We start from the raw sequence: 57,074 nt of genomic DNA, 5'->3' as shown, positions 1-57,074 counted from the left end.
CGCCATACTTCTTTACATCAAGATCCCGCATCTCACAGGATTCCGGCTTACTCAGCACATCCACACTGATGCTCAGATACGGCAGTTCATCTTCCTCTACAGGCGTAAACCTTGGATCCCGTGAACAAGCCTCAATGGCATTATGCACAATCTCCTGGGCAATATTGTCTCTTACCGGCAGAATCGTGCCAATGCATCCCCGTAACATGCCATCCTTATGCAGTGACACAAACACACCGGCTCTGCCCTGCATCGCCATTGGAACATCGTGCACTTTCAGCACCTTGCCATCTCTGACATACGTCTCAATGGTTTTTCTGGCAAGAGACACAAAACCATCTTCCTTTGCCTTTTCATTCTCAACCTTTGCCTGCTGATCCTGCAGATACTGGTTCAGAAAATGCCGGTGTTCATCTATGCCTTCTCTTTTCACGTGCACAACCCCATAGCCAATGCCAAACGGTGCTTCATGCGACCACTGCTGGCACGATACATCATAGCCATCAAAGGCACCTGCCATGATCGTAAAGCTGCGGTGTCCGCATTCCATCGCCGCATCCAGGAATGCCGGACCATATGCAAGCAGTTCGCCAAAGTTTCCAGAAGACATCGTCTTCATGATCCGCTCATCATACACGCTGCCTTCGGGATGGCAGCCATAGCTGGATCCCGGCATGCAGTGGGACAGATCACCGCTTGCGACATAAACAGCCTTTCTTCCAAGCAGTTCAGCAGCCTTCTCCAGATACATGCCAAGCTCATAATGCATGGCTAATGAGAAACCTGACAGCGAAATGCGCACAAGCTTGTAGTTTGTATATTTCTGATTGATGTAATACAGCGGCACAATCGTGCCATGGTCCAGGAATACATCCCGGTCATATTCCGTTCCACACGGAAAATCCGGATCCTTCACCTTCTTCAATGCATCAATAAACTCTGTATCATATGAGACTTCCATCTGTACATTGGCACCAAACCGATGCAGATCCCCATAGGCACGCTCACCACCGGACACATTGAACCAGTCCCGGTACAGCACGGCATGCGGACTGGAAAGAATCATCAGATCCGGTGCAATCTCTGCAATCCTCTCTGCCACCTTCTGATATCCGGCAATCGTCGTCTTGCACTTATTGGTTTCCGCATGGCCAACCTCAGGTACAGCAACCGGCGGATGCGGTACCATAAACCCTTCCACAATCATGCCTTCACCTTCTTTCCACCTCATTATAGTCTGTTTGAAATCTTCAAACGCAAAGTCCGGACTGCCCACATCAAAAAGACCGCTGCCAGCCGCATCGGTCTTCCATCACGATTGATGATCCAGGCAGTTCACTGCAGTGCAGACAGCAGATTCGCTGCACACGTATCCAGATCCTCTTTGCCATACAGATATTTGTCAGCTTCATTCTTGAAGGCAGATATGGTGCTGCTGTTTTCCAGAGCCGGGATCATGGCAGACAGTTTTGTCTTATTCTTGTCAATCTGCGCACTTGCCATCGCTTCATACGTATCCAGCATGTCATGATCCTGCAGTGTCTGCAGCGCCGTCTTACTGACCGGAACACCCTTCTCAGTGCCCTGAAGCTGTGCCATATCCGGATCATTCATCATGAAGTTCAGCAGCAGGCCCGCCTGATGAGGATGATCGGTATACGCACTGATGGCAAACATCGTTGCCGGCTTGATATGCCAGCCCGTGGTATCAGCAGTGCTGATACCAGGCATCTCACCAAGAACAACTTCATTCCCACTCTTTGCAAGATCATCACAATACCGGCTTGCATCACTGCTCCAGCAGCCGGCACCAGCTGTCTTTCCTGTCGTAAATGCAGTCGCATCAAACTCATTCACAGACGGCATCACCTTTTCATCAATCAGACTCCGGTAGAAGGAAAGCAGTGCCTTCATTCTGTCTGTGTCCGCACTGAGCGTGCCATCACGCTGAAACAGCGGATCACCATAGGTCTGCTCATACCATGCGGCAAGGGAAAGAATCAGCTGCTTTTTGGTCAGGCCAAGCGGATAAATGCCATCCGGACTCATAACCTTTGCGGCCGCAAACAGATCATCCCATGACTGCGGAATAGACAGGCCATACTTGTCATACAGCGTCTTGTTATAAAAGAATGATATGGAATTATAGGCAATCGGCAGCGCATTCAGGCTGCCGCTGACAGTGCCAAAATCCAGATCCGACTGCGAAAAATTGGAAAAATCAATCACATCAGAAAGCTGGCTGAGGTCATAGTAGCCTTTCCCGTCCGGAGAATACTCGGCAAGCCAGTTGTAATTGATCTGCATGACATCCGCAGTCTCATGACTCTCCATACTGATCCTGTTGCGCTGCTCATAACCATCCCAGACGCCATACATATGCGACACAATAATGTCAGGATGCTTCTCATGAAAGAGTTCCAGACCGGACAATGTATAGATGTGGCGGGCATCATTGCCCCACCAGGACATGGATATATGCACAGAGCTGTCATTCTGCACAACCACTTTCTTTTGCGGATGGCCGCAGCCTGAAAGCAGCAGAGAAAGCACTGTTACCGCACAGACCGCCCATTTACAGCTTTTCCTGCTCATCATATGCCGCACTCCCCTTTCCACTCTGCTTCGCTTCATACAGACTGTGATCCGCCCGGCGATACAGATCACCAAAAGAATACTCCCCCGGTCCTTCCACAATCACACCGGCACTGAACGAAACCTTCACCTTCTCACTGCTGAATTCCCTGTCAAACGCAGCATAAAGAGCATCCATCAAAGCATGCACTTCCTTCTGTGCCTGCTCTTTATTACGGTCTGTATACGCCGCAAAAGCCGCAAACTCATCACCGCCAAGCCGGCCAATCATATACTCACCCGGCAGAACACTCTTCAAAATTGCAGCTGTACGCCGGATAACCTCATCACCCTTGCTGTGGCCAAGCGTATCATTGACCTGCTTGAAGCAGTCCAGATCCATCATCAGGAACACATTTGCCTGTTTGCCTGTATAAGAAGCCAGCTCCTTGGAAACCTGTTCTTCAAATGTCTGCTTGTTCAGCAGGTCTGTCATCAGATCATGTGCAGCACGGTCAGAAAGATCACTGACAACACCGTTCATGGACCGCGTCATACGCAGATAAACCAGCGTGCCCGCAGCCAGAATCACAATAGCAATGAGCAGCACCGTCCAGATCATCTTTGTGCGCAGGTCATGACTGTCCTTCATCAGCTCCTGCATCGGCATCGTACATACCACCCGCCAGCCATTGCTGCAGGAATTGGAAGTAATCAGATAATCATCACTGATAACCGTCGCACTTGTATCCATACCCTCAATTGCATCACTGATGCCAATGTCCAGAAAACTGCCAATCTCCGTATCATCAGAAGAATACAGAATCCTGCTGTCAGTATCCACAAGCCGGATCGTCATACCCTCCAGCTGCTCCGGCAGCTCAAACACCGTCTCAAGCTCCCTGCCATAAAACGAAACAAGCGCAATCGCATGCGCATTAAGGCGCTTGACATAATACAGACGATCCACATTCCCCTGATGGCCAAACGACCAGCCATCCATCGTCCTGTCCCGGTTGATCGAAGACGAAAATTCCTGATACAGACCTCCACCCGGAAACATCTCATTTGTTACCTCTGAAATCATGCCGATATTCTCATCATTGGCATACACAATCCCAAAGTCAGAAAAATTCTCTGTCAGGCCAAGGCGCACAATCTCCTTCTCAATTTCATCTTCACTCTGTATCTTGTCATATTTGCCAAGAGAAGGATCCGTCGCATCAAAAGCATAGTATTTCTCATCCGAAAACAGCAGCGCAGCTGTCTTCTCTACCTTTTCAAGATAGGATTCAATATTGAGCTCCAGCTGCCGGCTGTCTGCCGCTACCAGATTGGATACATAATTCTGCAACGTCTCATCAGTACGTCTTAAAAGAATACCTGTCACAGAAAATACCATCACTGCCATCCCCACAGCGAAAAGCACAAACTCCCCAAACTGTATCCTTCTGATTTTCCTGTTCATCTTCCCTGTCTTTCACTCCCCCAAGAACAGCAAGGCTGCATATACACTGAAAATGATACCCTCATGTACAAAGAAGGCAAGACACTCTGTCTGATCTATCCGTTTCCTTTGCCAAAATGATCCAGCATGTCATACACGGCACTGGCAAAGTCATCCCGGCTGACACGTTTTTCATCCATCATCGTGCTTTCAATATCCGCGGTACCGGCAAACTTCCATCCGCCAACCTGGCGCAGGCTGTTGATTCTCGTTTGAACCTCTTTCGTCAGTTCTGTCATTTCCTGTTCGCTCTTATTCTGCAGCAGCAGGAAGAAATGTGAGCCCGTGATCCTGCCGATGACATTTTCTCTGCCCGCCGCTTCATTCAGCTGGCCTGCAATGGCCTGCAGACACTGGTCACCTGCTTTAGGACCATAGGTGTACAGGAAGATCTCATATTCCGGAATCGATACATGCATGAGTACAAATGGCTCACCACGCTCCCAGAGCTGGCGCATGTAAATACGGAAGCTGTACAGGAAGCCGGTTGTATTCGCCAGCTTTGTCACTGAATCGATCGTCTCAATCTGATCCAGCTTGCCTGCCCCCTGCAGAATCTCATCCTGATCAATAAACCATCCCATCAGGCCAATGATCCTGCCATCCTGATAAACAGGCATCTTATCTGCGACAATCGTATGCTGAACACCCCGGGCAATGCAGGTGCCGACCTTATGCTGCACATGCTTTCCGTGTTCAATCACATCCAGTTCATCATCACGGAATGGTTCCTTCTGCACATGCCAGTGCATATCCTCATCTGTTTTGCCAACAATATCATCCACAGAGGCAAAGCCATAGTAATCCAGGAAGCTCCTGCTTGCTCCCGCAAAGCGCCTCTGCCGGTCTTTCCAGAAGTACTTGATCGATGCATATTGTTCCTGATTGCGCCACAGGATGGACGCTGCAATGCCTTTTGTCACAGCGGCCTGCAGACGCTGCTGACCGCCGCTGCGCTCCACATTCTCCATGGTAATCTGCTGGATTGTCTTCTCATCCAGTCCAGCCGGCATCACCACATTCAAAACCTTCTGGCCGTTTGTATCCGGAATCATCACAAAGATATTCTGCTTCCAGACAAACTGTCCCTCTTCATCCAGACACCGCAGCAGAATGCTTAGCGGCCTGCCTTTGTTCTTGTGCAGGCGCGCAGATAATGTATGTACGTCCAGGAACTTTTTTGCCCGTTCCTGATCCGCTGGGTAGACAAAATCAGCAATCCAGTCATGCGCAAACTGCACGGCATCCATTGTCTTATCACCAGCCCCCATCGGCTGCTCCGAAAGAGAAGATTTCACGCCATAGATCGTCATAGATGCCAGATCATAGACGGCAATATCATCACAGATGAAATAGAGATTTTCAAAGTATTCCACATTCTGCTGGTATGGCGTCTTGGTATGCACATCAAAATACCTGATCTGCATGGCATAGATATCATTGTTTTCATAGCTTGCGGCAACCCGTCCATTCAGCTGCAGATAATGACTGCCGGTTGGAAATATAATCGTCTGGGTACCGGGCAGTTTGCGCAGCTGCTCATTGGCAAAGCGGCGGTAAAAGTCATGCGTAAGATTATTGGGCGTATTGATCTCATGAAACCAGCCGTTGAGATCCGTAATACCTGCTTTTGCCAGCACTTTCTCATAGGTTGGATTGATAAACACAACCTGCATGTTCTGCCCGTCATCCTCTACCACACAAAGCGTGGTGTCAGTCTGATAGTCTATGCGGCCAAGATCGTCATAATATTTCTTCCAGCTTAACGGCTCCAGGTCCAGATGATGGCTGCGGCAGTACTGGCCAAATGCCGTACCAGTCATCGGTCTGCCGAAATAGAAACCCTGTATCTTCTCACAGCCAATCCGGCGCAGGAATTCATACTGGTCTTTTGTTTCCACACCTTCGGCCAGGGTCTGGATGCCAATCCGCTTGGCCATGCGCACAACATCCTCGATGATGATCTTTGCTTTTTCGGATGCGGTGGACAGAAAGCTCATATCAATCTTCAGCTCATCAAAGTCAAGATCTTTCAGCGCGCCCAGTGAGGAATACGCTGTGCCAAAGTCATCCATCCAGACCTGATAGCCAAGCGTATGAAACTGTTCAATGAATGCAGAAAGCAGAGACTGCTGCTGAATAAAGGCAGTCTCGGTGATCTCGATATTGATGAGCTCACGGGGAACCTGATACCAACTGGCAATCTTTTCAATGCGTTCTACGACATCTTCATGCAGGAAATCTTTGCGGGACAGGTTGATGGATACCGGAATGATGCGGTCTGTCTTCTTATTCAAAAGACTGTGGAAATCCCGGCACACACATTCCATGACATACAGATCCAGATCAAAAATTCTGCCGTTTTCTTCCAGAACCGGAATCAGATCACCGGGTGAGATCATGCCATATTCCGGATCAATCCAGCGGCATAATGCCTCAGCACCGCAGACCATGCCTGTTATACTGCGCACAACCGGCTGATAATAGATATTGATCCAGCCCTGTTCCATCGCCTGCTCAAAATGAGACAGAAGATATCCCCTGATATCCGGCAATTCTGCATTCAGATTTTTCATATCATCCTCCTTCTGACCAGTGCTGTGATGGAAACAAATCGATGGATGTTTCTCGTAAGAGGAAATCATATTCCGCTTTTGATACGGCGGATCATCTGCAGGCATTCATCCGTAAATGAAACCATGTCTGTTGGCAAACAAAACTCTTTTATCTGCATCATAGCAGAAAATCTGCCTGTCCGCGCAGGCAGAAATGGAAACCGTGATCAATCCGGAATACAAAAAGCCGCTCTTGTCTAAGATTCATGCTATGATGCTGAAAGAAAACGCTTGGAGGCACATATGAAAGAAATTGACATTCACGATCTGCAGCTAAATCCATTTGATCTGTTTGGCAGGGACTGGCTTGCCCTGGCAGCAGGAAATGAAACAGATGGCTGCAATGTCATGACCATTGCCTGGGGACACTTTGGTTCCATATGGCATCAGGAGGCAGGAAAAGGCGTCATGCCAACTGCCATCTGCTACGTCAGGCCAAGCCGCTATACAAAACAATTCATGGACAAAGAAAAACTGTTTACACTGAATCATTTTCCCTCTTCATACCGGAAAGCACTCAGCTATCTTGGCTCTCATTCCGGCAGAGACGAAAACAAGATTGAAAATGCAGGCCTAACACTTGTCTTTACAGACGGCACCGTTACCTTCAAAGAAGCTGACCTTGTCTTTGTCTGCCGCAAGATTTATGCGCAGGATCTGCAGGAAGACTGCTTTGTGGATCAAGCACTGGTGGATGAGAACTATCCTGAGCGTGATTTCCACACAATGTATATCGGTGAGATCCTGAAAGTCTACAGCCAGGAATAACATGATTCTTAACACAGGAAGCCGGACCGACATTCCGGCTTTTTACAGCACATGGTTTTACAACCGGATAAAGGAAGGCTATGTCTGCACCAGAAACCCTTACAATCCGAAACAGGTACGGCGCTATCAGATTAACCCCGATGTTGTGGACATCCTTTCCTTCTGCACCAAGAACCCGGGGCCGATGCTAAAAGGAATCCATGAACTGGATGCGTACAGACAGTTCTGGTTTGTCACCCTGACACCCTATGGTAAAGACATTGACCCCAATGTGCCTGACAAACATCTCATCATCACCGAAATCCAGCAGTTATCCCAAATTGCAGGAAAACAGGCAGTCGGCTGGCGCTATGATCCGATCTTCATCAATCAGAGGTATTCCATCGATTATCACCTGCGGGCTTTTCAATGAAGAATAAAGCAAGGAATCCTGGCAATTCATTGCTGGGAGGAATTGCTTTTCTTTTCTCTTGCGGGTGAGTGATCTCCACCTTTGCCATCATACTGATTTTGGATATACCGTTTTACTGTTTCTTTGCTCATGTTGCCAACACTGCCAACATAGTAGCTTGGCGCCCATAGCTTATCACCCCAGAACATAGCTTTTCTAATTTCTGGATGTGCTTTCAGAAACAGTCTGGCAGACGCTCCTTTCAGGTTTTTTACCACATCAGTAATGCTGTACTTTGGCTTGAAACTGCATAGCAAATGGATATGTTCTGGCATCACTTCCATTTCCTGAATGTCTACATCTGCCTGCTTTGCAAGACTTTGCAGAATATCTTTCATCTCATTCACAAGCTCAGGCGTTGTAAACCATGGATTACGGTACTTCGTACACCAGATAATATGAAAGTGCAGATTATACACATATCCACGTTCATAAACGGCATCCTCAATTCGATCAATATGTCTCTTCATATGTATCCTCTTTTTTGTTTTATATATTATATGTATATCATATAATAAGTAATATATATGTGTTATAATTATAACATGAAGAAGATGTCTGATTACATGTTCCATATTGGATTACAGATGCGTGTGTATCCGTCTGACAGACAAAAGGCAATGATCCGCATGAACGGCGGCGCCTCACGCTTTGTGTACAATCGCCTGGTGGCTGTGCACAATGAGATGTTCCGTCTGAGAAAAAGTGCATCACTGTCTCCAACAGACACAGAAAGGCTTGCATATCTGGCATCTGCATATGGTGATGCAAAATCTATCAAGAACGCAATTCCTTTCTTGTGGGACTGCGATTCAGACATGGTACTTCATGCCATTATGAACTATAAGCGGGCGTGGAGTCAGTTCAGAAAAGTGAAAGGAACCAGTATTCCGACATTCCACAAGTTTGACAACACGTATTGCTATCAGACCAGCAATCACTATGCCGGAAAGAAGTTGAATACCATTTCACACGTTGTCGGCCTGTACGAAGGAAGCGTACGCTTTACAGACAGGAATCATCTTGTGCTGCCGATGCTTGGTACGATCCGCATGAAAGGTTCCCGCAAGCTGATTGATGCGCTGCTGAATCGTGTTGCAGAGACACGTATTGGTACTGTCACCATCAGGATGGATACGTGCGGAGACTGCTATATTTCGCTTGCTCTGGCATCAGACGAACCATTTCATACTGCTTATGTCAGAACTGGCAGAGCGGCAGGCATGGATCTGAATCTTTCTAACTTTCTGATGGACAGTGATGGCTGTGTAATCGAATCACCGCGTTATCTGAAACGGGCAGAAAAGAAGTTGCGCAAAGCGCAGCGCGCCCTTTCGCGAAAGTACGAAGCTGCCAGACGAGATGGCCGAGACTATCGTACGTGCAGAAATTATCAGGAAGCACGACTCAAACTGGCCAAATGCCATCGTCATGTGGCAAATCAGAGATTGGACTTTATCAGATGTACAGCAGACAAAGAAGTCAAAAGCCACGACTATTTGTTTGCCGAGGATCTCAAAGTCCTAAATTTGAAGAAGAACCACAAATTGGCAAAGGCAATCTCAGATAGTGGATGGAGAACTTTTCTGACTGAGCTGCAAAACACAGCTTCCAAACGCGGAAAGATATGTCTGCTTGTCAATCCCAGAAACACGACACAGACCTGCTCGTCATGCGGCTATGTCATGTCAGACGACAACAGAATCGTACTGGGGCAGGAAGAATGGGTGTGCCCAATGTGCGGTTCGCACCATGTACGCGATCATAACGCCGCAATCAATATCAAAAATGCCGGTCTTGCTTTACTGCAGGAATCCGGCATTGCGATAGATATCCGCTGATCAGCGGTATGGGCAGTACGTTTCTGCCCTCATAGTTTGGCAACTCACTATGATAACCGCCCTCTCACTGGCAGACCTCCACTTACCTGCTGCGGCAGATAAGCGAGTCAGCTGTATCCGGGTAAGTTGGAGTGCATGACTGCACAATCTATGTGCAGCCGTGTTCCTTCAAGCCTGCGGCTTCAGCCGCGGGTAGTTGACACCATCTGTGATCAACTGCAGGGTTATATCAGCTTCTGCGTGATCAGTTTCATTGATCTGTATGCCAAAACAAAAAAGAACTTCCCGGATGTGCAGGAAGTTTCATCTGCCCAGCAGGCATTTCTTGCCAAGCGAATGTCTGCAATTGCCTCTGCCCACGGCATTCCCATACGGGCATGCTGTGAAAGTCCGTCATTGCAGAAATACGGCATCATCACCGATGGCTGTATGACAAAACAGGTGCTGGAAGCAGCCACCGGCTGCCAGCTGATTGTGCCAACGAAAAGTGCCGCAAGAGCACAATGCACCTGTTTGCTGGGAGACGATATCGGCATGTATAACACATGCGGGCATGGATGTCTTTACTGCTATGCCAACTACGATAACAATACTGTCAGATCCAACATGAAAAAGCATGATCCGGATTCTCCGTTTCTGATTGGAAATTATCAGAAGGATGACATCATCATTGATGTCGACCAAAGTACATGGGTAAACCGTCAGATTTCATTGTTCTGAAAATTGAAAATGCCGCCAGCATGTGACGGCATTTTTGCTATGCAAGATGTAAGGATTGGATGTCAATGTTGTAGATGACATCTTTGCGTTCCACAATGACGCGCATCTTTGCGGCAAGATCTTTCTCCTGCTGGATATGCAGCAGTAATTCTCTGGTAGGATTGATCGCTGTAGGATGGCCGGTATTTTCAAACATGGTCAGGTCTCCGTTGGTATCACCATAGGACCAGCACTGAGACAGATCCAGATCATACTGTTCTGCCAGTTCGAGCATGGCTTTCTTTTTAGAGACGCCATCCCACATTGGCACAACTTCACCAGTGTATTTTCCATGTTCATCCGTCTTGTAGATGGTGCCGCGGAAATCATCAAAGCCATGTCTGGCTGCCATTTCCCGCACCAGCTCATAGGGGGAGCCTGAGATGGCAATAACCTTGTGGCCTTCTTTCTTGTGACGCTCAATCTCACCGCGGGTAAACTGATAGACACGGTCACCTTTCTGTTCAATGACACGCTTTGCAATCAGATCAATGTGTTCATGCGAAATACCTACAATCGCTTCCTTGAAGATTTCCACCATCCTCTGCAGATAATCATCATATTCACCCTGCCTTCTGTCCCAGGCATTAAACGCCGGCTGGACATCGTTATACCAGGCAGAGCCATGAATGATTTCATGCGTGATCAGCTTCTTGAACAACTCTGTAATCAAAGCTTCCCGGTAAATCGTACCGTCAATATCAAAGAACGCTGCTGTATTCATACTGCCTCCTGGTTTAATTTTTCAAACTGTGGATCGGCGAAGGAATACGGCCGCCCCTGTGTACCATCACATCGGGCTTGACCGTACGTACCGGCATGATCGGGCCATAGCCCATCAGGCCGCCGAAGTTCAGTGTCTCGCCTGCCTTCTTGCCAATAGCAGGAATCAGACGGCAGGCCGTTGTCTTGTTATTGATCATGCCAATGGCAGCCTCATCCGCAATGATCGCAGAAATCGTTTCTGCAGTTGTATCACCTGGAACAATGATCATATCCAGGCCAACCGAGCAGACCGCTGTCATTGCTTCCAGCTTTTCGATGGAAAGCACACCCTTTTGGGCAGCCGCGATCATGCCCTGATCCTCCGATACCGGAATAAAGGCACCAGACAGGCCGCCGACAGAGCTGGATGCCATGACACCGCCCTTTTTAACAGCATCATTTAACATGGCAAGACATGCCGTTGTACCAGGTCCGCCGCATGTTTCCAGGCCGATCTCTTCCAGAATCTGCGCCACGGAATCACCAACCGCAGGGGTTGGAGCCAGGGAAAGATCCACGATGCCAAACGGAACGCCAAGCCGCTTTGAGGCAACAGTGCCAACCAGCTGGCCCATTCTTGTAATCTTGAAAGCTGTCTTCTTGATGACTTCGGCAATCTCATCCATGGTGGCATCTTTGCCAGCCTTGCGGATGGCCATGCGGACAACACCAGGACCGGAGACACCTGTATTGATGACACAGTCAGGTTCACTGACACCATGGAAAGCACCTGCCATAAAAGGGTTGTCCTCCACGGCATTGCAGAACACAACAAGTTTCGAAGCACCGAAGCAGTTGTTGTCTTCTGTCTTTTCTGCACACTGTCTGACCACCTGTCCCATCAGTGCCACCGCATCCATATTGATGCCGGCCTTGGTGGAACCAATGTTCACGCTGGAACAGACAATATCGGTTGTGGCCAGAGCCTCGGGAATACTTTCGATCAATGCCTTGTCGCCAGGTGTCATGCCTTTCTGCACAAGCGCACTGTAACCGCCAATGAAGTCAACGCCGACCTCTTTACCGGCTTTGTCCAGTGCTTTTGCATACTTGACAGGATCACCGCCGCTTGCTGAGACAAGCAGAGCAATCGGCGTCACACTGATGCGTGTATTGACAATCTGAATGCCATACTGGGCACTGATATCCTTTGCTGTCTGCCTGAGATCCTTTGCCTTGCTTGTAATCTTGGCAATAATGCGCTCACAGGAGCGGTCAATATCACTGTCTGCACAGTCCAGCAGAGAAATTCCCATAGTAATGGTACGAATATCGAGACATTCCTCATCGATCATGCGGATCGTCTCTAGAATCTTCTCACCGCGTTCACTCATCTGTTTTCCCCTTAAATGGTATGCATGGCATGGAAGATTTCTTCATTCATCAGATGAATCTTCAATCCCTGTGCATCCCCTTTGGCCTCAATGTCAGTCACAATCTCATCGAACCTGCCTTCCTGATCCGCCGGAACTTCAACGGTCATGATCATCGTAAACAGATCCTGCAGCACCTTCTGTGTCACATCCGTAATGTTGATCTCACGATCCGCACAATACTGCGCCACAAATGCCAGAATACCGGGATGGTCCTTCCCAACTACCGAAATGACAGCTCTCATCTTGTCCTCCTGTTTGTTATTTTGTCTCTGCCACCAGCTCATCCAGTGTCAGTCCACAATAATACAGTTCCATTTCAAGCCACTGCTTGACTTGTTTCATCGTATCCACGGTAGAATCCTTGCAGTCACTGGACTGTGTATTGTCCGTAAAGTTTGCCGTGCAGGCTCCCATCGTTTCCGTATCGCTCTTCCAGTTGTAGATATAGTGGATGGTGCGGTTGGAATATTCAAAGATATGCTGGTCAAAGTCGATCATATAGCTCTCATTGCCATCATTAAACGCAGAAGTGTACTTACTGCCATCGACGGTATAATTCAATCTTGTAACCAGACGTTTCTGGAAAGTAGCTGTCACAGTGCTTTCAGCACTGTCATCATCATCCGTTAATGTCTGAATACTGTCCGTGTCAATATTCTGATAGGAAACATACTGGGCTTCTTCCGCCTTCTTGTCATCACTGATCGTCACAGATGTTGTGCCAATCTGTGTATAGGTCACCTGTGACTTATACAGGGTGTCCACTTCCTGTCCGGATAATGTTACAACCGTGTCAAACTGTACGGTCTCCCCTGTGAAATGGCCTTGGGCATCAAATGTATCCGTAATGGTGCCATCCTTGACTTCCAGGCTGTCATACTGATTCAGTCCATACTGGTCATAGCGCTGTTCAAACAGCGAAGACAGGGAATCCTGCGCAATGGCAATCGTATAGCTCACATTGCCGTCATCATCCGTCGTACCGGTGATCTTATCAATCATGCTTTCATCAAACGCAAGCGGGTCCAGCGGTACCAGCAGGGATGCCTTGAGTTTATCGGCATCCATGTCTTCATAGTACGTAATGCCATTGTATGTATTGTACAGGCGATTCCCATACCAGTCTCCGGAAAACGTTGAACGAAGCCCGTTGGAATCAATATTCTGACTGATTGTGGCCGTATCACCTGCCATCTGCAGCACGCCGTCCATGTCATAGGCATCCATCGTATCATCCGAATACGTCATCTGATACGTATTGGAAACAGCCACCGTATAGTTGTCCACTGTCGCCCGGTTATTCACAGCCTGTGTAAAGCTGTCATAGACATCACCTTTCATGGCAGTGGTCTTTGTCCTGGCAGAAGCGGAGGCAGCAGCGGTAGAAGAAGCCGTGTCAGAGCCGGATTTGCATCCGGTCAGAATCATCATCAGGCATACAGTGCCTGCTATCATTTGTCTTTTCATGCTCATTTGGTACATTATACACTTTCACCGGAAAGTATCACAGGAATCATTGCCTCATCCACCATTGCACCGGCATGCTGGCCAAGAAAATGACTGCTTTTGGCTGTCAGTGATAATGGTGTTAAAGCAATTGCCAGATAATCACCAATAAATTCATAAAAACGGGGATGGGGAATCCCGGGCCCGAAAATTTCCCGGGAAAGTATTTCCGATTTATGCAACAGCAGAAACTTCTCACCAAACCGCTGATGGAACAGTGCTTCAAACTGCTTTTCCAGTCCTGGCTGGATGTAGAAAGCACATGCCCGTGCTTCCAGGGCTGGCATATGTCGGAACATGGCCATCAGCTCTTCATCTTTCTGCATTTCATAGATGGTACAGTCGATCTGGCCATGGTCTGCAATCACAAGCACACCAGTATCTTCGTCCACCATCTTTTCCAGCATTAGGATATCATCATTGATCATAGCCAGCTGTCTGCCTGTATCCGGATGGGAAGGTCCGTGTTCATGCAGCCAGGAATCAAAGCCGTCCCAGTACACATAAAGGAAGCGCAGATCTGACTGATGGGAAAGTTTTGCGGCCAGCAGGCACTGCTCATGGAAAGAAGTACAGCCATGATGACCAAAAGAAGGCCATATTGAATCACAGGGAATATTACGATCATGCAGCTGGTCCAGAATAGTTCGGACCGGAAGTGCCTTTGGGACAAAGCCGGGATAGGTTTTCTCACTGTACTGGGATCTGTCAAGAAACAGGATGACATTGTCATCTACTTCTGAAAAGTACTGATTCCAGCCAAGCCAGCCGTTTTCAGCAGGGCTTTTTCCTGTTAGCAATGCTGTTGTAGCAGCACTGGTGGTAGGTGGAAAAACCGTCATGCATTCTTTTTTTATCTGCTTTGTGATGGATAAATCAGAGCCATATTTCTGCAGAAGGCGTGATCCCATGCCATCTACAAGAACAACAATGACACAGCGAAATGCATGTGAGGAAAGCCAATGTGAGACATCCGGATCATCCTGGTATTCACATGTCAGGCCATAGTAATGGTGAAGTGATGCAGAAACCTGCAGCAATCCGTTCTTGTAATCAGAGATGTATTCTTCCATGGCCAAAGTGTAGCACAAAACAAAAAGGCCTGTGCATTGCACAGACCTCTCAGGCATTACGTAACTTAGATCAGTTCAATATAAGCCATCGGAGCAGCATCGCCCTTGCGTGTGCCAGTCTTGACAACACGTGTATAGCCGCCCTTGCGGTCAGCATACTTCGGGGCTACCTCATCAAACAGCTTCTGCAGGACAGTCTTGCCTGTCTTTTCATCTGCGACAACATCGCGGATATAGGAAGCAGCTCTTCTGCGGGCTGCCAGATCACCCTTCTTGCCAAGTGTGATCAGCTCATCGACAACAGAGCGCAGATCCTTTGCCTTGGCTTCAGTTGTTTCGACCTTGCCATACAGGATCACGGAAGTTGCGAGATTTCTGAGCATAGCCTTGCGGTGATCCGCATTGCGGCCAAACTTACGATTCCACATTGTAAATTCCTCCTATCAGTCAAAGGACTTGAAGCCAAGACCGAGCTCAGCCAGTTTATCCTTAACCTCTTTCAAAGATTTCTTGCCGAGGTTGCGGACTCTCATCATTTCATCCTCGGTCTTCTGTGTCAGCTCATCCACGGTCTGGATACCGGCACGCTTCAGGCAGTTGTAGGAACGGACAGACAGATCCAGATCTTCAATCATCATCTGCTGACCCTTGCTTGGCGACTCCTGGCCGCCTTCCTTGACAACGTCTTCCATGGAGATGACATCTTCATTGATGCCAGCGATCAGATCCAGATGATCGATCAGGATCTTGGCAGCCATGGCAAGCGCCTTCTGCGGATTGATTGAGCCATCGGTTGTGATTTCCATGGTCAGAGCATCATATTTAACATCCTGACCAACACGGGCCGGATCAACGGAATAGGCGACCTTCTCAATTGGTGTATAAATGGAGTCTGTATAAACAGTTCCAATACCCTGAGAAGAACCGACATTGAGCTGCTTGTTGATGTCGGCACTTACATAGCCTCTTCCATTCTTGGCCTTCAGTTCCATCTCAAGGCTTGTGCCAGCTTCCAGATGGGCAATGACAAGATCCTTGTTGAGAATCTCAACCTGTGACGGGCAGATGATATCACCTGCTGTCACAGTGCACGGTCCCTTGGCAGAGATCTGCAGTGTATAAACCTCATCATCTTCAATTTTCATGATCAGCTGCTTCAGCTGCAGAATGATCATGGATACATCTTCTCTGACACCAGGGATGGTTGTGAACTCATGGTACACACCATCTACCTTGATTGAGAATACCGCAGCTCCCGGCAGGGAGGACAGCAGAACTCTGCGAAGTGCGTTTCCGATCGTCGTACCAAATCCTCTCTCCAGCGGAGAAAGAACAAACTTTCCGTAATTCTCGGATTCAACGTATTCCTGTACTTCAAAATCGGCGCGTTCAAACTTTTGCATGCAATATCCTCCTCTTTCAGCTCATTAACCGCGGGGTCTCTTCGGCGGACGGCAGCCGTTATGCGGGATCGGAGTCACATCATTGATTGCTGTGATCTCCAGACCAGCCGTCTGCAGGGAACGAACCGCAGCCTCACGTCCAGGACCAACGCCCTTAACGTTGACTTCAACCGTCTTCATGCCCTGCTGCACAGCAGATTTGCCGGCAGCCTCAGCACACAGCTGAGCAACATACGGTGTAGACTTACGGGAACCCTTGTAGCCCAGTGCTCCGGCAGAGCTCCAGGAAATGACATTACCTGCCTCATCCGCAATGGTAACGATTGTGTTGTTGAATGTTGAATGAATGTGAGCGACACCCTTCGCCACATTTCTGCGGATCTTCTTCTTGCGAGTCTTGGCCGCAGTGTTATTCTTCTTTGTTGGCATTCCAATGTCCTCCTATTACTTCTTCTTGTTCGCAACCGTACGGCGCGGTCCTTTGCGGGTACGCGCATTGGTGCGTGTTCTCTGGCCTCTGACCGGCAGACTTCTTCTGTGGCGCAGGCCTCTGTAAGAGCCGATTTCCATCAGTCTCTTGATATCAAGAGCTGTCTGACGGCGCAGATCGCCCTCTGTCTTAATACCATCAATCTGCTGACGAATCGCAGTCTCCTGTGCTTCAGTCAGATCCTTGACGCGGATGGTCTCATCAACACCGGCAGCAGCCAGGATCTTCTTTGCAGTTGTCGGGCCAATGCCATAAATATAGGTAAGAGATGTTCCGACCTGTTTGTTGTTCGGAATATCTACACCAGCAAAACGTGCCATATTCTTATTCTTCCTCCAAATTAACCCTGTCTCTGCTTATGCTTCGGGTTCTCACAGATTACCATCACAACGCCCTTGCGCTTGATGACTCTGCACTTGTCGCAAATTGGTTTTACGCTAGGTCTTACTTTCATTTTACAAACCTCCTGGTCCAGACATTATTTATGTCTGTATGTGATACGCCCACGTGTTAAATCATACGGTGAAATTTCGACAGTGACCCGATCGCCTGGTAAAATGCGAATGTAATTCATACGGATTTTACCAGCAACGTGAGCACGGATCTCGTGTCCGTTCTGGAGTTTCACCTTGAAGTTGGCATTAGGAAGTGTGTCCGTTACAACACCTTCGATTTCAATGACATCCTGTTTCGACATGTACTCTCTCTTTCTTACGCAATAAACAGAATCAGGGCGCGGACCGCCTATCGATCCGCCCCGATTCACATTTAAGCAATCTTTCCTAAGGCCTCTTTGATGGCACCGAACACCGCTTCAGGCTTACCGGACGCATCCAGATGCGTCACCAGCCCTTTCTGATCATAGAAGTCGATGACCGGTTTTGTGCTCTTCTCATACTCTTCCATCCGCTTGGTCAGCTTCTCGACAGTATCGTCGCTGCGCTGGACAAGCTTCTCACCGCAGTTGTCGCACACACCTTCAACCTTCGGCGGGAAATTGTGAATATGATACGTAGCACCGCACTTCGGACAGATTCTTCTTCCGGTGATTCTGTCCTTGAGCACCTCAAAGTCTACCTCAAGACCAAGCACACATTCAACCGGTTTGCCGATCTTTGCTGCAATTCTTTCAAATTCTTTCGCCTGAACCAGTGTACGGGGATAGCCATCCAGGAGATATCCCTTCTGGCAGTCCGGCTGCTGAAGCCTGTCTTCCACCATCGCATTGATGACTTCATCCGGCACCAGCTTGCCAGCATCCATATATGCTTTGGCCTTGTTGCCAAGATCTGTATGATTGGCAACATTGGCTCTCAGCATATCACCTGTCGAAATATGCGGAATATCATATTCCTTCAGGATCAGATCCGACATCGTACCCTTGCCTGCACCGGCAGGTCCCATAATCAGAACGTTCATTTTCTTCTCCCCTTTAATTCAGGAAGCCATGATATGACTTCTGTGTCAATTGACCCTTGATCTGCTTCATCGTCTCCATAGCAACGCCGACGACGATGATGATACCGGTGCCGCCAATGGCACTGGATGTTGGAATACTTGTAAACATTGGCAGCAGATATGGAACAACAGCTACCAGTGTCAGTGCCAGAGCACCGAGTACAGTGATACGGTTCAGAACCTTGTGCAGGTACTGCTTTGTATCACTGCCCGGGCGGATACCTGGAATGTAAGCATCCGACTTGCGCAGATTATCCGCGACACTGTCCGGATCAACCTGCAGGTCAGTGTAGAAGAAGGTAAACAGAATTGTCAGCACAGCATAGAGGCAGAGTCCAAACGGCTTGCTCAGACTCAGATAATTCTGCAGTTTCTGATACAGATCAGCATTGAAGAAGCTGATGACAATCTGCGGTGCTGTCATGATCGAAGATGCAAAGATGACCGGAATCACCGATGCGCTGTTGATCTTCAGCGGCAGATATGTCACATCATTGCGGGCAGTTCTGCCCATGGAGATGCTGTTGGTGTACTGAATCGGAATCTTTCTGACTGCTGTCTCCATCACGACGACGAAGATGACAATTGCAAGATACACGAGGCAGTACAGTGCAAACTGCAGTACGCCATTGAATACTTCACTGTTTGTATTTCCACCGGCCAGAATGCTGTAAACTTGGGCAAACTGGGACGGCATGTTGGAAACAATGCCGGCGAAGATGATGATGGAAATACCGTTGCCGATACCTTTCATACTGATACGGTCACCAAGCCAGACCAGGAACATGGAGCCCGCGGTCAGAATGGTAGCTGTATACAGATAAGTGGAAAGGGCACTGTTTTCCAGTACGGAATACTGCTTGTCAAAGCCATAGACAAGCGAGAAGGCCTGCACGAAGGCGAGCACAACACCAAGGTATCTTGTTGTTTTCTCCATCTTCTGACGGCCAGTCTGTCCTGACTTTGCCCATTCGGTCAAAGCAGGAATGACATCCATACTGAGCAATTGCACGATGATGCTGGCGGTAATGTAAGGAGTAACGCCCATCGCGAAGATGGACAGTTTCTCCAGGGCACCGCCGCCCAGCAGGTTCATCATGTTCAGAATTGAGTTGTCGGAAATCTGTTGAGAGAGTGCGGTGGAATCCACGCCTGGAACAGGAATGGAAGACCCGATGCGATAGATCAGCAGCATTGCCAGAGTAAAGAATATCTTTTTGCGGATCTCCTTGTTCTTAAACATGCTGGCGAACGTATGCATCATAATTAGAGCACCTCTGCTTTTCCGCCTGCTTCTTCAATTGCTTTCTGAGCAGTCTTGGAGAACTTCTCAGCTTTTACGGTAAGCTTCTTCTCAAGCTTGCCATTGCCGAGCACCTTGACACCATCAAGATGCTTCTTTACAAGGCCGGCTGCCTTGAGGGCTTCATAGTCAACAGTGACGCCATCCTCAAATTTGTTGAGAGCTTCAACATTGACTGTTGCATACTCCTTGCGGGTGTAGTTGGTGAAGCCTCTCTTCGGCATTCTCTTGAAGTACGGTGTCTGACCGCCTTCAAAACCGATGGCAACACCGCCGCCGCTTCTGGAGTTCTGACCCTTCTGGCCCTTGCCAGATGTCTTGCCAAGACCTGAACCCAGGCCTCTGCCAATTCTCTTTCTGGTAAAGCGGGCACCGTCCGTTGCTTTCATTTCATTGAGTTTCATCGGGTTTCCCTCCTTATCGAATCTCAGCGACTTTCTTGTCGCGCAGCTTGGCAACTTCTTCAACAGTCCGCATCTGCTGCAGAGCATTCAAAGTTGCATAGACAACATTGACACTGGTGCGGGATCCATGAACCTTGGACAGGACATCGGAAACACCAGCCAGCTCCAGAATGGAGCGTACGGCACCACCAGCGATAACACCAGTACCAGGTGCAGCCGGAAGCAGGATGACGGAAGCGGCACCATGCTTGCCAATGCTTGTATGAGGAACAGTTCTGTTATCGTCTACCAGATTTACTCTGAAGACATTCTTAACAGCAGCCTCATTTGCCTTCTTGATAGCATCCGGAACTTCGGCGGCCTTGCCCATACCGAAACCGATTCTGCCTTTCTTGTCACCAACAACAACCAGTGCTGCGAAACGCATTCTGCGTCCACCCTTGACGGTCTTGCTAACACGGTTGATGGAGACTACGACATCTTCGAACTCTTTCGGTTCCTGACGTCTTCTGAACTGTCTGCGTCCATTGTTGTTATCACGGCGGCCCCTCTCAGGACGTGCTGTAGCAGCCTCAGCTGCTGCCGGACGCTGCTCTGTTGTATTTTCAGTTGGCATTGTCTTCTCCTCTCCTTAGAACTTCAGGCCAGCCTCTCTGGCTGCATCTGCCAGAGCCTGGACTCTTCCGTGATATACATAACCGCCACGGTCAAAACGGACGGACTCAATGCCGGCAGCCTTGCACTTTTCAGCAATAGCAGCACCGACTTTCTTGGCAGCCTCAATATTGCCGCCATTTTCAAGCTTGAGATCCAGGGAACTCACTGCACACAGGGTGTTGCCCTTGGTGTCATCAATGACCTGTGCATAGATGTTTGTGTTGGAACGGAATACGTTCAGTCTCGGGCAGTCGGGAGTTCCGCTGACTACTCTGCGCACACGCTTATGACGGCGGATACGCTCTTCATTCTTCTTTGTCTTATTCAGCATTTTGCTCTCTCCTTCCCATTACTTCTTGGCTGCAGCAGTCTTACCTTCCTTGCGGCGGACATGCTCGTCAACATAGCGGATACCCTTTCCGCCATAAGGTTCAGGCTTCTTGGTTGCTCTGACCTCAGCTGCAAACTGACCGACTTCCTGCTTGTCGATGCCAGCAACAACGATTGTGTTGGCATCCGGAACAGTTACCGTCAGGTTGGACGGTACAGTGAAGTCTACAGGATGGGAGAAGCCGACATTCAGAGTCAGCTTATTGCCAGCCAGGGCTGCACGGTAACCAATACCGACAACCTTCATGGTCTTGGAGAATCCCTTCTCAACACCCTCGATCATGGAAGCAAGCAGTGCGCGGGTTGTACCATGCAGCTGCTTGGTATGCTTTTCGTCATTAGGACGCTTGACGGTAAGAACACCGTCGTTCTGCTCAATTGTCATGAGCGGCGAAAATGTTCTTGTCAAAGTTCCCTTAGGGCCCTTAACAGTCACCTCATTGCCGTCATTCACTGTGATCTCACAATTGGACGGAATGGTAATCGCCTTGTTTCCGATACGTGACATGAATTTATCCTTTCTTATTTATTACCAGACGTAGGCAACGACTTCGCCGCCAACGTGAAGCTTGCGTGCTTCCTTATCTGTCATCATTCCATTGGATGTGGAGATGATGGCAATGCCAAGACCATTCAGTACCTTCGGTACTTCTTCGCCCTTGGCATAAACCCTCAGGCCCGGCTTGGAAATTCTCTTGATGCCGCTGATGACGCTTGCACCATTAGCATACTTCAGGGTAACAACGAGCTTCTTTTCGATGCCGTCACCCTGTGTGGAATAGTTAGCAATGTAGCCCTCAGACTTCAGGATACGGGCAATCTCTGCCTTGACCCTGGAGTATGGCGCAACATCCACTGTATCCAGATGTGCACTGGCTCCATTGCGGATTCTAGTGAGCATATCTGCAATCGGATCTGTCATATTCATGATGGGCTGCCTCCTTACCAACTAGCCTTCTTGACTCCAGGAATCTCACCCTTGTAAGCGAGCTCTCTGAAGCAGATACGGCATACTTTATACTTTCTTAAAACGGAATGCGGACGTCCGCATCTCTCGCAGCGCGTATAGGCGCGTGTGGAGAACTTGGCAGGACGTGCCTGTCTTACCTTCTGTGATGTCTTTGCCATTGTTCTCCTCCTTATTACTTGGCAAACGGCATGCCGAGTTCACTCAGCAGCTGATATGCTTCTTTATTTGTCTTGGCGGATGTAACAATGACAACATCCAGACCTCTGACCTTGTTGACCTTATCGAAGTTGATTTCCGGGAAGATCAGCTGTTCCTTGACACCCAGCGTATAGTTGCCGCGGCCATCAAAGGCTGTGCCACTGACACCATGGAAATCTCTGACACGCGGCAGATCGATATTGAAGAGCTTGTCGAGGAACTCGTACATTCTCTCACCGCGCAGTGTCACCTTGCAGCCAATGCTCATGCCCTCACGGAGCTTGAAGTTAGCGATGGACTTCTTGGCCTTTGTGACAACCGGCTTCTGACCGGAAATCATGGTCATTTCCTCAACTGCCTCTTCCAGCAGCTTCGGATTGGCAATTGCATCACCAACACCCATGTTGAGAACGACCTTCTCAAGCTTCGGGCACTCCATGACGGACTTGTAATTGAATTCCTTCATCAAAGAAGGCTTTACTGTCTCGTTATATTTCTGTTCCAGACGGTTCATTACTTCTTAGCCTCCTTCACTTCATTGCCGGACTTCTTGAAGTATCTTGTCTTTGTGCCGTCCTCAGCAACCTTCCAGCCAACACGGCTGGCAGCCTTGGCCTTCTTGTCATACAGCATGACATTGGAAGCATCAATCTTAGCTTCCTTCTCTACGATACCACCCTCGGGATTTGCCTGAGAGGGCTTCAGAGACTTCTTGACCATGTTGACACCTTCAACAATGACCTTGTTCTCCTTCGGGAACACTGCCTTAACGGTTGAAACTGTTCCCTTGTAGTGTCCGCTGATTACCTTGACCTCATCACCTGTCTTGATTTTCATCTCGGGCTCCTCCTTATAATACTTCCGGTGCCAGGGAGACGATCTTCATGAAACCGGCGTCACGGATCTCACGTGCGACCGGGCCAAAGATACGTGTACCTGCCGGTGTATTGTCGTCCTTGATAATGACTGCAGCATTATCATCAAACTTGATGTAGCTGCCATTCTCACGTCTGATACCGTAAACGGTACGAACGATGACAGCCTTGACTACCTGACCATCCTTGACTGTGCCATTCGGAGCAGCGCTCTTGACAGCACAAACAACGATATCGCCGATATTTGCTCTCTTACGGCGGGAACCGCCCATGCATCTGATGACCAGAAGCTCTCTGGCACCGGTATTATCGGCAACATGCAATCTGCTTTCATTCTGAATCATTGCTTTCTACCTCCTGTGCTTAAAGAACAACTGCTTTCTCAACAACCTTCACCAGTCTGAAATGCTTGTCCTTGGACAGCGGACGTGTTTCCATCACTTCCACTACATCTCCAACATGAGCTTCGTTGTTTTCATCATGAACCTTGAACTTGGTTGTGAACTTAACGTGTCTGCCGTATAAAGGATGGCGCTTCGTGGTATTGATCTCGACAACGATTGTCTTATCCATCTTGTCGGAGACAACCGTACCGCGCAGAACCTTACGTGCGTTTCTCTCTTGTGCCATGTCTGCTTCCTCCCTTATTTATTCTCCGCATTCTCACGTTCTGTCAGAACTGTCTTAATGCGGGCAATTGTCTTTCTGATATCCTTGATCCGGGCCGGATTCTCAATGGTTCCGGTAGCCTGAGCAAAGCGCAGATTGTAGAGCTCTTCCTTGAGCGAAACAACTTCCTGAGAAAGTTCCTCGTTGCTCAGATCTCTGATTTCCTTGACATTCATCTCAGCGTCCCTCCTGGCCCTTCTTCACAAAGCGTGTCTTTACGCACAGTTTGTTAGCGGCAAGACGAAGCGCCTCTCTGGCAGTAGCTTCATCAACATCACCGACTTCAAACAGAATTCTGCCCTTCTGGACAACTGCGACCCAGTGATCAGGAGCACCCTTACCAGATCCCATACGTACTTCCAGAGGCTTCTTGGTTTTCGCCAGCTGCGGGAAAACCTTGATCCAGACTTTACCGCCACGATTCATATAACGTGTCATGGCAACACGGGCAGCCTCAAGCTGCGCACTGGAGACATACGCTCCCTCGTCTGCTACCAGACCATACTCACCGAAGGCAAGCTTTGTGCCGCCCTTGGCGTGGCCTTCATAAGACAGACGGTGGGGTCTTCTCCACTTGACTCTCTTAGGCATTAACATTAGTCGTTACCTCCCTGGGCACCTGCCCCAGCAGCCGGTGCAGCAGCCTTGGCATCTCTGCCAGCAGCCGGACGGCGGTTATTGAAACGGCGGTTGTTATTGTTTCTTCTGCCGTTTCTGCGGTCTCTCGGGTTGCGGGCCGGAGCTTCCGGTTCCTTGACCATCTCTCCCGGCAGAACCTCACCACGGCAGATCCAGACCTTAACGCCCAGCTTGCCATACGTTGTGTGAGCTTCCTCGCAGGCATAGTCAATATCAGAACGCAGTGTATGCAGCGGAACTACACCCTTTGCATAGCCTTCCTGACGGGCAATTTCAGCACCGCCCAGTCTGCCCTTGCAAAGTGTCTTGATTCCCTTGGCACCAGCTCTCATTGTGGACTGGATTGCCTTCTTCTGTGTAATACGGAAGGACTGTCTGTTCTCCAGCTGCTCGCAGATCTTGCGGGCAACCAGGCGGGCATCCAGATCCGGGTTGGCAACTGCAACAACATCAATCTTCAGTGTCTTATCGCCAACAATCTTCTTCAGACCAGCCTTGGTCTTTTCCATCTTCTCAGCCTTGCCGTCCTCGCTCTTGCCAACGATGGCACCCGGACGAGCACAACGGATGATCACACGGACATTCTTCTTGCCTGTGCGCTCAATCTCAATGTGCGAAATATAGGCATCTTTCAGATTCTTCTCAAGATAATTACGAATCTTGACATCTTCGTTCAGAAGATCGCCGTACTCTGCTTTATCGGCATACCATCTGGACTCCCAGTCACGAATGACGCCGACACGCAGGCCGATCGGGTTTACTTTCTGTCCCATACTCTTGATCTTCCTCCCTTATCTCTCATCCGAAACCACAACTGTGATGTGGCTCGTTCTCTTCAGAATCTGTGCGGCATTGCCCTTGGCACGCGGCATGAATCTCTTCATGACGATACCCTCATCCGCATAGCACTGCTTAACATACAGCGCATCAGCGTTCAGCTGATGATTGTGTGTTGCATTGGCAGCAGCACTCTTGACTACCTTGTATACCTCATGAGCCGCATTGTTCGGTGTGAACTGCAGAATGGCGAGGGCTTCCTCAACACTCTTGCCGCGGATCATATCCAGAGCCAGTCTGGCCTTGCGCGGAGTGACGCGAACTGTCTTAGCTGTTGATCTTACATCCATGTCCGATATCCTCCCTTACGCAGCCTTGTCGGAACCATGTCCGCCAAACTTTCTGGTCGGAACAAACTCACCGAGCTTATGGCCGACCATATCTTCTGTCACATAGACCGGAACATGTTCCTTGCCGTTATAAACAGCGAATGTATGTTCCACGAAACTCGGGAAAATCGTTGAACGGCGGGACCATGTCTTAATGACTTCATGCTTGTTGGCCTTGTTCTGTTCCTCGACCTTCTTCAGAAGGTAAGCATCACAGAAAGGACCCTTTTTAATGCTTCTTGACATCTCTTATTCTCCTTTCAGCTTATTTCCCATTGCGTCTTCTGACGATCAAGGCATTGCTCTTCTTCTTCGGCTGACGTGTCTTCACGCCCATAGCCTTCTTGCCCCAAGGTGTCATCGGGGACTTGCGGCCAACCGGAGCCTTACCTTCACCACCACCATGCGGGTGATCAACCGGGTTCATGGCAGAACCACGAACGGTAGGACGAATACCTCTCCATCTGTTGCGGCCGGCCTTGCCAAGATTGACCAGGTTCCAGTCGCCATTGCCAACAGTACCGATGGTAGCGCGGCAGTTGGAATGAACCTTTCTGACCTCGCCAGACATCAGACGCAGCGTGCAGAAGTTTCCTTCAAAGCCCAGAATCTGAGCATAGGAACCTGCAGCTCTTGCCATCTGACCACCCTTGCCGGCAACCAGCTCAACGTTATGAACAATGGTACCTTCAGGGATGTTCTTCAGCTCCAGGGCATTGCCCGGCTTGATATCCACAGCCGGACCGGACACAACTGTATCACCGACATTCAGCTCAGCCGGGCACAGGATGTATCTCTTCTCACCATCTGCATAATGCAGCAGAGCGATATTAGCTGTACGGTTCGGATCGTACTCAATGCCGGCAACCTTAGCCGGAACATTGTCCTTGTTTCTTCTGAAATCAATAACTCTGTACTTCTGCTTCACACCACCGCCCTGATGACGTGTTGTGATGCGGCCATTGTTGTTTCTGCCTCCCTTGGAGTGCTTCGGCGCCAACAGACTCTTTTCTGGCTCGTGCTTTGTGATTCTGCCACGATTGTCCAGCGAAGACATATTTCTGCGGCCGTTGCTGGTAGGCTTGTATTTAATAATTGCCATTTTCTTCTTTCCTTTCGCAGTTTATCCGGAGATAGCGTGTTCCTCCGATAGTTTGATATCCTCAGTCCTCAGAATGATAGATATCGATTGTCTGTCCCTCAGGCAGCTTGACCATTGCCTTCTTGACAGCTCTGACCTTGCCGGAATAACGGCCAACTCTTCTGACCTTCGGCTTGGTGTTGACAATGTTTACCGCAACCGGCTTGATGTGGTAGATCTCCTGAACAGCCTGAGCTACCGCAGACTTGTTGGTGTCGCGGGCAACCTCGAACTCAATCCAGTTGCCATTGGCCTGCATCTTTGTTGCCTTCTCGGTAACGATCGGTCTGACGATAATATCACGTGCGCTCATTCTGCGAATACCTCCCCTGCCTTGGCAGCAGCAGCTTCCGTAAACACAATACGGTCCGCATTGGCAATGTCATAGACATTCAGCATCGGTACGGTAACCAGTGTTGCATTCGGAATATTTCTCATTGAGACATATGCATTGTCGAAGTCCTCAGCAGCGTCTGCAACAAACAGTGTCTTTCTGTCGAACTTGAATGCATTCATCAGTGCCACAGCCTTCTTTGTCTTGATCTCATCAAAGTTGAGATTCTCAACAACGGTCAGGCTGTTGTCAGCCAGCTTCTCACTCAGAGCAGAGCGGTAAGCCAGTCTTCTCACCTTGCGGTTCATCTTGAGATTGTACTTTCTCGGATGAGGTCCGAAGGCAATTGCACCATGTCTCCACTGGGTAGCACGTGTGGAACCCTGACGGGCACGGCCTGTACCCTTCTGCTTGAACGGCTTCTTGCCTGTTCCGGAGACAAATGCTCTTGTCAGTGTGGAATGTGTGCCCTGTCTGCAACCTGCAAGGTAGACAAGGACAGCGTCATAGATGGCCTGCTGATTCGGCTCAATGCCGAACACAGCATCATTCAGTTCAACCTGCTTTACAACTGCAGCTTCCTGATTGTATACGTCAATCTGTGCCATTGTTGTTCCTCCTTACTTCTTTCCCTTGCGGGCAGCGCTTGCAGCAGCCTTCTTGGCAGCCTCAGCAGCTTCGATGGCCTTCTCTTCCTCAGCCAGCTCCGCGTTGATCGTGTTCTCAACCTTATTGAGCTCTTCCTCAACAGAACCGCCCTCATAAGAGATCAGCTCAGGAACCTTGACTTCCTTAACCGGCTTGACAGTTGTGTGGATCAGTACCAGACCACGCTTCGGTCCTGGTACATTGCCCTTGACGAGGATATAGCCCTCATCTGCATCAGCCTTGATCACAGTCAGGTTCTGATTGGTTGTTGTGTAGCAGCCCTCATGGCCAGGCATCACAGTGCCCTTGTTGACAACACCGTTGTTACGGCCGTTTGTAGCAAGAGAACCAATGTGTCTGTGATGGCCGGAACCATGGCTCATCGGTCCTCTGGACGCATTGTTTCTCACAATTGTGCCCATGAAGCCGTGTCCCTTGGAAACACCCTGGACATCAACCACATCACCAGTCTTGAACAGATCTGCCTTTACTTCAGCACCAACCTCAAGGTTCATCATTTCATCAGCTCTTACTTCTCTGATGTAATGCTTCGGCGCTGTATTGGCCTTCTTGGCATGTCCGATTGCCGGCTTGTTGGAACGATGCTCTTTCACATCCTCATAGCCAAGCTGAACAGCCTCATAGCCGTCATTTTCCTTTGTCTTCTTCTGCAGTACAACATTCGGCTTCACATCGATGACAGTCACAGGAATCAGTGTTCCATCGATGGTGAAGACCTGAGTCATACCCAGCTTTCTTCCTAAGATACCCTTCATGTTCTATACCTGGTTCCTTTCTTTAAAGCTTGATTTCAATATCCACACCAGACGGCAGATCCAGTCTGCTCAGCGCATCAATCGTTTCAGCACTCGGGCCAATAATCTCAATCAGTCTCTTGTGTGTACGGATTTCAAACTGCTCACGGGAATCCTTGTACTTGTGAACAGCGCGCAGGACCGTAACGACCTCACGCTCCGTCGGCAGCGGAACAGGTCCGACGATCTTCTTAGCGCCGTGTCCGTTCGCAGTTGTCACGATCTTCTCGGCAGCCGCATCCAGACTTCTGTTCTCGTAAGCCTTCAGACGAATTCTTACAGAATTTTTTGCCATGAATTTTTCCTCCTTGTATTCACTCCCGTTTACGGGATCGCTCCATGAGAGTTCCCCGGTTGTCACACCGTGTCCACGGACATTGGCGTGCCGGCAATCTCCCATATCTACGCGAGTGCCATGCTATAGTATCACCTCATCAGTCCCAAGACAAGCCTTTTTCTCAGCTTTTTTGCAAAATTACACAAAAAGAAAAAGCCGGAAAAAACAGGCCTGGAATCGATGCCGGATTGACACCGCCGCCTGAATTTTCATGGCTTACATCACTTTGCTTATATCAATAAGGTTAACGTGCAAACCGCACCTGCACATGCGGATTCACCTGGGCTGCCCTGCCAATCGCCAGCAGCACCCGATATGCATACCGCTCTGCACAGATCTTGTCTGTATTCAACGGTGTCAGAATGAAGCACACATCCTTTCCCCAGTCATTCAGCACACTCTCAAAACGAGCCAAGGTGCCGCACACAGTATCAAACCATGTCTGCACACTGGAAATCAGTGCTTTCTGATCATGGATATCACCAGCACACAATACAATCTTCTGCATGCTTACTTCTGTCCTTTCAACAATGCATCAAAGTCTTCACTCTTCATCGGCTTATAGAACAGGAAGCCCTGCGCATACTGACAGTGAATCTCCTGCAGAAAGCGCAGATCGCTCTGTTTCTCCACACCTTCCGCCAATGTATGAATGCCAAGTTTCCTAGCAATGCTTGTCATCGCATCCATGATGTAGCGGTTGGCTCCATGCCCTGCATCCAGATTCATCAGCATCTTCTGATCAAACTTGATCAGATCAAACGGGAACTCACTCATGACATTCAAGGATGAATAGCCAGAGCCAAAATCATCCATCCACAACGCATAGCCACGCCTGTGAATGGCTTCAATCTGCTTCTTCATGCAGTCCGGTGCCTCAGAAACATCCTGTTCCGTAATCTCAATCCGGATCAAGGACGCATCAATGCCGTATGCGGCAATGATCTTATGCATCTGCTGCACCAGGTCCTCATTATCAAAGTCCTGGCGGGAAAAATTGACTGAGACCGGCACAGCCGGTTCCCCTTTCTGGATCTGTTCCTGCAGATGACGGCATACTTCCTGCAGAATATACAGGTCAAGACGATACAGAAGATGGAAAGAGCGCAGTGCGGGAATAAACTGCACCGGCTTTAAAGGACCCTGTACAGGATCAATCCATCTGGCCAGTGCCTCGGCCTCCGCTATCTTTCCGGTTTGCACATCTATGATCGGCTGATAATACGGCTGCACCCAATGCTCCTGCAGAGCCTGATTGAAATGTGTCACCAGATAATGGGCAAGCATCATCTTCTGATCCACATCCGGAGAATACAGATGCCATGTCACATTCAGGTTGGTCCCGATCTCTTTCAGACCTGTATGGGCATCATCGAGAAGCTCCATGACCGGCATATGCGGCTTGGCCAGACACACACCCGTACGGACACCAAGCGATACCCCATCCACATCATTCTGCACCTGGGCATTGATCTGCTGCATCAAAGCATCGATCTTGTCCTTATGAAATGGCGCAATCACCACAAAATGATCATCCGTGCTGCGGCACACAAGCCCATCCGGAAACGCATGCGAAAGGGCACTGCCAACCGCCATCAGCAGCCTGTCGCCACACTGCAGGCCATACCTGCTATTATAGGCATGCATGCCATTGACATCAAAATACCAGCCGGCCGCACCGCCTGTTTCCAGGAAACACTGGGCAAGTTTCTCATCTCCAAAAGCACGCATGAAATTGGCATTGGGCAGACCTGTCAGAATATCGGTATAGAAATAGTCTCTCTGCCAGCTCTGATAGCGCTTCATGATATCCTGATTGGCTGTAACCGTCTCATTCATATTGCTGTAGACAAGAATCGCAGCCTCACTGCCATCCTCATGGCGCAGCCACTGCCCTATTGTATGGACATAATGATATGCCGAATCCGATGTCCATGTCTTCAGGCGGTAGATGACATCATAGCCGCTGGCATGCAAAGCAAACTGTCTGCCAAGCTGAGCAAGCATGCCGGCATCAGACGGATGCACAAGCGAAAACATGGCCTCATTCAGAAGCTGCACAAGATCCTTCCTGCTGCGCTGACAGAACGTGCACATACCATCTGAGATACAAAGACAGATGACACGACTCTGCCTGTCCATGACATAAATTGCCAGAGCAATCGGCATATGTTCATAGATTTTTCTTTCTTCTGTGCTCAGAGCAAACATGCTGGCTTCCTTTCAAAGCGCTCAGTTATAGGTAGCGTCTCCCTTGAATACCGTACCGCTGTTATCACTTGTTGAATCCGAATCCTGCTGGACAAGACCAGATGTACTGGATGCCCCATCGGTTGTCTCAAAGAACGTGATGTTCATACTGACAGCCACATCAGAACTACTGGAAAGATCTGTATCATCACCGTCATCCATCGAGACATCCGCAATCAGACAGCGGTACTGGCAGCGGGCGATGCTCTCTACCAGACTGTAGGCTGTATCATAGCCGGATGTATGGAAGCTGATCGAGGCATTCCGGCGGACAATGTTATCCGTCAGAGTCGGCTCACTCCAGGTGATGGACACCTGACTTGCCTTGTCATTGAGAATATTGCCAAGCGCACTGACCTCATTGGCCAGATTGTTATACACAGCAACGGTACCGACCGATGCTGTATCATTGCTGTCAAGATAGTTCTGCATCTGTTTCTGCTTGGCAGCCTGGCTCTGCAGAACGGTCAGCTGTGTCTGCAGCTCGCTTGTATCATATTGTTTCGCAGCACTCTGGAAACCTTTGAAAGCAACCTCATAGTAGAAGATGCCCAGAGCAATCACCAGGCAGATCAATAACAGAATCTTCTCACGCAAAGAAAACTTATAGGAAAACATTACTGATTGCCTCCTTCCGCCACACTGCCATAGGTGATCTCAATATCCGCCTGCACAAGATCATTATTACTCTGATCAGAACTGGAAGTTGTCGTAACCGTGACATAGCCATTGCGGGAATCTGCCTGCAGTCTGGCAATGATGCCGGAAACCGTATCCAGCGTTGTATCATCCGTAAACACAGATACCTGTGCCCCAGCAATCTTGATGCTGGAAATGCCCACATACGGCGCCACATCTTCCTGGATCATATCCAGAATATCCGTGCGGTTCAATTCCTGTTTCTCATCATCTGTCAGGAAGGAGCCAGCCTTATCATCATATGCAGCCTTGACAGAATCATAATTGCCTAACGTTTCCTGATACTGCTGCACCTGGGCTGCCATCTGGTTGTAATTGGATTCCAGCTGATTGACCTTATTCAGCGGATTGATCACAAACAGCTTGGTAAACACGGCCAGAAACAGCAGGAAGATGATAAAGACCACGATGGCATGACGATCTGTCTTTGCCTGTTCATCATGGACAAAGTTCATCACTTTCTTTGTAGGATAGTGTACTTTGACCGGATGAATCTCTTTCTTGAGAATACTCTTGTCTGCCATTATGCCGCCTCCCTTGCAATGCCAAAGGAAGTCAATTGATCTTCCAGTTCTTTCGGTGCATTTGGATCCATCGCATCCACCGGCACAACCTGCAGACTGCTCAGACTGTCCGCAATAGAACCTACCAGCTGCTTCAGATGACTGCCGCCGCCATACACATACAGCTTCTCCAGCGTATTATTCTGATTCTCATATGTGTAGTAATTAATGGCACGCATGATCTCAACCGCAATCACATTGTACACATTGGCAAGTGCCTCACTCTCCAGCACCTGATCCTGATCATTGCGCAGATAGCCGCGGGCCACATGCGGATCCACATTCATCACATCGCCAACCGCACCGGCAATCGCTGCCACACCCGTATCAATCGTACGGGTTGCCTCATACGTACCATCCCGGAACAGATCGACACGCGTATAGGAATCACCAAGATCCACCAGGGCAACATCCCCGTGTCCGCATGTATCCGCGAAGGCCCGCAGCACACTGACCAGCGCCATCTGGCGGGGTGCTGCCATGACCAGCTTCATGCCGGCATGATGGAACATCTCCTGATATGCTGCAATCTTTTCCTTGCTGACAGCACCAGCCATCAGCTCCATCTCTTTGGCATTTTCATCTGTGCCATGCGTATCAATCATGGCATAGTCATACAGATAATGATCTTTGTTATCCGTGATCACATCATGAAACTCATACGGCAGATTGACCGCCAGCTGCTTTTCTGTCATCAGCGGCATGCGCAGCCGGCGCATATATGCATCCGGATCCGGCACAACAAGCGCTGCCCTGCGGCAGTGAATGCCATTTTCCTTCATGCCCTCACGAAGCAGACTGCTCATTGCCTCATAGGCTGTCAGAGAATCATTTCTGACTGCATTTTCCGGTGTGTCCAGCAGTGCCGTCTGCACAATGGAGCCATTGCGCAGCACACAGAGTTTCACCCGCTTGCTGCCAATATCCACACCAAGTATTTCCCGTGCCATATCCACCTCTTTCTACATGCCAAACAGGCCAAGATACCACTGCACAACCCACGGTCCCACCAGCAAAGCAGCCAGTGTGCCTATCGCAATAGACGGTCCAAAGGGTATTTTTTCACGTTTCCATACTACCACAAAGATCAAACCTGCTATACACGACAATATCAGGGCAAACAAACCTGAACCAATGCCAAGATAGCATCCAACCACAAAGAACAGTTTGATGTCACCGCCGCCCATGCTTTCCTTCTTCAGAATGCGGTCCATGATCAGGGTCAGCACCAGCAGTGCCCCGCCAATGGCAAGACCGGCCAGAGCACTCCGGTAATAGGAAAGATGACCCATGCCAGCCGCCGCCCACACAAGCAGCGAAAACACCAGATACCCATCCGGGATCTCCTGGATGGCAAGATCCACCAGGGATAATCCCAGCAGACAGCACAGAAAGGCAAGATCACGAAACAGAATCACATCTATCCTGCCATGTACAAGCACAAAGACCATAAACAGCAGACCGCCCAGCAGTTCCACATACACATAACAGACAGAAAGCTTCGCATGGCAGTACTGACATCTGCCGCGATGCAGCAGATAACTGAAGATCGGCACCAGATCCGATGCCCCAAGAACATGATGACAGACATCACAATGTGATCTGCCCTTCCACCATGGCTCGTGAGCCACAATCCGATCTGCCTGACACGTCACAAAACTGGCAAAGATCGTACCAAGCACAAAGGCCAGCACACATACATAAACACAAAGACCTGTGGAGAGATAGATACTCATGAAGATGCCCTCCCCAGAACCCAGGACAGATGAACTTCACCATTGCCGGTTTCGACCTGAATCACCATCGTACCGGGCTTGCCGGTATAGGTTTTTCCGTCAATATCCATTTCAGATGACTGGTTATAACCATCTGGTTTGTCACCAACAATCTTGTTGGCAACCCCGTCATAGTAGCCAATGTATTCCGTGCCATTCCAATGCACACAGTTTTGGGAAGAAGAACCATCCACAGGACAGTCAGCTCCATTGCTGGAATTGATGCGGGCAACAGAAAGGGCCGTATTCACACGCAGAGAATCATTGCCATGGGCAAGACGCTGCTGATACCAGCGATATCCGCACCATGCCAGAAACAACCCCTCCAGGCACAATACCACGATCAGCACCATTTCCAATGCACTCATACGGCCCACTCTGCTTCTCATCTGCCCCTCCGTTTCTAGTCTTATTTCAATGTCACAGTTACATTCTGCGTATCAGAAGACACATACACAATGTTGGCATCTGACCACTGATCACCGGTCTTTCTGCCATCTTTGTCCAGCACATCAGAACGATGCTGCAGCACAATTCTGCCGCTTACCACATACGTACCAGACGCAGGCACAGAGCCAGACAATACAGCAGCCTTGCCATCCTTGTCTTTCACCGTACCATCTTCGCCAGCTAGGTACACAACCGTTGAAGATGCACCAGCAGTACCAGCACTGTTCTGCTGAGTATATGTCATCTCATACACGAGACGATAATCCGGATTTTTGGTACCAAGATACTTCTGATAGTCAGACGCATCCGGAGCAGGCGTATCATCTGCAGAATGCGGTGTCTGATCCGCCAGATACGGCTTCAATGCAGACAGCACTTTCTTCAGCTTCTCCGCATTATCCGCCAGCTTCATCTCATACACGCCAAGCGCATCATCTTTGACAATCGAGACACCATCAAAGTCAGGCGTATATACATAGGTTACTGTCTGATCACCATTGTGATAGCCAACATTCTGCACCGCATCACCATTGGTCAGCTTCAATCCATCCAATGCAGCAGGCTTACTATCATCCGCCTTCGCCGCATCAAATACATTCGGATTCTCAGAAGTCACAACAAACTGCTGCATCACTATCTCGACCGGCTTGACATCGGTATCATTCCTGACGGCGTCTGCCTTCTCGGCATCACTCTTTGCCTCATAAACAACATCCGGCAAAGACAATACATACTTCACCCTGTACTGCCAATCCACATGCAAAGATCCATAGACCTTGGTGACAGCATAGTTATTGGCAGCACCAGCATCCGTAAAGCTGACCGTAAACTCATTGGCCATGGTACCAGGCTGCTGAATCTTGGAGGTATCCAGGAAGCTCACCGTAACATGAAGCTCTTTTTGATCTACAGCAGCACCATTGACAGTGGCACTCCAGTCAGTATTGGTATGGAAGCCCGTGCCATTTGTACCATACAACCAGCTCTGTGAACCAGAGGTAATAACCAGCTCAGCTGGAGAAATCGTCAGAGAACCAGCAGATGCATTACGATACACCGTCAGCAGATTCTCACCACGATCCAATTCAGATGTATTTACGCTGCCAGCCTTGAACAACAAGATCTCCACCTGAACAGAGTACACACCCGCATTGACAGGCGCATGCCCATACGTACCCGTTGTCCCATCCGCATTGGTCCATGCATACTGCACATACGTTGTGGCAGTTGACGCATTGTTCAAAGAATACGTGTACTTATACACAAGCGTATTGTTCGAGCCAACCGCAGGCACACTGTTCAGCTGATAGGAGACACTGTGTTCTTTTCCATCATAGACAGCACTGCTATTCTGCAAAGTGCCATCAAACGATGGTGTATACCAGAACCGCACAACCTGGCTCTGATCCTTACTATCAGGTTTATTCACTGTTATCTGCGAATCATCAGATACAGCATACGAAGTATCATTCTCATCCGCCAGCAGCGCAGACTGCACAAATGTATATCCATCCAGTTCGGGAGCAGTATCCACGGCATATTGTACAGCCGAATCATTCAGAGCGGTCCTGGAAGAAAGCTTCTCAGACACCGCTGTCCTGCCGCTGTCATCAATATCTGCATAGCGGGCATAGGTTTCAACTATATGACGCCAGCTGTCCTGCTTCTCTGCATAGACAAGACGAATCGGATTCTCCTGCGTATTCGATGAAGCAACACCTGTATTACCGAACACAAATGTATATCCATATCCATCCAGATCAGGCGGCGTAATCGTAAAGGCCGCACCAACCGAATAGGTTTCCTCTGTTTCAAGCTTTCCACTTCCCTGATACGTAATCACTTGTGCCGCATCCTGATCATACAGCTCATAATACAGATGAACAGGATTAACAGCCACCTTACGCGCATACAGATTGATCGTGTAATAGCCAGCAGAATCCTTTTCTTTCTTAGAAACAAGATCCAACTGAATCTGCCGATCCTTTACATACTGATGCTCATTATCAGCAGAATCACGATAATACCAGCGTACTTCATACCCCTCATCCGCAGAAAGATCAGGGAACTCACCTGACAGCACATCCCCAGAAGACACGTCCACTGTCTTCAATGGAGCTGTATCCTTCTCATTTCCATAATAGAAGTTCACATGGTACTTGCAGTTTTCCCACTTTGCAAACAACTGCAGCGGTCCATCCAATGTCTCATCGTCTCCAGTAAATGGCTGTGTACAGCCGGAATCCAGATACCAGCCAACAAACTCCTCACCCTGCGCATTCACCGGTTTACTGACTTCCAGTTTTTGCAATTCAGAGGCAATCGTCTTATAAGACGTCCCATACTTCTCTGTAAACTGATAATCAACTCCACTTTGAACATTGTTAATCACGGCATTGGACAGTGTAATGGTGATGTTTTTGCGTTTATAGAAGACAGCAAGATTGTTCCGGCCATAATAAACAGGTTCGCCTGCAGAAGCCGGAGTGAAAAATCTATCATTCAAATTACGGGAATATATGCTGTAACCTTCCAGATTATACCCATTGGGATATTTGTTTGATAATGTGAATGGTATGTCACCAGAAGTAAGAGTATAATTCTTCAAATCATATCCTGTTTCATCGTGCCTGCCGTTACCATTCAGTTTCTCCAGATAATGGCTGACCGTATAATATCCACCCTTAGCAGGTTTTCCATAGAGAGTCATTGTACTGGAATCCGCACCAGCATCATCTTCCGCATGGAAATACGTAATAAATGTCAGTCTGGTTCCACTAGGACCAAAAAAACGGTCAAATGAATCATACCAATCATATCTGTTATCCCATTGATCCTCATCAAATTCCTCACCATACAGGCCGGTCCGGGGAACTATCTCATCTAAATGCCACTCTAAATACCGCCAGTCCCATGAATATTTGTAGAAATTAATCGTAATCACATCACGGTCATAATACAGATTAATCGTATTTGAACCATCCGCAGCTACGGTAACTTCTGTCGCGCTTAAGCCTTCGTTACACTTGAAATGATCAAAATCTGACGGGTTCCTCTTAGCAAGCAGCTTCAGAGCATTGTCATGGTCAACGGGATATTTTGAGCCAATTGCAGCATCCACTGTATAAGCACCATAGTAGTCATAATCAGCAGTTGTATAGCTCTCCTTTTTATGCGGCTTCTGCTGCCAGAACTGCACCGTCACCTTGGCAGTTTTATTCACAGTCCAGTTTGCAGCTGCGGTCACATCTGCTGCAGGCATCGAAGCAATCTCAAATCCCCTTGATTGTTCTGCGTCATTATAGCTGATTGTCCAATCTGTCAACGTATAACCAGGACGTACAACCTGATCCTTGTTTGCAAGGGTCACCGGAGCGCCATAGTCGATCGAAACCGGTGGAATGTAGTTATTTGCGTCAGGCGCGGAATACTCCAACGTATATTTCTTGCGGTAGTAATCGATCGTGATTGTGACATTTCTTTTTGCATCTTTCAGATTCTTCTGTTCAAATGTACTGGTGACTTCAAATTCATCTTTCACAGAGGAAAGATCCAGCAAAGAGGCACGGGTCTTGCTGCCGACATACCCGGTAAGAGTCTCTGTCAGTGTGACTGTATTACCCTTGCTGTAGACAAGCTTATCATTACCATTTCCATCCTTGAAAGCGAAGTTGTGATCACTGATCGTACGATCGTCAAGAGTTGTAGTAGAATCATGGAAAATATGCTCAACAGTATAGGTGACCGTTTGTGCTTTATACATCACATAGTAAGTCTTATTAAAGGCATCACCAGTCATCGTGACTGTGGATTTCTGATTAACGTTATCATCAGTACGAATTACTTCCTTGGGATCATCATTCTTTACAACAACCAGCTTGTCAACGGTGGCGTTTGCAACTGTCTTGTTAGACAGATCGACAACTTGGCTGAAGGTAGAATAATTGTCACTGGTTCTCTGGTACACAATCCTGTTCAAAGAAGAAATCTCTTCTACCGGCTTGTCGTCATCTTTTTCATAGCAGAAGATCATCGTATAGGTATATGTCCTGATCTGTCTGTAGCGCGCATAGTAAATGTTAGTCTTAATCGCAGGATTTGAAATCTTTCCGTCGACGACAACAGCCTTTTCGCCGCCATCAATTTTCGTATACCAGCCATCAAAGGCATAACCGGAAATAACTGGCGCTTTAGGCACTGTTACACTGTCATCCGTATTGAAATCCACATTTGCAACACGACCTGCGTCTTTTCCTGTTTCCGGATTCACATACTTAAATGTCATCTGCCTGGAATACTTTGCATAAGCAGTAATATCTTTGGAGATAGAAGTGAAATCGGCCACACTTAAAACATTGCCATTGGCATCTATCCATCCAACAAAAGTCTTGCCATCGGGATTCGTTGGCTTGATTTTGCTGATATCAAAACTGGATCCACGCAGAACAGCCTTGCTTGCAAGCATTGTTGTGTGATTCTCATCGTAAAGCTTTACCCAGCGATACTGTATCTTATCCACAGGGATCTGCCAACCGCCATAATGTACACTGATATTGGAATTATCGCTCTGCCTTGTATACGAAATGAACGGATAATCACCCTTCAAGCCATCATCATAGGAATAGGTAATGTAAATAACACTGTCGTTTGGTTTATCAATCGGATTATTCAAACTGTAGTAATCCACAGCTTTAAAATTGTCATCATAATTTTTACCACTGGTCAGACAGCTTGCTGCAGGGAGTTCTTCCAAAGTATCCGAATCAAAATTGATACCCTCCAGATAGTAATTATTCTGCATCATATCGTTCTGCCAGTCGCCGTACGTACTGACCAGAGCGCCTGTAGAACCCTTAGGCCCCTGTACCATGCCGACGGCATAGCAGTTATTGATAGCGCCGGATTCACTCATTGTTGTTGCGCCAATCAAACCGCCAACCTTCACACTTCCGGTTGTATAGCCCCACTGGTCCTTCTGCTCATCACTCTTTTCGCCGCCAAAGACGGAACTGGAAGAATAACTGTTGGAAACTTTTCCTAAGCAATCGCCGACTAAGCCGCCAGCAGTCACATATCCTTCCACATTGAAATATCCGGTTCTCTTAGCATCACTGAGATAACTGCCATTTGTTGTTCTTCCACCGCTGAAACTGGCTGTAATCGTACCCGAATTAAAGTTTCCAACCAGACCACCGGCATTTCCACCCTGAACATAGGCAGAGGCACCACAGTCAGACACCGTAGTATTTTGCAGATAACCAGCAAGCCCGCCGGCATCGCCAGAAGTTCCTATTCTGACCTGACTATCAACACCTGTGACAAAGCAGTGTGAAATTATGCCATTTTGGAATGATCCTGCAAATAAGCCGGCAGATGTAACACCTCCACTTTCTTGAATTTTTCCATTTTGGATTGTTAAATTACTTATTTGGAAACCATTTATTCCAATATATCCAAAAAGGCCCGCTAAACCATTTTCTTTTTCAAAAGAGATATCTGAAATTGTGTGCCCATTTCCTTCAAAACCGGAATTCTTTCTATTATTGTCAAAGTATGTCGATCCATCGATTGATAAGAATTTCTTGTCTGCGATTAATTTTCCGTCCTTTGTATACACACCATCCACAACATCATCCTGGCTTATGCGAAGTTTTTTCACACGGTCAAAGAAACTATTGGAAGGTGTGTTCCAAAAGATGTCTGAAGTCAAATTCATAGAAAATATATCAGTTCTCCAATCACTTACTTCATGAGACACATTCTGCAAATGGCGTGCACAACTGATAACTGTATTATCTTTATTCGTATTATCTCCATACAAACTGTTTGTATAGACTGGATCAGAAACAGTTGTACCGTTCACCATAACACGGGCAGTCACATCATATCCCGCAGGATGTCCGCTGCCTTGTGAAATTACGTTGGTAAAGTTTCCATGATGCCCATTTTTATAATAGGTAATGTCGTCAATATTAATGGTAAAGGTTGTAACATTACCTATCGTTTCTGCCTTGCACAAATCAGACATCCAATCACTGTCATTCTGGACCTTTCCATCTTTGTCTTTGACAGTGATCTTCCATTCTTTAGTGACCTTATCCTCATTAAAGACGAAAGTCTTATAAGCATGAGCTGAAGAAAGATTCGCCAGTCCATAAACTCCCTGGTAGAAGAACTGTATCTCTACTTCATCATCTGGCCCTGCATTTGGTACTGAAGCGATCAACTGCAGGATTTCATCATTATTAAAGCTGACAGACGGTTTCTCATCTTCCCTTGGCATTGTCCAGTCACCAACATGTGTCTTCAGAAACCATGCCTTGGCATTAACATCATTTGTACTGATAACAGTAAATGGATAAATAACTTCATCATTGCCTGCGAGCAATGATTCATCATTGACATATTTTGTACTTCTATCTGCAATTCCACTGAAAGTGGATGGTTCCTTGACTTTTCTGCCATTAATAACAGAAACAGCATAACATTTGTTCTTTGTGTAAGCGTCATTGTCGGAAACCGCACCGGCAAAGGCATTGGCTGTTTTGCCATAGATTGAAGCAGTCACGTAGCTGTTGGTCAGCTTGTACAGACTTGATACAGAGCCGACGATACCGCCGGCATTTCCCTGCCCGGCAATGATGTTATAGTGCTGGCTGTGTTTGTCTGTCTGTGGATTAACATCAGTGACAAAATCTCCCTGATAGGTATGGGCAGAGACATAGCTGCTGCTCACGCTTAGGCTGGATGCACTGCCAATCAGACCGCCGGCATTTCCTCCTGTAGACTTTACATAGGCAGAAACAGCCGTATTCTTAATAATCACATTACCATCACTGTGACCGATCAGACCACCGGCATCCGTTTCTGCTGAAATACCAATAGTGGCAGACTTATCCCAGACCAATACATTATTCGTATTGACTGTTGAATTCTCACCTGCTTCACTAAGCAGAGCACCAGCATATGCACTTCCTGTTGACTTGACATTGATATCAACGATCTGCAGGTTGGAAACTGTGAGTTTCTTATCCTTGGCAAGAGTATCAAATACACCACCGCCAACCGCATCAATATCGGAAAGCATATACTGGCGGGCATTATCTCCATCGAGATATCCGGCATCATACGTCAGTTCATTTTTCAAAGGAACAGGAAGATAACTATACATTTCCGGTTTATCAGAGTTGAAGAAGGAAGCCATGTTCTTCTGATAAGCCGTAAAGCTGATATCAGTAACCTGCTTTGCATTGGCAATATTCAGCTGCTTCGCACTGTCCTCACTGATTTTAGAAAGATTTTCCAGATGACGGATACTGCTGATCGTAACAGTATATTGACCATTCACTGTTTTCAAAGATCCAAACATGGAGTTTGTCAGTACACTGTTGGAAGGTTTTGAAGCAGAGCTGTAGGAACCATCATTATTTTTTTTCACAATGCTAGCTGTCACCGTGATGTTTTCACCCGGAATCAGTGGTTTGGCGGTATCTTTAAACTGCCAGTCAATCTGTTTCTTATCATCGCCGTTCTGATCCTGCCATGCGTCCAGAACAACAGCATACTGGTACAGACCATTGCCGCTTGTGGTGACATCTGCCTTGTTAGTACTGGCGTCAAACACCTTGGTGACCGTATTACCTGACGTCTGTCCTTTGATGGTCAGCTGAACGGCATGATCACGCTGTGGCTGTGAAAATAGATCATTCTGCTCTTTGCTCAGAGTAACAATTGCATTTAGCGTATCTCCATTTTCGATCCGCAGCAGCGGGGCATCACTCTTGCCGGCAGCCGCCAGATCCTTACCGCCATAGAATCCAATGGTCTTCCTGGCTTTTGTATCCGGGAAGTGTTTGCGCACTGCCTTGGCAGCTGAGCTGTCCCTGTCCTTCATGGCATCCTGCAAAGCATCCGCCTCTTTTGTCAGTGTGTCCGCAGTAAAGGAATAGCCATAGTTTCTGCCTGCGTATGAGTAAAACACGCCGATCACGGTGGCGGTATCTTTATCATAGGTAATGATATAGCTGCCTCCTGTCCGCATGGTTTCGTCTATGGAACCCTGGGGCAGGATGGCATTGATGACATCGGCCGCATTGTTTCCCGGGGAATACACCAGATCATACAATGTGCCGCCATCCTGATTGACATAGTCACTGCCTTTATACAACTGATCCACAGTACCCAAATCATCTTTGTATTGATCAAGCATTCCACGCTCTCTGGCAAGACTGAGATGATACTGCGCTGCCAGATACACTTCCCTGGCAGCCTGATCAGCATCCAGCAACCGCACATTCCAAAGGTAGCCGACAACAGAAATAATGGCAACGGCCGAAAGAATCGCCACGACTGCCACTGTTATCAGCATCTCGCCAAGCGTGAAACCTTTTCTGTTTTTACTGCTGTATCTGCGCATTTCTATCTCACTTACTATTTCACAACCGGAGCGTCATTCACATTCCGTATCTTCAGAGTACCCAATTGATATAAAGTTCTGTTATCCGATTCCCTTTTAATCGTTAATTCATTAATCGTAAATACATGAGTTTTCTCATCATATGTAAGATCTGCATATGTTGCATACATGCCATCCGACGTGCCGTCACTGACCAGATCTTCTGCTTCTGCTCTGTCCAGGCTGTCGGGATTGGCACTTGTTCTGATGCCAAATGCCTGATCCACTGTACCATTGACAAACATTGTGGCATAACCGGTGCCATCATCTGTAAACCACTGCACATTTCCATCTTTATCTGCTGCCACAGACGTCGCATATTCCAGTTCTTCCTGCATTTTGACTTCAAGTGTTGACATGAACAACTCAGCATTTGCTTTTCTTGTAATATTCCGCCAGGAGCGGATATAGGCAGAAAAGCCGCCAACAATGATCAGACCAACCAGGCCCATGATCAAAATGGTTGCCATTGTTTCTGACAGTGTAAATCCTCGATTTTTCCATCTTGTCACTTTGGCCATGTCTGCTCCTTACTTGTTGGAATCGGGTTCGTAATATTTCAGAGGTTCATCCTGCTGATTTTCAGTATAGACAATTACCGGAACGCCTTTTCCATCTTTTCCCGCACTGGAAAGGGTAAACCAGACGCCATCATTTGTTTTCAATACTGCTGTTGATGTGCTTTTTTTGGCAGATGATGGATCTGCCAGAGCTGTAATTCTTTCATAATAAGACCGCATCAGGGCATCGGTCTTTGCCATGGACTTATTGGAAGACGTCACAGCACCGGCAACCATCAGTCCGCCAAGCACTGCAACCAATAATGCAGCCAGTGCTTCGGCAATACTTTCACCCTTATTGCTTCTGAGTTTCTTCATGAGCGTGTCACCTTTGCCCCTTCAAACGAAATCATCGTAGTCTTGGTCACAGTCTGTACACCATTGACATCACCCTCATCTTTGACAGCATACGTATATACCGTAATAATATCCGGTACACAGTACACATGAATCGTAGACTTGTTGCTGGTGACGGAAATATCCAGAGACAGATCACTTGCCAGCGTCATCACCGCACTACACTGCATCTTATCATCACTGCCAACAGCAACACCAAAACGGCTTTCTCTGCTTTGCAATGATTCATCCAGAGCTGCACTGACAAGCTTTGCCTGATAGAACTTTTCTGTACCAGTCGTATAATGGCCAAGATATGCACTGTACATACTGGTATATTCCTTCACCAGCAAAGACTGGTTGTCTGTGGTTTCATTTTTTACCGACGAATCATATTTTTCTATTAATTCCCGGGCTTCCTCAACAGACGCAACACTATGGTTTATCTCATAATATGAAGTACTGATCCCACTGCCATCTGCCTGCGCCTGCACAGTATAGGAGCCATCCTCCTTCTGCATTACATCCGCCTTTTCCTGGATCACAATGACATCATTCTGCAGTTCCTTTGCAATCAAGGAAGCAGCCGAATCAGCCGCATACTGGTCCTGATTCAATGTCATGCGACTGGTTACTCTGCCAGATGCTGCATAGGCTGCTGCCAGAATCATCGAGGCCAGAGCTGCACAGACAACAAAAAACAGCAATGCTACACTCAGTGATACACCGCTTTGCGACCTCAGTTTTCTCATGCAGTTCTGCTTCATGTTCATCCTTTTATCCCGGGTACACAAAAACATGTGTCCAGGACATCAATACTATACTCCAAAAACGCCAAAGGTTCTGTGAAACCCGACATTTTTTACAATTGTAAGCGGTGCCAGCACTGCTTTTTCCTGCCCTTTCTGTCCCAGCAAAAAACAGGATTCCTGCCTGATTTCATCACCTGGCAGAAATCCTGTCCTGATCCCCCTGTTCATCCATTGGTCTGGTCTGCATTCACAGCAGCCTGATTCAGCTTAATAGAAATGCGGGCCATCACCTCAATTAAATAATTCTCATCCGCCGTGGACATTTCCCCCTCCTGATCCGCATACGTGTTCGCTTTCTGTGCAAACTCTGCATACTTCTGCATGTACTGCGCATACGATTCTGCCATTGCTGCATCACTGGGATTCTCATTGTACTGCTGCATAAATGCAACATACTCATCCACAAACGCTTCATAGGAATCCAGAAATTCCTTCAGTTCCGGGCTCACTGTCTCCCCATTCTGACTGGCAGGCGTCATTGCTGCAGGCTGGGCAGTCACCTGCGCCAGCGGTGTGTTGTCCGCAGGTGATGCCAGGGCAGCTGTATCTGCCTTTTTTCCACACCCGGCTGTCAGCGTACAGGACAGCCCCACCAGTATCATGATCTGTTTAACTGCTTTCATATAACCTCCCATTCCTCTTTATCCACAGTCTGCATCTGTCCTGCAGGGGAACTGTCAAGGTTATTATTCTGATGCGGCTGACATCCATCCAGCTTTGTCTGTCCGCGAAAAAATCGCGTCCTGTTTCAGGAGGACGTGATCATGAAAAAAAATCACACTGAAACAGGCATTGACTACTTGACTGGTCTCATACGGAACAGTTGTACACTCGCTGATACCAGTCAGCCCATGAAAACAGTACACGATGTATGCAAAGAAACAGGCATTACCCGCAAAACACTGTTTTACTATGACAAAATCGGATTGCTGAAGCCAACAAACCGGAACGGGAAACAGCACGGCAAGATGTACAGCAGTTCTGCCATTGCCAGACTGAAAACCATCATGGCATATCAGTCCTGCGGACTGACGCTGAAGGAAATCGATGCCATTCTCAATCAGGATGGTGACGAAGAAGCAATCCTGCAGCAGGCAAAAACAAGATTGTCAAAGACAATGAAAAAGCTGGAACATCAGATCCGGCTTCTGGATGCGCTGCTGCAATCCAGATCAGAACAGTAGCTGCAAATCATGCCAGAAAGTGATTCCAACAACAAATCACTTTCTGGCATTTTCCTATGGTTAACTGTCAGCCCCTGCTGCTTTCTGATATGGTCGGAATGATGTGACTTCCCATTTTGCAAGCCTCTCTCAACCAGCAATGTAGCTAACACACCTCTGAGATTTTATGCATTGTCAGGCAGCAAAGCCCCGCTATCGTATCCTGAACAGCCCTTCTTCATGCTGCAGGAATGATGATTCTGTTATGATGCCTGCTTCTTTCAGATCTTATTGCACCGGCGGTCATGATGAACGTAGTAATCTGCTTTGTGCATGTACATGAAACGGTCAGCCCGCCTGATCGTTTTATCCAGTTTTCCTGTATCCGCATCCCAGGCAGTGCCAATCGCGATATGATACATCTTCTGCTGACCCAGCAATCGTCTGAGCCGGCGGTTTTTATTGGCAAATTCTTCCCGGGTAATATCTTTCAGCAGGACAACAAACTCATCCCCGCCTTCACGATAAACACTGTCTTCCCCATACGTTTCACTCAGAATGCGGGCTACAAAGCAGATCGCCCGGTCACCGGCATGGTGTCCCTTTTCATCATTGAGCTTCTTAAGACCGTTAATATCCGCATACACAACCCCAATACTCCCGCTGCCTCTTTTGATTGCCTCACTGTCTTCGATCATGGCATTACGGTTATGCACCTTGGTAAGCATATCGTGCCGGCTCATCTTCTTCAGATTCTCAATCAAATGATGGTTTATAATGCGGGAACCAATAAAGAAGGACACTGTTTCCAGCAGTCTCTGGGTATTGATCTTGTCACTTTCCTCATAATTATCAGCACCAAGATAGCCGATCAGTTTGTCATTCTGATAAAACGGCACTGCCATCAGACGCCGGATGCCCTGCCGTATCAGATTCTCATAGTTGAGCGGGTCTTTCTCCTTCAGCACCGCAATATCAGAAAGCACAACACTGGTATGAGCAGCCGCAAATTGTTCCCATCCCTGCAGATAATCCTGATAATCCAGATTCTGCAAGGTATCGATTTCAGGCGTCACCCCAGGTGCGCACCATTCAAAGGTATTGGATGCCGTGATACGGTCTGTTTCCAGAACATAAAGACGGTCAGGATGAATCACATTCGAGAGTTCCTGCAGAACATGGCCGATGCTGTCTTCATAGTCCTCGCCACTGCTCAGGATCTCTGACATGCGCAGAATGGTCTGGGCAGTCAGATTTTCACGTGCTCTGATCTCCATCAGTTCCTGTTCACGGTCTGCCGTTGCAAATATATAGGTCACATATCCCGGTTTCTTTGCAGGTGCCACCGTAAAATCCAGCCAGTGAGAGATCAGTGGTTCATACATTCTGCCGCGCAATACTTTGTTCTGTGCAGCAGCCTTTTCACAATAGTCAAACCAGCGGTCATCCGCATCCGGATAGACCTCGGTGAAATTCTTCCCAATAAAATCTTCCCGTTTCCGGTTTGCCATTTCACAATATTTCTCATTGACAAAGACATACTTCGTCTCAGTCACCCGGTCTTTTGCCGCATTATAGATCAGCTTAAACACAGCATACGGAACCGGTATTTCCATATACCCATCAATTTCATAATCTTCCATTTCATCAAGATCCGCACTCACGACAGCATCCCTCCCGTCTGAAGCATCACCCGGTCACTGCGCGTACTACGCCGGCTATGCCCTTAAACCACGCTTTATACAATGTACTTTTACAGTTCTTCCGTATCATCACTATTGAGAATGAGGCCGGACAAACCTCTCAGATAGTCATTTGGCTCACGGCTGGACGAATCCGTATAGGAAGCCCTGATGACAACGCTGCAGTTGCCGCTCCACTGACCTGCCTGCCGCACAGACTCTATGGCTGTCCGGATCTTTCTGGCAACGTTTCTGACTTCTTCCTTGCCGGTAAATCTCATGATCAGGTCAAAATAGCTTTCCTGGGTTCTGCCAATGATACAATTCCTGCCAGCGCAGTCTTTCAGAATACCGCCAACTTTCTGCAGAAGACGATCGCCAGAGCTGTCTCCATAAAGCTTTTTTACTTCCCGGTATTCCGGCACATACACCTCGATCATCGCAAAATTCATGCCTGTCCGCCAACGCTCAATGAGGAAGGAATAGACACCATCCGAAACACCACGGGCATTGGCAAGTCCGGTCACTGGATCAACAGATGAAATCCGCCTGCCTTCTGCAATGGGCTGCTGCTCTTCCGCAGCGTCAATCATCGTTCCCAGAATTCCTATGATTCTGCCATCACGATAGACCGGAATCTTACTGACAACAATAGGCTGATTAGAGCCATTGATAATACAGTCACCATTGCGCAGATAAAACTTCCTGCCCTTCCTGAGAACCTCTTCCTCATCCCTTCTGAATGGCCCCGGATGAATATGCCATCCCATATCCTCATCGGTTTTGCCAATGATCTCTTTTTCAGACTGAAGGCCAAAATATGTAAGAAAGCTCTTGCTTGCACCAACGAACCTGCGTCTGTCATCCTTCCAGAAATACATGCGTTTTGCATTCATGATCAAATTCTTCCAGAGAATATCCCCGCTCAACTCCACATGCGTATGATCCTTGTATTCCTGGTGATACAACGCCGCAATCTCCTGAATATCTGCCTCTGGCAGGACGGCATTTACCGTCACGTGCAGCACTTTATTGAAATCTGATCTCTGCACGGGGGTCAGGATATGCAGAAACCATTGATATTCTCCCGATGCCGTCTTACTTCGGAAAAAATCCATCAATGCATGATTATTGCTTTTCTCCAGACGTGCTTTCATAGTAGTGACATCCAGAAAATCTGCCAGCCGCTCCTGATCAGGAAAATAGCAGTAATTCATCCTCCAGGCATGAATCACCGCATCAATATGATGAAGCTCTGTGCCAACCCCCATCGGCTGATCCGACAGAGAAGATTTAATGCCCAGAACCGTATCATTTTCAAGGTCATAGATTGCGACATCATTGCACAAATAGTACAGATCACTCATCGCCCCCAGCGTTGCCTGCTGGAGATCTGCAACATTTACCTTCACATACTGTATATGAACGGCATACAGACAATGATTGCCCTGTCTGGCCACCACATTTCCTGTCAGCTGCATATAGTGATCACCGGAAGGATAGGCTGCTGTCTGCGGTCCTTCTTTCCTTCTGAGCTGCTGATCCGCATACTGCCGGTGAAAGATATGAACCGGATCGCCAGGCGCATTGATCCTGTTCTCCCATCCCTGCAGACCATGAACATTATCCTTTGCCAGGATCTCTTTGTAAGCCTTATTTGCAAAGAGAATCTTCAGTGTTTCACCATCATCGTCCACAACACACAAAGACGCATCCGTCAGATAGTCAATGCGGCTCAGTCTGGTCAGATAAGATCTCCAGAACGCCTTTTCAGGCTCCAGACCACGCTGCTGCAAATACGGTCCCAGATTTTCTTTTGGCATCGGACTGGCAAAGAAATACCCCTGTATATTTTCACATCCGATTTCCCGCAAAAAGAGAAACTGTTCTTCTGTTTCAACCCCTTCGGCCAGCGTAGAAATATCCAGCTTCTTTGCCATGCGCACAATAGCCGTGATAATCTGCCGGGATTTATCATCAAAATCCCGCAGGAAAGACATATCAAGCTTCAGCTTGTCAAAAGAATAGTTTTTCAATACCCCCAGAGATGAGTATCCGGATCCAAAATCATCCATCCACACCTTGTAGCCCATCTGATGAAAGCGCTGAATGAACCGGTCCACTTTATCAATGTTTTTGATAAAAAAGCTTTCCGTAATCTCCAGATTGGTGAACTCTCTGGGCACCGCATACTTCTTTGAAATACGGTCAATCGCATCCGGAAGATCATCATGCAGAAAGTCATTTCTGGACAGATTCACAGATACCGGAATCGGAATGATTCCTTCTTTCATAACCGCTGCATAGTCTTTGCAAACCTGTTCAAATACATAAAGATCCAGCTGACAGATCTGACCGGTTTCCTCCAGAATCGGAATAAACTGAGCCGGAGAAATCATCCCGCAGACAGGATCAATCCACCGTGCCAGTGCCTCACAATTGCACACTGTTCTGGTCATGGTGCGGATGATCGGCTGATAATAGACATGAATCCAGCCATTTTCCAGTGCCTTGTCAAAATTCCGCATAATATGGAATTTCATCGCATTGTTTTTCTGAATATCGGCATCAAACCATGCATATGCAGAGACCGTTGTCCGGGCAAGGGATTCACACGCCAGTCTGGCTTTGTCACAGGCATCTGTCAGTCTGGTATCAGGATTGTCATACTTAAAGATGCCGGTCTTCACCGTCAGATTATTGCCGTCACCAAGCTCATTCATCCTGGCAAACAAGGCATTCAGCTTTTCTTCAATCCGGTCATTTTCTGCATAGACGGCAAAATGGTCACTTTCAAACCGGGAAGCCCTGTCACTGCCAAAATACGTTTTGATCAGTTCACCAAGAGCCCTGATCTGCCGGTCACCAACCTCAAGGCCATACCTGCTGTTATATTCCTTCAATCCACTCAGATCAAAATACATGATGACAGGCACCTGATTCTTTGCCCGGATCTTTTCAATACCGTTTTCGGCATCATCGAAAAAATGCGTCATATTCTGCAGTCCGGTCAGGCTGTCATAATGCTTTGCAAATTCTGTACTTTCAGAAGGCGTATACTTGTCAGACAGAGATGTCAGCACTGCCGTAAGCAGCTGGTCCTTACCCGTATCTGCCGTCTCATCTGTATACGTGATAAAAGCAATATCAGCACCATCTACCGTAATATGTCTGCCTGTCGCATGAATCAGATGATAATCTTCCTGATCCTGGCGGCGGTTTCTGAACACAACATCATAGTCATGATTATGCATGGCAAAGTCGTAAGCACACTTCTCCATCCGTGCAATATCATCCGGATGCACATTCCGATAGAGATTTCTGCCAAGACCATACACCGCTTCCTCACTGCTGCTGTATCCGAAAAGATCTAGATATGCCCTGGAAACAAGAAGAGGCCTGATCTGTTCATCAACGTACTGATACACCGCAATCGGAATCGGTACATTCTCAATAAATGCACGTGTATCATCAGAAAACGCATAGGCTTTCATACTCTCTTCCTCCCTTCTCATTTCCTGCTTTCAGACAGACTGACAACTGACACACTTCTTTTTCAGAATACAACATCATAAGGAATACAGGGACTCTACCCCCCCCCCCCGCAAATTTTCAGCCCCATACAAGTCACTGCAAAACGCCTCCTTCAGCAGGCCATTTCATCTCCCTGCTTCTGATTCATATCATCCACTGCAAAGATCTGATTTCTTCCCCTTTTCTTTGCCGCATGCAAAGCATCATCCGCATATTGATAAAGTATTTCGGAACTTTCACATTCCCTGATCTGCACACATCCAATCAGACAGGAAAACCCGCTCCGTACAAACATCAATTTCAATATACCACCAGTATTACATGACAAGGAGTGAAAAATGAACATGAGCAAACAAATTCATACAGTTGGAGTACTGAATGAATGCTGATGAAGAAAAAGAGATCATGCTCTCTGCGGCATAGATCTCATACCACTCATCCTGTACTGCTATATCACCGATATCCACATCATCACAAGATCTGTTATCTTCCCTTTTTCTGATACAGATGAGATTCCTGTGCTTTCTTGTCTTTGTACAATTTTACATCTGCTCTCTTCTTCACCTCAAGCACAGATTCATACGGGTTGGTACATACAGCATATCCGGCAGATACTGTCAGCGGAAACGGCAGCCTCTCCTGTTTCACTCTCTCCTTCAGACTCTCACGCACCAAACGGATAATCCTGTCCGGGTCATCCTGACTGGCATTGGCATCAACCATAATAAACTCATCACCGCCAAATCTTCCGATCATCAATCCTTCATACGACACCTGCTTCAGTGCCTCTGCCAGTACAACCAGAGCACGGTCGCCTTCCATATGTCCATACCTGTCATTGATCTGCTTGAAGTGATTGAGATCAAGCAGATAGATACTGATAGGATGCTCAGGAGAACAGTGCTCCCAGATATGGTCCAGATATTCATCCACACGGTATCTGTTGTTGATGCGGGTGAGTGCATCCGTATAGATATTGGAATTCTGCATGTCAATCAGCACTTTGGTAATAGAAGGAAGAATACCAAGAATGATATAAGGAACATAGCTGATGAAGAAACTTGCTATGGCACCAATCATGGGATACATCATGCACTGCATCATCACGTAATAGCCATTGCGTCTGATTCTGTGCTTTTCCTGCAGACATTTGACAACCGTATGAATCAGGGCAAATACCAGATAGAATACATCAGCCAGAATGTTCACGCCGTACAGCCACTGGTCTGACAGCGTCCCTGTACCGGCAATGCCAACCGCATGCAGGCAGTAAAAACACGTGATGGCAGCTGACAGAAGCACCGGAAGTGCATCATAAAACACTCTGCGTCTGCAGGAGACCGCAAATCCTTTAATATAGTATTCAGCAAGAAGAAACCAGCAGAAGGTAAAGTAGGTCAGAATACCGGATTCAAGATATTCCAGGAAGTGGATTGCTGCCAAGGATGCGGTATGGAAAGACACCAGCAACCATGCTGTATCAACAGCGATATAAATGATGTAAACCCAGATAATTCTGCGGAAAGAACGGATGACAGACTCTCTGCCAATATTGTAATGAATTCTGTGGGATACCTGAATGGCAATCACCAGACAGACAGCCAGAAATGATAGATAGAATGGCTCATAAGCCCTTTCAAATGAATATACCATCGATATACTGTCCATGATCTGTCATTGGTCCTGCCCACAGAACCCTTCTGTTCTCCTTTCCGCATCCTGCCAGTCCTGGCTGCCTCATACACAGACAGAACCAAACCCGGTTATCACGAGGATAACCCCACCAAAACAAGAAAGCAAAAAAGATGAACAAAAGAAGGTCATAATACTGAGTATGTCAGAGATTTCCCATCACTCATATACGCCGCAGCAGCCGCAGCCTTCGCACTTCTCACATTGGTCATATCCACCGCCAGCCTGCTCTTTTCCAACTGTGAGGTAAAGATCGGGATTGATATTGCAACCAGTACTCCAATGATGGCGACCACAATAAGGAGTTCCGCAAGTGTAAAGCCTTTATTTCAGTTTTTCTTCATATGTGATTTCATCTTCGTAACATTACTTCTATCATATTACCCTTTCGGATTGTTCCGATAAATCGTTTGTCCACTCTGATTCGCATAAATTCTGGTTCCTTTTCCCTTATCGTAATACTTGGATTTATTCCAGCGCCCGTCCGTCGTATACCATATACCCTTAATATCGTAATCACTTGTTGCCTTTGGCAGAACAATTTCATTCACAGATGCAGGCATCCCGGCATACAGATCCGGACTGGACTGTTTCAGTACCGCCTGGGATAAATTAACCTTTTTCAGATTTGTAAAACCACTGAACAGATTCTTTGTATTATCTTCTATTTTTGATCCTTCCGGCGCGATAATCTGTTCAATTTCTTCTGCAGAGACGCCAAGCCTGCTAAGTTCATCCTTAATCGACTGATTGGTAAGACTCTTCTCTGAAAATGTCAGTGTCTTCGTGGCGGAATCATAAGATAGCAGACCTTGAATCCACCGGGCAGTAATAACTGATCCTTCAATGTTTACTTCAACAACAGAATCCTTCGGCATCCCGGTTGCTCCGGTGATGGAACCATCCGCATCTTCTTTTGTAGATTTCCCATATCCGGACTCCGATACCTTTTTATCCAAATTCATCGTATTTGTTAGATCTATCTTCGTCACGGAACCATCAATGTACACATAGGATACAGATCCACTCTCTCCATTGCTCATATATTCCGCTGCCGCAGCAGCCTTGGCGGATCTCACATTTGCCTGATCCGCAGCAACTCTACTCTTCTCCAGCTGACTGCTAAAGATCGGAATGCTGATTGCCACAAGCACCGCAATGATAGCTGTCACAACTAACAGCTCAGCCAGCGTAAACCCTTTTCTTTTCCTCATTTTTCATCACCGGTCATTTCTATTCTGGCTGATAGAATAACATGTTTGTCATAATGGTCAAGTAATCAGCAGCCTGTTTCACTGAAACTTATGTTATTGCGCAGAGCATGGTGCGATCTTTTCTGCTCATACATCAGTTCATCAATATGATGGAAGAATTTATCTACATCAGAGTCAATTTCCGGATCATAGAAAGCAAAACCTGCAGAGAAGGACAGCGGGCAGTCAAGCTTACAGTGCTGATTGAAAATCTGACAGCGGCTGTCCAGCTCCTTCAGTTTCTTTTCTGCCCCCTGTTTACTGCTTTCAAAATCAATGACGAGGAACTCATCTCCGCCATACCGTCCAATGCTTGCCTTTTTTCCAAATGTATCCAGCAGCAGACCGGCGAGTGCCTTCAATGCTTCATCACCAGCATGATGGCCATATTCATCGTTGATCTGCTTGAAGAAATCAATGTCTATCATATAGACAAGAAAGGAATGCCCGCTGCGGTAATGTGTGCACTGATATTCCAGCTGACTGGCAATCCCCCTGCGGTTGAGCAGTCCGGTCAGGTAATCCGTATCTACATTATGTGCCTGCACTTTCAGGAAAAGCATGAGGCATGCCAGCACTGATCCGGCATATTCATAGGACGCACCGCCGATGAACACCTGCAGAAAACCGGCAAGCAGGATACACAGCGGGAACAGAACAACAACCGTCGTATAGTTTGTCATGATCTGCCGCCTGCGCAGAAAGATATACAGAGAAATGAAGGCGCAAAAGGCCATATTCATCAATCCGCGCACAACATACAGCCGGCCATGCTGATAGGAAGTACCCTGATAATAATAGAACCAGTCAAGCCTGAACACTGCACTGACAGTCACCAGTATAAAGTTCACAATCACATAACAGATCACAACATCATAGAAAAGTTTTTCAGCATGATCCTTTGTGCCTGCCGTCCAGGAATCAATATAGACCAGGGCAGACAGATAGCCAACAGGATCAGCAGCAAAGACGATATAGGTGCCAGCATGACAGAGCCACTGTCCCAGCGTACTGCTCAACTGTGCCTTATGAAAAGAGTCAGCAAACAGAAGAAAAAGAATGACAGCAAGCATAAAGACAAAACTGCGGTCCTGCCTGATCAGCATTTTTTTACTTACCGTCATTGCCAGCAGCATCACTGCAATAATACCAACATACACATTTAATACGAGCCAACCCGGCACGTTCATGTCACAATCTCCTCACCTAGCAGCACATATCATAGCACGATTGCACAACAGGCAAACAGGACGCCAAGGCTATTTTGAGGAGCAGGAAACAAACAATATAAAAAGACCCTGTTCAGGCCAAAAAAATATCAGACAGTCCGAAAACCGCCTGACAGCGAAAATAAGATATCATCCAGTATTATCTGATATTGTGCTTGTTCATCTTCTCTTTGAAGATATCCGTGATGATCACACGAAGCTCTTCACGTTCCTTCTCCGGCAGCTCTCCCGGCTTCTTCGCCACTGCATATAGATCAGGATACTGATTGGCAATCCTCTCAATTGTTTTCGTCGTCGCATGCTTCCTCACAAAGAACGGAATCTTCTTAATCCATTCCTGTGGAACCAATGCAAGAATTTTATCTGCTGCCTCTTTGTCACTGATCTCAGCAGTGGAAAGACCAGCATTGATTTCTTTCTGTTCTTTATCTGTAAAATCTTCTAAATTCATGATGTTCTCCTTTTGATCTGGGCTTCATAGGTATTATTTCTATCTGCAGCAACATTATTATGCAGATAGCTCTAGATTTTTCCAATAATTTGGGATGTCCTTTAGTGTGGCCGTGCCACTAAAACCGTCGTCGGTAAAGCTAAAGGTCAAAAGATACATTCCCGAAGGAAGTGATGAGGCGCTGGCCTTCACTTTAAATGGAAGGTTAGAATCCTGCAACATTTTATTTAGTTCAGCTGTTGTCTTCGTATTTTCAATCCGAATCACCACATCAATAACGTTGATTTTTCCGCTCTTGTAATTCAGCCACAAGTGATAGCCTGATCCGATCCATCCGGAAGGATAAGCATTACCCTTCTTATTCTTGTCAATCGGATCAGGGCTAATGTACTCTGTCATTGCTTCAGTGTATGCCGATCGAATGTTGGCAACAGTAACTGCATCTCTGCTTTTCTCCAGTTGCTTACTGAAGATCGGGATGGATATTGCAACAAGCACTCCAATTATGGCTACTACGATTAAAAGTTCCGCAAGAGTGAATCCTTTGATGTCTTTTTTTCTCATGCTATGTTCGCCTCTGATCTATATCTTGCTTCCCCCTTTTCATCATTCAATTCTGCCCCAATTTTATGGCCTTCAGTATAAGGCGTCATCATCCTGAATTCAAGTTCAGGAATACCAATACAATCTCCCTTTGTCTCTATCGTACCCGACCATTACAAGCCGAGCCTTTGCAATTTTATCACCCGCATTAAACGGATGTACTCCTTTTGCTCTCATTGCACGGTCTGCTGTCCAATTCTCAACTGGTGCAGAGGTATTCTGTTCGTAACTCACATAGAATGACTTGCAGTTCATACATGAATTTCACATCTGTGCGGAATAGGTATGCACAATCCGGAAAAACGGACCGGCTGTTCCGCTTCATCGGTGCGCCGTTCCGCTTTAGCGGAACGCCAGTTAAAGAGACGGGTTCCGCATATTCTTGCCATTAAATTGTAGTCTGAATGCTCTGTTGACCAATCGGTCCAGACAGGC

Annotated in this window: 63 protein-coding genes and 1 pseudogene (1 of these 64 running past the window's edge); 5 read left to right on the top strand and 59 right to left on the bottom strand. The window is 47.6% G+C overall.

Annotated elements, in window-relative coordinates; genetic code table 11:
• The 4 genes from amrA to MOZ60_RS05970 all read right to left on the bottom strand — a co-directional run.
• Positions 1-1,231: the 5' portion of an AmmeMemoRadiSam system protein A gene (gene amrA, locus MOZ60_RS05985; RefSeq protein ID WP_370595977.1), read on the bottom strand. Its footprint begins 164 nt before the window's first position; the window shows 1,231 of its 1,395 coding nt (coding positions 1-1,231); it begins with the start codon at positions 1,229-1,231; the stop codon falls past the left edge of the window.
• 104 nt (positions 1,232-1,335) lie between these two features.
• Positions 1,336-2,598: an ABC transporter substrate-binding protein gene (locus MOZ60_RS05980; RefSeq protein WP_370595976.1), complete on the bottom strand. Its 1,263-nt coding sequence runs from the start codon at positions 2,596-2,598 to the stop codon at positions 1,336-1,338.
• Positions 2,576-4,042, bottom strand: coding sequence for a sensor domain-containing diguanylate cyclase (locus tag MOZ60_RS05975; protein WP_370595975.1), 1,467 nt, complete (start codon positions 4,040-4,042; stop codon positions 2,576-2,578). The genes MOZ60_RS05980 and MOZ60_RS05975 overlap by 23 nt, the downstream gene beginning before the upstream one ends.
• Positions 4,043-4,137: 95 nt before the next feature.
• Positions 4,138-6,657: an EAL domain-containing protein gene (locus MOZ60_RS05970; protein WP_370595974.1), complete on the bottom strand. Its 2,520-nt coding sequence runs from the start codon at positions 6,655-6,657 to the stop codon at positions 4,138-4,140.
• A 282-nt stretch (positions 6,658-6,939) separates the two neighbouring features.
• Between MOZ60_RS05970 and MOZ60_RS05965 the strand changes: the two genes are divergently transcribed.
• Together MOZ60_RS05965 and MOZ60_RS05960 are read left to right on the top strand one after the other, a co-directional pair.
• Entirely contained in the window at positions 6,940-7,464 is a 525-nt protein-coding gene (locus tag MOZ60_RS05965) for a flavin reductase (protein ID WP_370595973.1), read from the top strand.
• Position 7,465: 1 nt separating this feature from the next.
• Positions 7,466-7,876, top strand: a complete 411-nt coding sequence (locus tag MOZ60_RS05960; protein WP_370595972.1) for a DUF1848 family protein — start codon at positions 7,466-7,468, stop codon at positions 7,874-7,876.
• A 26-nt stretch (positions 7,877-7,902) separates the two neighbouring features.
• On the opposite strand, the gene tnpA is transcribed toward MOZ60_RS05960, so the two are convergent.
• Positions 7,903-8,385, bottom strand: coding sequence for an IS200/IS605 family transposase (gene tnpA, locus MOZ60_RS05955; protein WP_370595971.1), 483 nt, complete (start codon positions 8,383-8,385; stop codon positions 7,903-7,905).
• 96 nt (positions 8,386-8,481) lie between these two features.
• Here tnpA and MOZ60_RS05950 point away from each other — a divergent pair, with 96 nt between their 5' ends.
• Together MOZ60_RS05950 and MOZ60_RS05945 are read left to right on the top strand one after the other, a co-directional pair.
• Complete coding sequence (locus MOZ60_RS05950; protein ID WP_370595970.1) at positions 8,482-9,756, top strand: RNA-guided endonuclease InsQ/TnpB family protein; 1,275 nt, start codon at positions 8,482-8,484, stop codon at positions 9,754-9,756.
• A 135-nt stretch (positions 9,757-9,891) separates the two neighbouring features.
• Positions 9,892-10,476, top strand: coding sequence for a DUF1848 family protein (locus MOZ60_RS05945; protein WP_370595969.1), 585 nt, complete (start codon positions 9,892-9,894; stop codon positions 10,474-10,476).
• Positions 10,477-10,513: 37 nt separating this feature from the next.
• Here the strand turns inward: MOZ60_RS05945 and MOZ60_RS05940 are convergent, their stop codons facing one another.
• The 45 genes from MOZ60_RS05940 to MOZ60_RS05720 form a co-directional block, all read right to left on the bottom strand.
• Positions 10,514-11,239, bottom strand: coding sequence for an HAD family hydrolase (locus tag MOZ60_RS05940; RefSeq protein WP_277006951.1), 726 nt, complete (start codon positions 11,237-11,239; stop codon positions 10,514-10,516).
• Between the two features lie 13 nt (positions 11,240-11,252).
• On the bottom strand, positions 11,253-12,614 hold the full coding sequence (locus tag MOZ60_RS05935; protein ID WP_277006948.1) for a PFL family protein: 1,362 nt from the start codon (positions 12,612-12,614) through the stop codon (positions 11,253-11,255).
• An 11-nt stretch (positions 12,615-12,625) separates the two neighbouring features.
• Complete coding sequence (locus MOZ60_RS05930; protein ID WP_277634374.1) at positions 12,626-12,898, bottom strand: ACT domain-containing protein; 273 nt, start codon at positions 12,896-12,898, stop codon at positions 12,626-12,628.
• 16 nt (positions 12,899-12,914) lie between these two features.
• Positions 12,915-14,111, bottom strand: coding sequence for a hypothetical protein (locus tag MOZ60_RS05925; protein ID WP_370595968.1), 1,197 nt, complete (start codon positions 14,109-14,111; stop codon positions 12,915-12,917).
• Positions 14,112-14,137: 26 nt separating this feature from the next.
• Positions 14,138-15,235 (bottom strand): alkaline phosphatase family protein, encoded by a 1,098-nt coding sequence (locus MOZ60_RS05920; RefSeq protein ID WP_370595967.1) that lies wholly within the window; start codon positions 15,233-15,235, stop codon positions 14,138-14,140.
• Positions 15,236-15,300: 65 nt separating this feature from the next.
• Entirely contained in the window at positions 15,301-15,663 is a 363-nt protein-coding gene (gene rplQ / locus MOZ60_RS05915; RefSeq protein WP_108775496.1) for a 50S ribosomal protein L17, read from the bottom strand.
• 15 nt (positions 15,664-15,678) lie between these two features.
• Positions 15,679-16,638, bottom strand: coding sequence for a DNA-directed RNA polymerase subunit alpha (locus MOZ60_RS05910; RefSeq protein WP_108775497.1), 960 nt, complete (start codon positions 16,636-16,638; stop codon positions 15,679-15,681).
• A 24-nt stretch (positions 16,639-16,662) separates the two neighbouring features.
• Positions 16,663-17,067 (bottom strand): 30S ribosomal protein S11, encoded by a 405-nt coding sequence (gene rpsK, locus MOZ60_RS05905; protein ID WP_108775498.1) that lies wholly within the window; start codon positions 17,065-17,067, stop codon positions 16,663-16,665.
• 15 nt (positions 17,068-17,082) lie between these two features.
• Positions 17,083-17,448, bottom strand: coding sequence for a 30S ribosomal protein S13 (gene rpsM / locus MOZ60_RS05900; RefSeq protein ID WP_108775499.1), 366 nt, complete (start codon positions 17,446-17,448; stop codon positions 17,083-17,085).
• A gap of 20 nt (positions 17,449-17,468) precedes the next feature.
• Positions 17,469-17,582, bottom strand: a complete 114-nt coding sequence (gene rpmJ, locus MOZ60_RS05895) for a 50S ribosomal protein L36 (protein WP_006525027.1) — start codon at positions 17,580-17,582, stop codon at positions 17,469-17,471.
• Between the two features lie 24 nt (positions 17,583-17,606).
• Positions 17,607-17,825 carry a translation initiation factor IF-1 gene (infA, locus tag MOZ60_RS05890; RefSeq protein ID WP_108775500.1) on the bottom strand — a complete coding sequence of 73 codons (219 nt, stop codon included), beginning with the start codon at positions 17,823-17,825 and terminating at the stop codon, positions 17,607-17,609.
• A 71-nt stretch (positions 17,826-17,896) separates the two neighbouring features.
• On the bottom strand, positions 17,897-18,547 hold the full coding sequence (locus MOZ60_RS05885; RefSeq protein ID WP_108775501.1) for an adenylate kinase: 651 nt from the start codon (positions 18,545-18,547) through the stop codon (positions 17,897-17,899).
• A 13-nt stretch (positions 18,548-18,560) separates the two neighbouring features.
• A complete protein-coding gene (gene secY, locus MOZ60_RS05880) occupies positions 18,561-19,850 on the bottom strand; it encodes a preprotein translocase subunit SecY (protein ID WP_277635131.1) in 1,290 nt (429 codons plus the stop codon).
• A 2-nt stretch (positions 19,851-19,852) separates the two neighbouring features.
• On the bottom strand, positions 19,853-20,293 hold the full coding sequence (rplO, locus tag MOZ60_RS05875; RefSeq protein ID WP_108775503.1) for a 50S ribosomal protein L15: 441 nt from the start codon (positions 20,291-20,293) through the stop codon (positions 19,853-19,855).
• Between the two features lie 13 nt (positions 20,294-20,306).
• A complete protein-coding gene (rpsE, locus tag MOZ60_RS05870; protein ID WP_108775504.1) occupies positions 20,307-20,909 on the bottom strand; it encodes a 30S ribosomal protein S5 in 603 nt (200 codons plus the stop codon).
• A 15-nt stretch (positions 20,910-20,924) separates the two neighbouring features.
• A complete protein-coding gene (gene rplR / locus MOZ60_RS05865; RefSeq protein WP_108775505.1) occupies positions 20,925-21,281 on the bottom strand; it encodes a 50S ribosomal protein L18 in 357 nt (118 codons plus the stop codon).
• An 18-nt stretch (positions 21,282-21,299) separates the two neighbouring features.
• Complete coding sequence (gene rplF / locus MOZ60_RS05860) at positions 21,300-21,848, bottom strand: 50S ribosomal protein L6 (RefSeq protein ID WP_108775506.1); 549 nt, start codon at positions 21,846-21,848, stop codon at positions 21,300-21,302.
• A 21-nt stretch (positions 21,849-21,869) separates the two neighbouring features.
• Positions 21,870-22,268, bottom strand: coding sequence for a 30S ribosomal protein S8 (gene rpsH / locus MOZ60_RS05855; RefSeq protein ID WP_108775507.1), 399 nt, complete (start codon positions 22,266-22,268; stop codon positions 21,870-21,872).
• Positions 22,269-22,282: 14 nt separating this feature from the next.
• Positions 22,283-22,468: a type Z 30S ribosomal protein S14 gene (locus MOZ60_RS05850; RefSeq protein ID WP_108775508.1), complete on the bottom strand. Its 186-nt coding sequence runs from the start codon at positions 22,466-22,468 to the stop codon at positions 22,283-22,285.
• 14 nt (positions 22,469-22,482) lie between these two features.
• On the bottom strand, positions 22,483-23,022 hold the full coding sequence (rplE, locus tag MOZ60_RS05845; protein WP_108775509.1) for a 50S ribosomal protein L5: 540 nt from the start codon (positions 23,020-23,022) through the stop codon (positions 22,483-22,485).
• Positions 23,022-23,345 (bottom strand): 50S ribosomal protein L24, encoded by a 324-nt coding sequence (gene rplX, locus MOZ60_RS05840; protein ID WP_277655192.1) that lies wholly within the window; start codon positions 23,343-23,345, stop codon positions 23,022-23,024. The genes rplE and rplX overlap by 1 nt, the downstream gene beginning before the upstream one ends.
• 13 nt (positions 23,346-23,358) lie before the next feature.
• A complete protein-coding gene (gene rplN / locus MOZ60_RS05835; RefSeq protein ID WP_108775511.1) occupies positions 23,359-23,727 on the bottom strand; it encodes a 50S ribosomal protein L14 in 369 nt (122 codons plus the stop codon).
• A 19-nt stretch (positions 23,728-23,746) separates the two neighbouring features.
• Complete coding sequence (gene rpsQ / locus MOZ60_RS05830; protein ID WP_370595966.1) at positions 23,747-24,013, bottom strand: 30S ribosomal protein S17; 267 nt, start codon at positions 24,011-24,013, stop codon at positions 23,747-23,749.
• A gap of 14 nt (positions 24,014-24,027) precedes the next feature.
• Complete coding sequence (rpmC, locus tag MOZ60_RS05825) at positions 24,028-24,228, bottom strand: 50S ribosomal protein L29 (RefSeq protein WP_108775513.1); 201 nt, start codon at positions 24,226-24,228, stop codon at positions 24,028-24,030.
• 1 nt (position 24,229) lies between these two features.
• A complete protein-coding gene (gene rplP / locus MOZ60_RS05820; RefSeq protein ID WP_108775514.1) occupies positions 24,230-24,649 on the bottom strand; it encodes a 50S ribosomal protein L16 in 420 nt (139 codons plus the stop codon).
• On the bottom strand, positions 24,649-25,464 hold the full coding sequence (gene rpsC, locus MOZ60_RS05815) for a 30S ribosomal protein S3 (protein WP_108775515.1): 816 nt from the start codon (positions 25,462-25,464) through the stop codon (positions 24,649-24,651). Before rpsC ends, rplP begins: the two co-directional genes overlap by 1 nt.
• Positions 25,465-25,482: 18 nt before the next feature.
• Entirely contained in the window at positions 25,483-25,818 is a 336-nt protein-coding gene (gene rplV, locus MOZ60_RS05810; protein WP_108775516.1) for a 50S ribosomal protein L22, read from the bottom strand.
• 15 nt (positions 25,819-25,833) lie between these two features.
• Entirely contained in the window at positions 25,834-26,103 is a 270-nt protein-coding gene (gene rpsS, locus MOZ60_RS05805; protein ID WP_108775517.1) for a 30S ribosomal protein S19, read from the bottom strand.
• Positions 26,104-26,122: 19 nt separating this feature from the next.
• Positions 26,123-26,959 carry a 50S ribosomal protein L2 gene (gene rplB / locus MOZ60_RS05800; RefSeq protein ID WP_277655193.1) on the bottom strand — a complete coding sequence of 279 codons (837 nt, stop codon included), beginning with the start codon at positions 26,957-26,959 and terminating at the stop codon, positions 26,123-26,125.
• A 61-nt stretch (positions 26,960-27,020) separates the two neighbouring features.
• Entirely contained in the window at positions 27,021-27,311 is a 291-nt protein-coding gene (gene rplW, locus MOZ60_RS05795; protein ID WP_108775519.1) for a 50S ribosomal protein L23, read from the bottom strand.
• On the bottom strand, positions 27,308-27,940 hold the full coding sequence (rplD, locus tag MOZ60_RS05790) for a 50S ribosomal protein L4 (protein ID WP_277653066.1): 633 nt from the start codon (positions 27,938-27,940) through the stop codon (positions 27,308-27,310). Before rplD ends, rplW begins: the two co-directional genes overlap by 4 nt.
• 12 nt (positions 27,941-27,952) lie before the next feature.
• Entirely contained in the window at positions 27,953-28,756 is an 804-nt protein-coding gene (rplC, locus tag MOZ60_RS05785) for a 50S ribosomal protein L3 (protein WP_277653065.1), read from the bottom strand.
• Between the two features lie 22 nt (positions 28,757-28,778).
• On the bottom strand, positions 28,779-29,090 hold the full coding sequence (gene rpsJ / locus MOZ60_RS05780) for a 30S ribosomal protein S10 (RefSeq protein WP_277653064.1): 312 nt from the start codon (positions 29,088-29,090) through the stop codon (positions 28,779-28,781).
• A gap of 286 nt (positions 29,091-29,376) precedes the next feature.
• The gene (locus MOZ60_RS05775; RefSeq protein WP_370595965.1) at positions 29,377-29,640 is read right to left on the bottom strand and encodes a hypothetical protein; all 264 of its coding nucleotides are present in this window, start codon (positions 29,638-29,640) and stop codon (positions 29,377-29,379) included.
• Between the two features lie 2 nt (positions 29,641-29,642).
• Entirely contained in the window at positions 29,643-31,343 is a 1,701-nt protein-coding gene (locus MOZ60_RS05770; protein ID WP_370595964.1) for an EAL domain-containing protein, read from the bottom strand.
• 21 nt (positions 31,344-31,364) lie between these two features.
• A complete protein-coding gene (locus tag MOZ60_RS05765; RefSeq protein WP_277635449.1) occupies positions 31,365-32,000 on the bottom strand; it encodes a hypothetical protein in 636 nt (211 codons plus the stop codon).
• The gene (locus MOZ60_RS05760) at positions 32,000-32,605 is read right to left on the bottom strand and encodes a hypothetical protein (RefSeq protein WP_370595963.1); all 606 of its coding nucleotides are present in this window, start codon (positions 32,603-32,605) and stop codon (positions 32,000-32,002) included. The genes MOZ60_RS05765 and MOZ60_RS05760 overlap by 1 nt, the downstream gene beginning before the upstream one ends.
• Entirely contained in the window at positions 32,605-33,594 is a 990-nt protein-coding gene (pilM, locus tag MOZ60_RS05755) for a pilus assembly protein PilM (RefSeq protein ID WP_370595962.1), read from the bottom strand. The genes MOZ60_RS05760 and pilM overlap by 1 nt, the downstream gene beginning before the upstream one ends.
• 12 nt (positions 33,595-33,606) lie before the next feature.
• Positions 33,607-34,380, bottom strand: coding sequence for a prepilin peptidase (locus MOZ60_RS05750; protein ID WP_370595961.1), 774 nt, complete (start codon positions 34,378-34,380; stop codon positions 33,607-33,609).
• Positions 34,377-34,808 (bottom strand): hypothetical protein, encoded by a 432-nt coding sequence (locus tag MOZ60_RS05745; protein ID WP_370595960.1) that lies wholly within the window; start codon positions 34,806-34,808, stop codon positions 34,377-34,379. The genes MOZ60_RS05750 and MOZ60_RS05745 overlap by 4 nt, the downstream gene beginning before the upstream one ends.
• A 20-nt stretch (positions 34,809-34,828) precedes the next feature.
• On the bottom strand, positions 34,829-43,285 hold the full coding sequence (locus MOZ60_RS05740; RefSeq protein WP_370595959.1) for an InlB B-repeat-containing protein: 8,457 nt from the start codon (positions 43,283-43,285) through the stop codon (positions 34,829-34,831).
• A 14-nt stretch (positions 43,286-43,299) separates the two neighbouring features.
• Complete coding sequence (locus MOZ60_RS05735) at positions 43,300-43,845, bottom strand: PulJ/GspJ family protein (protein WP_370595958.1); 546 nt, start codon at positions 43,843-43,845, stop codon at positions 43,300-43,302.
• Between the two features lie 9 nt (positions 43,846-43,854).
• Positions 43,855-44,202, bottom strand: coding sequence for a hypothetical protein (locus tag MOZ60_RS05730; RefSeq protein ID WP_277635087.1), 348 nt, complete (start codon positions 44,200-44,202; stop codon positions 43,855-43,857).
• A complete protein-coding gene (locus tag MOZ60_RS05725; protein ID WP_370595957.1) occupies positions 44,199-44,972 on the bottom strand; it encodes a hypothetical protein in 774 nt (257 codons plus the stop codon). Before MOZ60_RS05725 ends, MOZ60_RS05730 begins: the two co-directional genes overlap by 4 nt.
• Positions 44,973-45,196: 224 nt before the next feature.
• The gene (locus MOZ60_RS05720) at positions 45,197-45,655 is read right to left on the bottom strand and encodes a DUF6591 domain-containing protein (protein WP_370595956.1); all 459 of its coding nucleotides are present in this window, start codon (positions 45,653-45,655) and stop codon (positions 45,197-45,199) included.
• Positions 45,656-45,796: 141 nt separating this feature from the next.
• Here MOZ60_RS05720 and MOZ60_RS05715 point away from each other — a divergent pair, with 141 nt between their 5' ends.
• Positions 45,797-46,216, top strand: a complete 420-nt coding sequence (locus MOZ60_RS05715; RefSeq protein ID WP_370595955.1) for a MerR family transcriptional regulator — start codon at positions 45,797-45,799, stop codon at positions 46,214-46,216.
• 260 nt (positions 46,217-46,476) lie between these two features.
• Here MOZ60_RS05715 and MOZ60_RS05710 read toward each other — a convergent pair whose 3' ends face one another.
• The 9 genes and pseudogenes from MOZ60_RS05710 to MOZ60_RS05675 form a co-directional block, all read right to left on the bottom strand.
• Complete coding sequence (locus MOZ60_RS05710) at positions 46,477-47,859, bottom strand: sensor domain-containing diguanylate cyclase (RefSeq protein WP_370595954.1); 1,383 nt, start codon at positions 47,857-47,859, stop codon at positions 46,477-46,479.
• Positions 47,860-47,948: 89 nt separating this feature from the next.
• The gene (locus MOZ60_RS05705; RefSeq protein WP_370595953.1) at positions 47,949-51,371 is read right to left on the bottom strand and encodes an EAL domain-containing protein; all 3,423 of its coding nucleotides are present in this window, start codon (positions 51,369-51,371) and stop codon (positions 47,949-47,951) included.
• 523 nt (positions 51,372-51,894) lie between these two features.
• Positions 51,895-53,079, bottom strand: a complete 1,185-nt coding sequence (locus MOZ60_RS05700; RefSeq protein ID WP_370595952.1) for a GGDEF domain-containing protein — start codon at positions 53,077-53,079, stop codon at positions 51,895-51,897.
• A gap of 152 nt (positions 53,080-53,231) precedes the next feature.
• Positions 53,232-53,426 (bottom strand): annotated as a pseudogene (locus MOZ60_RS11570) (type IV pilin protein); the annotation flags it as partial.
• A 57-nt stretch (positions 53,427-53,483) separates the two neighbouring features.
• A complete protein-coding gene (locus MOZ60_RS05695) occupies positions 53,484-54,317 on the bottom strand; it encodes a type II secretion system protein (RefSeq protein WP_370595951.1) in 834 nt (277 codons plus the stop codon).
• 65 nt (positions 54,318-54,382) lie between these two features.
• Positions 54,383-55,546 (bottom strand): GGDEF domain-containing protein, encoded by a 1,164-nt coding sequence (locus MOZ60_RS05690; RefSeq protein ID WP_370595950.1) that lies wholly within the window; start codon positions 55,544-55,546, stop codon positions 54,383-54,385.
• A gap of 178 nt (positions 55,547-55,724) precedes the next feature.
• The gene (locus MOZ60_RS05685; RefSeq protein WP_370595949.1) at positions 55,725-56,036 is read right to left on the bottom strand and encodes a hypothetical protein; all 312 of its coding nucleotides are present in this window, start codon (positions 56,034-56,036) and stop codon (positions 55,725-55,727) included.
• 57 nt (positions 56,037-56,093) lie between these two features.
• Positions 56,094-56,600 (bottom strand): type IV pilin protein, encoded by a 507-nt coding sequence (locus MOZ60_RS05680; RefSeq protein WP_370595948.1) that lies wholly within the window; start codon positions 56,598-56,600, stop codon positions 56,094-56,096.
• A 290-nt stretch (positions 56,601-56,890) separates the two neighbouring features.
• On the bottom strand, positions 56,891-57,074 hold a 184-nt coding region (locus tag MOZ60_RS05675; protein ID WP_370595947.1), incomplete at its 5' end, for a hypothetical protein.

This window comes from Grylomicrobium aquisgranense (assembly GCF_033971865.1).
GTDB lineage: Bacteria > Bacillota_I > Bacilli_A > Erysipelotrichales > Erysipelotrichaceae > Bulleidia > Bulleidia massiliensis.
The sequence above is the reverse complement of the archived record's forward strand: the minus strand, read 5'-3'. Positions and strand labels throughout refer to the sequence as shown.

What these genes read in the sequence shown, in the direction of transcription:
- MOZ60_RS05980 (WP_370595976.1), bottom strand. Translation starts at nt 2,598, where the DNA reads ATGATGAGCAGGAAAAGCTGTAAATGGGCGGTCTGTGCGGTAACAGTG.
- MOZ60_RS05975 (WP_370595975.1), bottom strand. Translation starts at nt 4,042, where the DNA reads ATGAACAGGAAAATCAGAAGGATACAGTTTGGGGAGTTTGTGCTTTTC.
- MOZ60_RS05970 (WP_370595974.1), bottom strand. Translation starts at nt 6,657, where the DNA reads ATGAAAAATCTGAATGCAGAATTGCCGGATATCAGGGGATATCTTCTG.
- MOZ60_RS05965 (WP_370595973.1), top strand. Translation starts at nt 6,940, where the DNA reads ATGAAAGAAATTGACATTCACGATCTGCAGCTAAATCCATTTGATCTG.
- MOZ60_RS05960 (WP_370595972.1), top strand. Translation starts at nt 7,466, where the DNA reads ATGATTCTTAACACAGGAAGCCGGACCGACATTCCGGCTTTTTACAGC.
- tnpA (WP_370595971.1), bottom strand. Translation starts at nt 8,385, where the DNA reads ATGAAGAGACATATTGATCGAATTGAGGATGCCGTTTATGAACGTGGA.
- MOZ60_RS05950 (WP_370595970.1), top strand. Translation starts at nt 8,482, where the DNA reads ATGTTCCATATTGGATTACAGATGCGTGTGTATCCGTCTGACAGACAA.
- MOZ60_RS05945 (WP_370595969.1), top strand. Translation starts at nt 9,892, where the DNA reads ATGACTGCACAATCTATGTGCAGCCGTGTTCCTTCAAGCCTGCGGCTT.
- MOZ60_RS05940 (WP_277006951.1), bottom strand. Translation starts at nt 11,239, where the DNA reads ATGAATACAGCAGCGTTCTTTGATATTGACGGTACGATTTACCGGGAA.
- MOZ60_RS05935 (WP_277006948.1), bottom strand. Translation starts at nt 12,614, where the DNA reads ATGAGTGAACGCGGTGAGAAGATTCTAGAGACGATCCGCATGATCGAT.
- MOZ60_RS05930 (WP_277634374.1), bottom strand. Translation starts at nt 12,898, where the DNA reads ATGAGAGCTGTCATTTCGGTAGTTGGGAAGGACCATCCCGGTATTCTG.
- MOZ60_RS05925 (WP_370595968.1), bottom strand. Translation starts at nt 14,111, where the DNA reads ATGATAGCAGGCACTGTATGCCTGATGATGATTCTGACCGGATGCAAA.
- MOZ60_RS05920 (WP_370595967.1), bottom strand. Translation starts at nt 15,235, where the DNA reads ATGGAAGAATACATCTCTGATTACAAGAACGGATTGCTGCAGGTTTCT.
- rplQ (WP_108775496.1), bottom strand. Translation starts at nt 15,663, where the DNA reads ATGTGGAATCGTAAGTTTGGCCGCAATGCGGATCACCGCAAGGCTATG.
- MOZ60_RS05910 (WP_108775497.1), bottom strand. Translation starts at nt 16,638, where the DNA reads ATGCAAAAGTTTGAACGCGCCGATTTTGAAGTACAGGAATACGTTGAA.
- rpsK (WP_108775498.1), bottom strand. Translation starts at nt 17,067, where the DNA reads ATGCCAACAAAGAAGAATAACACTGCGGCCAAGACTCGCAAGAAGAAG.
- rpsM (WP_108775499.1), bottom strand. Translation starts at nt 17,448, where the DNA reads ATGGCACGTTTTGCTGGTGTAGATATTCCGAACAACAAACAGGTCGGA.
- rpmJ (WP_006525027.1), bottom strand. Translation starts at nt 17,582, where the DNA reads ATGAAAGTAAGACCTAGCGTAAAACCAATTTGCGACAAGTGCAGAGTC.
- infA (WP_108775500.1), bottom strand. Translation starts at nt 17,825, where the DNA reads ATGTCGAAACAGGATGTCATTGAAATCGAAGGTGTTGTAACGGACACA.
- MOZ60_RS05885 (WP_108775501.1), bottom strand. Translation starts at nt 18,547, where the DNA reads ATGAACGTTCTGATTATGGGACCTGCCGGTGCAGGCAAGGGTACGATG.
- secY (WP_277635131.1), bottom strand. Translation starts at nt 19,850, where the DNA reads ATGATGCATACGTTCGCCAGCATGTTTAAGAACAAGGAGATCCGCAAA.
- rplO (WP_108775503.1), bottom strand. Translation starts at nt 20,293, where the DNA reads ATGAAACTCAATGAAATGAAAGCAACGGACGGTGCCCGCTTTACCAGA.
- rpsE (WP_108775504.1), bottom strand. Translation starts at nt 20,909, where the DNA reads ATGCCAACTGAAAATACAACAGAGCAGCGTCCGGCAGCAGCTGAGGCT.
- rplR (WP_108775505.1), bottom strand. Translation starts at nt 21,281, where the DNA reads ATGCTGAATAAGACAAAGAAGAATGAAGAGCGTATCCGCCGTCATAAG.
- rplF (WP_108775506.1), bottom strand. Translation starts at nt 21,848, where the DNA reads ATGTCACGTATCGGAAACAAGGCGATTACCATTCCGTCCAATTGTGAG.
- rpsH (WP_108775507.1), bottom strand. Translation starts at nt 22,268, where the DNA reads ATGAATATGACAGATCCGATTGCAGATATGCTCACTAGAATCCGCAAT.
- MOZ60_RS05850 (WP_108775508.1), bottom strand. Translation starts at nt 22,468, where the DNA reads ATGGCAAAGACATCACAGAAGGTAAGACAGGCACGTCCTGCCAAGTTC.
- rplE (WP_108775509.1), bottom strand. Translation starts at nt 23,022, where the DNA reads ATGAACCGTCTGGAACAGAAATATAACGAGACAGTAAAGCCTTCTTTG.
- rplX (WP_277655192.1), bottom strand. Translation starts at nt 23,345, where the DNA reads ATGAAAATCAAGACAGGTGATGAGGTCAAGGTAATCAGCGGACACTAC.
- rplN (WP_108775511.1), bottom strand. Translation starts at nt 23,727, where the DNA reads ATGATTCAGAATGAAAGCAGATTGCATGTTGCCGATAATACCGGTGCC.
- rpsQ (WP_370595966.1), bottom strand. Translation starts at nt 24,013, where the DNA reads ATGGCACAAGAGAGAAACGCACGTAAGGTTCTGCGCGGTACGGTTGTC.
- rpmC (WP_108775513.1), bottom strand. Translation starts at nt 24,228, where the DNA reads ATGAATGTCAAGGAAATCAGAGATCTGAGCAACGAGGAACTTTCTCAG.
- rplP (WP_108775514.1), bottom strand. Translation starts at nt 24,649, where the DNA reads ATGTTAATGCCTAAGAGAGTCAAGTGGAGAAGACCCCACCGTCTGTCT.
- rpsC (WP_108775515.1), bottom strand. Translation starts at nt 25,464, where the DNA reads ATGGGACAGAAAGTAAACCCGATCGGCCTGCGTGTCGGCGTCATTCGT.
- rplV (WP_108775516.1), bottom strand. Translation starts at nt 25,818, where the DNA reads ATGGATGTAAGATCAACAGCTAAGACAGTTCGCGTCACTCCGCGCAAG.
- rpsS (WP_108775517.1), bottom strand. Translation starts at nt 26,103, where the DNA reads ATGTCAAGAAGCATTAAAAAGGGTCCTTTCTGTGATGCTTACCTTCTG.
- rplB (WP_277655193.1), bottom strand. Translation starts at nt 26,959, where the DNA reads ATGGCAATTATTAAATACAAGCCTACCAGCAACGGCCGCAGAAATATG.
- rplW (WP_108775519.1), bottom strand. Translation starts at nt 27,311, where the DNA reads ATGAGCGCACGTGATATTATCGTCAGACCGATCGTTACCGAGAAGGCA.
- rplD (WP_277653066.1), bottom strand. Translation starts at nt 27,940, where the DNA reads ATGGCACAGATTGACGTATACAATCAGGAAGCTGCAGTTGTAAAGCAG.
- rplC (WP_277653065.1), bottom strand. Translation starts at nt 28,756, where the DNA reads ATGAAGGGTATCTTAGGAAGAAAGCTGGGTATGACTCAGGTCTTCACC.
- rpsJ (WP_277653064.1), bottom strand. Translation starts at nt 29,090, where the DNA reads ATGGCAAAAAATTCTGTAAGAATTCGTCTGAAGGCTTACGAGAACAGA.
- MOZ60_RS05775 (WP_370595965.1), bottom strand. Translation starts at nt 29,640, where the DNA reads ATGCAGAAGATTGTATTGTGTGCTGGTGATATCCATGATCAGAAAGCA.
- MOZ60_RS05770 (WP_370595964.1), bottom strand. Translation starts at nt 31,343, where the DNA reads ATGTTTGCTCTGAGCACAGAAGAAAGAAAAATCTATGAACATATGCCG.
- MOZ60_RS05765 (WP_277635449.1), bottom strand. Translation starts at nt 32,000, where the DNA reads ATGTTTTCCTATAAGTTTTCTTTGCGTGAGAAGATTCTGTTATTGATC.
- MOZ60_RS05760 (WP_370595963.1), bottom strand. Translation starts at nt 32,605, where the DNA reads ATGGCAGACAAGAGTATTCTCAAGAAAGAGATTCATCCGGTCAAAGTA.
- pilM (WP_370595962.1), bottom strand. Translation starts at nt 33,594, where the DNA reads ATGGCACGGGAAATACTTGGTGTGGATATTGGCAGCAAGCGGGTGAAA.
- MOZ60_RS05750 (WP_370595961.1), bottom strand. Translation starts at nt 34,380, where the DNA reads ATGAGTATCTATCTCTCCACAGGTCTTTGTGTTTATGTATGTGTGCTG.
- MOZ60_RS05745 (WP_370595960.1), bottom strand. Translation starts at nt 34,808, where the DNA reads ATGAGAAGCAGAGTGGGCCGTATGAGTGCATTGGAAATGGTGCTGATC.
- MOZ60_RS05740 (WP_370595959.1), bottom strand. Translation starts at nt 43,285, where the DNA reads ATGCGCAGATACAGCAGTAAAAACAGAAAAGGTTTCACGCTTGGCGAG.
- MOZ60_RS05735 (WP_370595958.1), bottom strand. Translation starts at nt 43,845, where the DNA reads ATGGCCAAAGTGACAAGATGGAAAAATCGAGGATTTACACTGTCAGAA.
- MOZ60_RS05730 (WP_277635087.1), bottom strand. Translation starts at nt 44,202, where the DNA reads ATGAAGAAACTCAGAAGCAATAAGGGTGAAAGTATTGCCGAAGCACTG.
- MOZ60_RS05725 (WP_370595957.1), bottom strand. Translation starts at nt 44,972, where the DNA reads ATGAGAAAACTGAGGTCGCAAAGCGGTGTATCACTGAGTGTAGCATTG.
- MOZ60_RS05720 (WP_370595956.1), bottom strand. Translation starts at nt 45,655, where the DNA reads ATGAAAGCAGTTAAACAGATCATGATACTGGTGGGGCTGTCCTGTACG.
- MOZ60_RS05715 (WP_370595955.1), top strand. Translation starts at nt 45,797, where the DNA reads ATGAAAAAAAATCACACTGAAACAGGCATTGACTACTTGACTGGTCTC.
- MOZ60_RS05705 (WP_370595953.1), bottom strand. Translation starts at nt 51,371, where the DNA reads ATGAAAGCCTATGCGTTTTCTGATGATACACGTGCATTTATTGAGAAT.
- MOZ60_RS05700 (WP_370595952.1), bottom strand. Translation starts at nt 53,079, where the DNA reads ATGGACAGTATATCGATGGTATATTCATTTGAAAGGGCTTATGAGCCA.
- MOZ60_RS05695 (WP_370595951.1), bottom strand. Translation starts at nt 54,317, where the DNA reads ATGAGGAAAAGAAAAGGGTTTACGCTGGCTGAGCTGTTAGTTGTGACA.
- MOZ60_RS05690 (WP_370595950.1), bottom strand. Translation starts at nt 55,546, where the DNA reads ATGAACGTGCCGGGTTGGCTCGTATTAAATGTGTATGTTGGTATTATT.
- MOZ60_RS05685 (WP_370595949.1), bottom strand. Translation starts at nt 56,036, where the DNA reads ATGAATTTAGAAGATTTTACAGATAAAGAACAGAAAGAAATCAATGCT.
- MOZ60_RS05680 (WP_370595948.1), bottom strand. Translation starts at nt 56,600, where the DNA reads ATGAGAAAAAAAGACATCAAAGGATTCACTCTTGCGGAACTTTTAATC.